The sequence below is a fragment of the Streptomyces sp. NPDC091649 genome, assembly GCF_044756785.1.
Lineage (GTDB): Bacteria > Actinomycetota > Actinomycetes > Streptomycetales > Streptomycetaceae > Streptomyces.
The window spans coordinates 1-56,792 of record NZ_JBIVTR010000025.1; the positions used below are offsets into that span (position 1 = coordinate 1).

Genomic DNA, 56,792 nt, shown 5'->3' on the forward strand with positions numbered 1-56,792 from the left:
CCCCGTGGCCCGCGCCGAGACGACGACCGCCCCTCCGGCGGTGGCTTCCGTCGCGACGACAGCCGTGGCGGTGGCTCCGGCGGCGGCTTCCGCCGTGACGACAACCGTGGCGGTGGCTTCCCTCGCGATGACCGTGGTGGTGGCTCCGGTGGTGGTTTCCGCCGTGACGACAACCGTGGCGGTGGCTTCGAGCGCCGCGACGATCGCCCCCGTGGCCCGCGCCGAGACGACGACCGCCCCTCCGGCGGTGGCTTCCGCCGTGACGACAGCCGGCCTTCGGGCGGCGGTTTCCGTCGTGATGACCGGGACCGTGACCGTGCGCCGCGTCGTGATGACGACCGTGGTGGGTACCGCGGAGGTCAGCAGCGCGATGACCGTGGTGGCGACCGTGGTGGCCGTCCCAGCGGTGGCTTCGAGCGCCGGGACGACCGTCCCCGTGGCCCGCGCCGAGACGACGACCGCCCCTCCGGCGGTGGCTTCCGCCGTGACGACGACCGGCCCTCCGGCGGCGGCTTCCGCCGTGACGACGACCGGCCCTCCGGCGGTGGCTTCCGCCGTGACGACCGTGACAGGGACCGGGGCGGAAGCCGTGGCGGCCGGCGCGACGACCGGGACCGTGGTGGTTTCCGGGGACGCGACGACCGGGACCGCGACCGCGAGCCGATCAAGCGGCTGCCGATCCCGGACGACGTCACGGGCGACGAGATCGACAAGGACGTACGCCAGGAGCTCATGAGCCTGCCGAAGACCCTGGCCGAGGACGTCGCGCGCAACCTCGTCATGGTGGCCCGGCTGATCGACGAGGACCCCGAGGAGGCGTACGCGTACGCCCGTATCGCCCTCCGGCTCGCGTCCCGCGTCGCCGCTGTGCGCGAGGCGGCCGGGTTCGCGGCGTACGCGACGCAGAAGTACGCCGAGGCGCTCGCCGAGTTCCGGGCGTCCCGGCGGATGACCGGGTCCGTGGACCTGTGGCCCGTCATGGCGGACTGCGAGCGCGGGCTCGGGCGGCCCGAGCGGGCGATGGCCATGGCCGGTGAACCCGAGGTGCAGAAGCTGGACAAGGCCGGGCAGGTCGAGATGCGGCTGGTGGCCGCCGGGGCTCGCCGTGACATGGGCCAGATCGACGCCGCGATCGTGACGCTCCAGGGCCCCGAGCTGGCGTCCAACTCCGTGCAGCCGTGGACGCCGCGACTTCGCTACGCGTACGCGGACGCCCTGCTGGAGGCTGGGCGCGAGGACGAGGCGCGGGAGTGGTTCGGGAAGGCGCTGGAGGCCGACAAGGACGGTTCCACCGACGCGTCGGACCGGCTGGCCGTGCTCGACGGCGTGGAGTTCGTCGACGTCCTCGGTGACGTCGCGGGCGACGACGACGTGCCCCGTGCCGAGGACACGCCCGAACGCCGGGACGACGAGGACGACGAGAACGACGTGCGCGACGACGCCGACCGCGAGGTCGAGGGCGACGAGAGCGACGAGGACGATGACCGGGACGGTTCTGCGGACGGTTCGGCCAAGGGCTGACGGCTGACGAAGAGGGGCGGCACTCCCACCGGAGTGCCGCCCCTCTTCCTGTCCGGAGGCGGCTCAGTCGAGGGCGAGACTCCGCATGACCAGGCCCGTGGCCGGCTTCGGGCCGAACGACGTCGACTTCCGGGGCATGGTGACGCCCTGCCGGGCCAGGTCCCGCACGACCTCCTCGCGTACGGGATGCATCAGCACCGCCGTGGCATTGAGGCGTTCCGCCTGTTCGACGGCCGCGGCGGCGTCATGGATGTAGCCGATGTGCTCGGGTGCGTCGGGTATCCGCCACACGGCGTCGAGCAGCGCGGAGTGCAGGACCGTCGCGTCCAGGGTGCGCCAGGCGTCGGGGCGGTCCGTCCGTACCGTGCGGGCCAGCAGGGCCGGGTCGGGACGGTCCACCAGATGGAAACCGCCGTCGCCGGCGAGGAGGAACGCGTTGCCCCCGGCCGCCGCTTCGGCCAGCGCGTCCAGCGCCCGGGGAAGCGGCCCCGCGACCGGCCGGACGCGGAAGAGGCCGGTCAGCGCTTCCAGGGCCCGGGGCACCGGCAGTCCCCGCAGGAGCCGGTGGATGGCGCGGACCTGGAGCGGGTGGCGGGCCGTGTCGACGAGGAGGACGAGGCCGAAGTCCCACGGTCCGGGGGCGGTCTGTTCCCGCCGGAGCCGGAGATAGGTGGCCCACCGGTGGTGGCCGTCCGCGATCAGCGCCTGGTGGCGGGCGAGGTCCGACTCGATCTCGTCCCGGTCCGACGCCTCCGTCACGGCCCAGAGCCGGTGCCGGAAACCGTCCTCCGTCGTGGTGGCGAGCAGCGGCTCCCGCCGGACCGTGCGCTCGATCACCGCTGCCGTCCCCGCCGCCGGGCCCTCGTCGCTCCGGTAGGTCAGCAGCAGCGGTTCCAGATGGGCCCCTGTCGTGCGCATCAGCTCCGCGCGGTCCGCGACGACGTCGTCCATGACGTCCTCGTGGGGCAGCACGATGCCGTCGGCAGCGGGGGAGAGGGCCAGGGCGCCGATCACGCCCCGCTGGAGGATCTCGTCGTTCCGCTGCTCGTAGACGTACAGCACCGGCTCCGGGTCCGGGGCGATGACCCCCTCGGCCAGCCAGCGGTCCAGCGTGGCCGCCGCCTGCCGGTGCCGGTCCCGGGCGGTGTCCGCCTGGGGGAGGATGAGGCGCACGATGTTGTGCGGATCCGCGGACTCCAGGTGGTGCAGCCCGTCGGGCCGGACGACCACGTCGTACGGGGGCGAGGTCACGGCGGCAAGGCTGCCGACCCGCTCGGGGACGTAACGCAGTCCGCGGAACGGGATGATCCGCAGCCCCTGCTCGACGGGACCTGAAGTGTTCATCAGGGCATCGTATGTGTGCTGGGGACGGACGCGATGATCGGGGCAGAGGCCCGGAAGAGGAGCGAGCGATATGAGCCAGCAGCAGGACAGGCGCCGGCCGTCGGGGAGCGGTACGGCGCTGAGCGAGGCGTACGACACGGCTCTCCTCGACCTGGACGGGGTCGTGTACGCGGGCGGCGAGGCCATCGGCCACGCCGTGGAATCCCTGGCCGGCGCGCGGGCCGGGGGCATGCGCCTCGCGTACGTCACCAACAACGCGCTGCGGACACCGGACGCGGTGGCGGAGCACCTGACGGAGCTGGGGGTGCCCGCCGAACCCGCCGACGTGATCACCTCCGCCCAGGCCGTCGCCCGGCTCGCCGCGGGTCGGCTTCCGGCCGGTTCCCGGGTGCTGGCGATCGGCGGGGAAGGTCTGCGGGTCGCGCTGCGCGAGCGCGGGCTCGTCCCCGTGGAGTCGGCGGACGACGGCCCGGTGGCGGTGGTCCAGGGGTACGGCGGTCCGGACATGGTGTGGGGGCGGTTCGCCGAGGCGAGCTACGCGATCCGGCGCGGGCTGCCGTGGTTCGCGTCCAACACCGACCTGACCATCCCCGGTGCCCGGGGCATCGCGCCGGGCAACGGGGCCGCGGTCGAGGTCGTACGGATCGCCACCGGCGCCGAGCCGCAGGTGGCGGGGAAGCCGTTGCCGCCGATGCACCGCGAGACCGTGCTGCGGACCGGGGCGAAGCGGCCGATCGTCGTCGGGGACCGGCTGGACACGGACATCGAGGGCGCGTTCAACGGGGGTGTGGACTCCCTGCTGGTCCTCACCGGGGTGACCGACGGGGCCCAGCTCCTCGCCGCCCCGCCGCAGCACCGCCCGACCTATGTGGACCGGGACCTGCGGGGGCTGCTGACCGGGCAGCCCGAGGTGACGCCGGCCGGTGCGGCGTACCGGTGCGGGGGCTGGACGGCCGCAGTGCGCGGGGAGGAGCTGGTCGTGGAGGGCGAGGGCGAGGCCCTCGACGGGCTGCGGGCCCTCTGCGCGGCCGCCTGGACCTTCGCCGGACCGGGCGTGTGCGGGCTGGACGCGGCGAAGGCCCTCGCCGGGCTCGGCCTCTGAACCAGGCCCTCGGCGCCGCCCGGCCTCCCGTGCGCGGGAGGGCGCCGAACGCGTGGGGCGGCGGCCCGGGGGCCAGTGGCGCGAGGGGGAAGATAGGTTAACCTAACCTGGCGCTGCCCGATGGTCCTCCCGCGCCCCGCGCAGTGCCCGCTCCACCTCACCGACTCCGGGAGTACGACCATGCAGCGCCTCACCGCGGAATCGGTGACCCTCGGCTACGACCAGCGGGTCATCACCGAGAACCTCTCGGTGGAGATTCCCGACCACTCCTTCACCGTGATCGTCGGGCCCAACGCCTGCGGCAAGTCGACCCTGCTGCGGGCCCTCGCCCGGATGCTGAGGCCGAGCCGGGGGCAGGTGCTGCTGGACGGGCGGAGCATCCACCAGCTGCCCGCGAAGAACGTCGCCCGGACGCTGGGGCTGCTGCCGCAGTCCTCCATAGCCCCGGACGGGATCACCGTCGCCGACCTCGTCGCCCGCGGCCGGTACCCGCACCAGGGGCTGCTGCGGCAGTGGTCGCCGGAGGACGAGCGGGTGGTCGACGCGTCCATGGAGTCCACCGGCGTCGCCGAGCTGGCCGGCCGTCATGTCGACGAACTGTCCGGCGGCCAGCGTCAGCGGGTCTGGATCGCCATGGCGCTGGCCCAGCAGACGCCGCTGCTGCTGCTCGACGAGCCCACGACGTACCTCGACATCCAGCACCAGATCGACGTCCTCGACCTGTGCGCGGAGCTGCACGAGACGCAGGGCCGCACCCTGGTCGCCGTGCTCCACGACCTGAACCACGCCGCGCGGTACGCCACGCACCTCATCGCGATGCGGGACGGGAAGATCGTCGCTGAGGGCGCCCCGTCGGACGTGGTCGACGCGGCGCTGGTGGAGCGGGTGTTCGGGATGCGCTGCCAGGTGATCGACGATCCCGAGACCGGTACGCCGCTGGTGGTGCCGGCGGCCCGGAGGGCCCGGAAGGCGGCAGCCTGAGGCCCCCGGAGGGCGGGCGCGGCCGGCGGCCGGGCGGGCGGCTCCATCTGCCCGGGCCGTGATCCGGGCTTCGGCGAGCCTTGGAGCCCGCCTTCGGCGGCTACAGCAGTGACCTCAGTTTCAGCAGGTCACGGAAGCCCGCTTCCAGGCGTACGCGGCCCGAGGCCCACGCCTTGCCGAAGTTCAGGTCGCCGTCCACCAGCGCCACCAGGTCGTCGCCCGTCATCGCGAGCCTGATCTCCGCCTTCTCCCGGGGCGGCCCCTCGACCGTGTCCCGCACCCGGATCCGGCCATCGGCCAGCCGGCCGGTGAACGTGATGTCGAGGTCCTTGATGTGACAGCTCAGCGAGCGGTCGAGGGCTGCGGCACCGCGCACGTCGCCCTCGGCGGCGGCGAGGTTGTCGGAGAGTCTGTCGAGTGCGCTGCGGCACTCCGTCATGGTCGCCATCGTGCTCGACGGTACACCGGCCCGCCGATGTAGCGTTTCCGCATGAGCGACTGGACGCCGGAGGCGGGAACACCGCCCGTGAGCACGCCCGACGAGCCGGACCCGGCGCGGGACGGGCCGGCGGTGGACGGGCCCGGAGCCGGGGGGCCGGCCGTCGCCGTGCCCTCGTTCGAGCCCGCCGGGCCCGCGCCCCTCGGGGTCGTGCGGACCCCCACCGGCCACCCCGCGGTGGACGCCCGGCTGGAGCGCCTGGCCGACGCCGACCACCTCCCGGCGGACGGGCACACCGAGGTGTACGAGGATGTACACCGTGGGCTGCGGTCCGAGCTGACTTCGCTGGACGCCCGTCCGGCCGCCGTACCCGGTCCCCCGCCCACGCCTTCGCACCGCACGCACGACACGCATCATGACAACAGGAGCTGAACCGAACGTGGCAGGAGTGGTACGTCGCCGCCTCGACGCCGAGCTGGTACGCCGCAAGCTCGCCCGCTCGCGCGACCACGCGAGCCAGCTGATCGCCGCGGGGCGCGTCACCGTCGGCCGCACCACCGCGACCAAACCCGCCACCCAGGTCGAGACGGCCGCCGCGATCGTCGTCACCGAGGACGACGGCGACCCGGACTACGTCTCGCGCGGCGGCCACAAGCTGGCGGGGGCGCTCGCCGCCTTCGTGCCGCTCGGGCTGACCGTGGAGGGGCGGCGGGCGCTGGACGCCGGGGCGTCGACCGGCGGGTTCACCGATGTGCTGCTGCGGGCCGGCGCCCGGCAGGTCGTCGCCGTCGACGTCGGCTACGGGCAGCTCGCCTGGTCGCTCCAGTCCGATGAACGAGTCGTCGTCAAGGACCGTACCAACGTACGGGAGCTGACTTTGGACGACATCGACGGGCAGGCGGTCGACGTGGTGGTGGGGGACCTCTCCTTCATCCCGCTGGGTCTCGTGCTGCCCGCCCTGGCCCGGTGCGCCGGGCCCGACGCGGACCTGGTCCTCATGGTCAAGCCGCAGTTCGAGGTGGGCAAGGAGCGGCTCGGCAGCGGCGGAGTGGTGCGGAGCCCGGAGCTGCGCGCCGAAGCCGTGCGGGAGGTGGCTCGGCGGGCCTTGGGCCTCGGCCTCGGGGTACGGGGGGTGACGGCCAGTCCGCTGCCCGGCCCGTCGGGGAACGTCGAGTACTTTCTGTGGCTGCGGGCCGGCGCACCTGAGCTGGATCCCGCGGATGTCGACCGTGCAGTGGCGGAGGGGCCTCGTTGACGACGAATGCGGCACGAACAGTCTTCCTTTTGGCGCACACCGGCCGTCCGGCGGCGATCCGCAGCGCGGAGCTCGTCGTGCAGGGGCTCCTGCGCAACGGGCTCGGCGTACGGGTCCTGGCGACCGAGGCGGCCGATCTGCCGCTGCCGGACACCGTGGAGACGGTCACGGACACCAGCCCCGCCGCCGTGGACGGGTGCGAGCTGCTGATCGTCCTCGGCGGCGACGGCACTCTGTTGCGCGGCGCGGAGTTCTCCCGCGCCTCCGGGGTGCCGATGCTCGGCGTCAACCTCGGACGCGTCGGTTTCCTCGCCGAGGCCGAGCGCGATGACCTCGACCAGGTGGTCTCCCGGGTCGTCTCCCGCGACTACGAGGTCGAGGAGCGCATGACGATCGACGTTCTCGTGCACAGCAACGGCGACGTCGTGTACACCGACTGGGCGCTCAACGAGGCGGCCGTGCAGAAGGTGTCGCCCGAGCGGATGCTCGAAGTGGTCCTGGAGATCGACGGCCGTCCGGTCACGGGGTTCGGCTGCGACGGGATCGTCTGCGCGACCCCGACCGGTTCGACCGCGTACGCGTTCTCGGCGGGCGGGCCGGTCGTCTGGCCCGAGGTCGAGGCGCTGCTGATGGTCCCGATCAGCGCCCACGCGCTGTTCGCCAAGCCGCTGGTGACCTCGCCCACGTCCGTGCTCGCGGTGGAGGTCCAGCCGCACACCCCGCACGGGGTGCTGTGGTGCGACGGCCGGCGGACCGTGGAGCTGCCCGCCGGCGCCCGGGTCGAGGTACGGCGCGGCGCGGTGCCCGTACGGCTGGCGCGGCTGCACCAGGCGTCGTTCACCGACCGGCTGGTGGCGAAGTTCGCGCTGCCGGTGTCGGGCTGGCGGGGCGCGCCCCACTGACGCTTCCGGCGGCGCCGGACGGCCCCCGTGACCCTCGGGAGAGTGAATCCGGGAACGGGGGCCGTCGCGCGTCCGGCTCGGGACCTCGTAAGGTCATGTCCGTGTTGGAGGAGATGCGGATACGGTCGCTCGGAGTCATCGACGACGCGGTGGTGGAGCTGTCACCCGGTTTCACCGCGGTCACGGGTGAGACCGGCGCGGGCAAGACCATGGTCGTCACGAGTCTCGGGCTGCTGCTCGGCGGGCGCGCGGACCCCGCCCTCGTACGGGTCGGGGCCAAGGCCGCGGTCGTCGAGGGCCGGATCACGGTGTCCGAGGGCGACGCGGCGGCGCTGCGGGCCGAGGAGGCCGGGGCGGAGCTCGACGACGGTGCGCTGCTCATCAGCCGTACGGTTTCGGCGGAAGGACGCTCCCGGGCCCACCTCGGCGGCAGATCCGTGCCGGTGGGGGTCCTGACCGAGCTGGCGGACGAGCTCGTCGCCGTGCACGGCCAGACCGACCAGCAGGGACTGCTCAAGCCGGCGCGGCAGCGGCAGGCGCTCGACCGGTACGCCGGGGACGCCGTGGAGGTCCCGCGCGCCAAGTACGCGGCGGCCTACCGGCGGCTGCGGGCCGTCGCGGCCGACCTGGAGGAGCTGACGACCCGGGCCCGGGAGCGGGCCCAGGAGGCGGATCTGCTGCGCTTCGGCCTGAACGAGGTGGCGGCGGTGGAGCCGTTGCCGGGCGAGGACGTCGAGCTGGCCGCGGAGGCCGAGCGGCTCGGTCACGCCGAGGCCCTCGCGGCGGCGGCGTCCCTCGCGCACACGGCGCTGGCGGGGAACCCGGAGGACCCGGAGGGCGTCGACGCGACGACCGTCGTGGCCGCCGCCGGGCAGGCGCTGGACGGGGTCCGGGCCCACGACCCGGCGCTGGCCGCGCTGGCCGACCGGATCGGGGAGATCTCCATCCTGATCGCCGACGTCTCCGGCGAGCTGGCCGGGTACGCCGACCAGCTGGAGGCCGACCCGCTGCGGCTGGCCGCCGTGGAGGAGCGCCGGGCCGCGCTGACCGCCCTGACCCGCAAGTACGGCACGGACATCACGGCCGTGCTCGCGTGGGCCCAGGAGGGAGCAGGCCGGCTCACCGAGCTGGAGGGCGACGACGAGCGGATCGGCGAACTGGCCGCGGAGCGCGACGGGCTGCGGGCCGAACTGTCCGTTCTGGGGCAGGCGTTGACCGATGCGCGCACGGAGGCCGCCGCCCGGTTCGCCGAGGCGGTGACGGCCGAGCTGGCCTCGCTCGCCATGCCGCACGCCCGCGTCTCCTTCGCCATCCGGCAGACCGAGGCGGCGGACGAGGCGTCCGGCATCGACATCGGCGGGCGCAGTGTCGTCTACGGCCCCTCGGGCGCCGACGAGGTCGAGCTGCTGCTCGCCCCGCACCCGGGCGCCCAGCCCCGGCCGATCGCCAAGGGCGCGTCGGGCGGTGAGCTGTCCCGGGTGATGCTCGCGGTCGAAGTCGTGTTCGCGGGCTCCGACCCCGTACCGACGTATCTCTTCGACGAGGTCGACGCGGGCGTCGGCGGCAAGGCGGCGGTCGAGGTCGGCCGGCGGCTCGCCAAGCTCGCGAGGTCCGCGCAGGTGGTGGTGGTGACCCACCTCCCCCAGGTGGCGGCCTTCGCCGACCGGCAGCTGCTGGTCGAGAAGACCGTGGACGGCTCGGTGACCCGCAGCGGAGTCACCGTCCTGGAGGGCGAGGACCGGGTCCGGGAACTGTCGCGGATGCTGGCGGGCCAGGAGGACTCCGAGACGGCCCGCGCGCACGCCGAGGAGCTGCTGGCCACGGCCCGCGCCGACGGATGAGCGGCGAGGGCCGAGCGGCGAGGGGTGGGCGCGGCGGCCGGGCGGTGACCCGCCGGGCGCGACACCCGACGGGTGGGCGGTAAGCGGGCGGGCGGGAACTCCCCCCGCCTGCCACCGCGCCCCGCCCTCGGAGGGAAGGCGCGACGGCGCGCGATGACGGCAACCCTCTGCCTCGATATTCACCCGTGAGGGTGGTGCGGTGTGGTCGGTTGTCGCCATGAGAGCGGCAGCAACGTTACGGCGTCCCGCAACGCGCGTACGTACTGGCATTCTTGACGCTGTACCTACCGCCGACTCCGGAGACCCGGGGAGCCAATCAACGTGTCACAGCTGCGTACGGTCCAAGTCCTCGGCGGCGGCAGCGCGGGCAGCAGCGCGCACGTCGGTTCGCTGGCCGCCGGGCTGGTGGCGCGAGGGGTGCAGGTGACCGTCTGCGCTCCGCCCGCGGTGGACCGCGCCCATGACTTCTCGGCGGCCGGGGCCCGGTTCCTCCCGGTGCCCCGGCGCAGCGACCCGGCCGCCGTCGCCGCGCTCCGGGCCGCCTGCACGGGAGCGGACGTCGTCCATGCCCACGGAGTCCACGCCGCCGCCCGCACCGCCCTCGCGCTGAGCGGCCGTGCCGTGCCGCTGGTGATGACCTGGCACAGCCGGCGGTACGCGGAGGGGGCCCGCCGCCAGATCCTGCACCTGCTGGAAAGGCGCGCGGCGCGCGCGGCGGCCGTGGTCCTCGCCCCCTCCTCGGACCTGGTGGACCGGGCCCGTGAACGGGGGGCCCGCGACGCCCGGTTCGCCCCCATCGCCGTCCCGCCGCCCCGCCCGGGCGGCGACCCGGACAAGACGCGGGCCGAACTGGGCGCAGTGGACCGGCCGTTGCTGATGGCCGTCGGCAGTCTCGTGCCGCATCACGGGTTCGGCACACTGCTGGACGCGGCCCACGCCTGGCGGCGTCTGGACCCCGTGCCGCTTCTCGTCATCGTGGGGGAGGGGCGCGAGCGTGGCGCACTCCAACGGCGGATCAGGGACGAGGACCTGCCCGCCACGCTCATCGGAAGCCGCGACGACGCGGCGGAGTTGCTCGCCGCGGCCGATCTGGCGCTGCTGCCGAGCCGGTGGGAGGGCCGCTCCCGGCCGGCGCAGGCGGCACTGCGCGCAGGGGTGCCCCTCGTCGCCACCGAGGTCGGCGGCGTGCCCGAACTGGTCGGCACAGCCGCCGAGCTGGTCCCCTACGGCGACGCCGAGGCCCTCGCCCGGACGGTCGTGAGGCTGCTCGGCGACCCGGAGGCACGCGCCCGGCTCGCCCGGGCCGGGCGGGCCCAGGCGGCGGGCTGGCCCACCGAGGACGACACGATCGCCCATGTGCTCAGCGTCTACGACGAGTTGACGCAGCCGCTGGCTGCGGTGCGGACGCGCTGACCGGACCGGCCGGGGCCGCCCCCCTCACGCCGCGCCGGACCATCCCCCCGGCACGCCGCGCCGGAGCCGTCAGGTCGTGTGGCGGCGGGCCCGCAGCGCCAGGCTCAGCGCCAGCACCGTCTGCGGGTCGTCCAGGTCCGTGCCCAGCAGCTCGCCGATGCGGGCGAGGCGGTTGTAGAGGGTCTGACGGTTGAGGTGCAGTTCGCGGGCGGTCTCCGCCTTGCGGCCGGCGTGCGCCAGGTACGCCTGCAGCGTCGGCAGCAGCGCCGGGCGCGAGGTGAGGTCGTGCTCGCGCAGTGGACCGATCGCCCGGTTCACGAAGGCCGCCAAGTCCGGATGGTCCCGCAGCCGCCACAGCAGCAGGTCGATGTCCAGGCGCCGGGCGTCGTACCAGGGCCGGTCGGCCAGGCCCTGCGCGGCCGTCGCCGCCTCCGACGCGTGCCGCAGTCCCGCGCCCGCCGCCGCCCAGCCGCCCGCGCCGCCGACCACGACCACCGGCGGCTGCGATCCCGCGCGGTCGAGCCCGGCCCGCTCCACCCCCGCCCGCAACGCCGCCGCCACCCGGTCCGCGACAGCCGTGCGCTCGTCCTGCGAGCGCAGCCCCAGCAGCAGCGGGACCCGCCCCTCCACGGGCCGCACACCGAGCAGCACCGGCACCCCGACCGAGGCCAGCTCGTCCAGGACCGCACGGGCCAGCACCGCCCAGTTGCCCGACGGGGACAGCTCGGGTGCCAGCCGCATGACGACCGGGAGGAGCGGCGTCCCGCCGGGCCGGAAGCCGAGCACCCGGCCCTGGGCGGGGGCGTCCTCCGGGGCGATCCGGCCCTCCGCGAGGTCGGTGAGGAAGTCGCCCCGGCCCCGGGCGGCCAGCTCCTCCTCCTGCCGGGCCTGCATCAGGACGACGGCGAGGAGGCCCGCCGCACGCTCCGCCGCCATCCGGTGCACGGTCGCCAGCGGCCCGGCCACCGCGAGCAGCACCAGCCTCGCCCGTACCGCACCGGTCTCGGGCCCGCCGCCGGGCACGTCCACCAGCACCGCGCCGGCCGGCGGACTCTCCCGTGCGGCCCGGTCGCCGCGCATCCCCTCCCAGACCTGGAGCGGGTCCGCTCCCACCGGGCCGGACCCGGTGGACGCCGCGTACAGGAGCCGGCCGTCGGGCGTCTCCAGGAACACCGGGTTGGCGGTGAAGTCGGCGAGAATCCCGAGGACCTGCGGAACCCCGCCCCCGTCGAGCAGCGCGCGCGTCGCGCGCCGGTGCACCTCCTCGGCCTGCTGGAGGAGCGCGTAGTGCCCGTTCACGATCTCGGTGTGCACCTCTTCGGTCACCGCGACGAACGGCACCTCGCGATGCAGCTGGACCAGTGGGAGCCCGGCCGCGCGGGCGGCGTCCACGATGGAGGCGGGCAGCCGGCCGAAGCGCGGGCCCAGCTCCACCACCAGGGCCGCGATGCCCCGGTCGGCGAGGCGGCGGACGAAGGCGCGCTGTTCCGCGGGGCGGGCGCCCAGGCCCAGGCCGGTGGTCAGGAGCAGCTCGCCGCCCTTGAGGAGGGAGGCGATGTTCGGGACCTCGCCCGCGTGCACCCAGCGCACGGTGCGGTTCAGGCGTTCGGCGCCCGCCACCACCTCCGGGAGCCCGGCGCGCAGCCCCGGCAGCTCCAGCGCCCGCTGCACGGTGATTCCGCTGTGGCTCTCCACGTACCGGCCCGCTTCCCTCGTGCCCGGCCCGTCGATCGGGCGGTCGTCCGGTTCAGGACGCTACCGCCCGGGGCGGGCGAGGCGCAGGGCAGGGGACGTGGACCGACGCGCTGCCGTGCCGGGCGTCCACCCGCACCGCCGGGCCGGCCACGGACCGCGCTGCCGAGCCGGGACCGGTCAGGGACGCGGCAGCAGCCCCGCGAGCGCGCCCCGGCTGCGCCGCAGCGCGGCGATCCGCTCGTCCATCTCGGCCAGTTCCCCGTCCAGGATCTCCCGCAGTTCCGCGCACCAGTCGAATCCCGCACGGCCGTCCCGGGCACAGGGCAGCACCTGACGGATCACCTCGGTGGACAGCCCCGCCCCGAGCAGCGCGCGGATCCGTGCGACGGTCGCCACGGCCTCCTCGTCGTAGGCGCGATAGCCGTTCGGGCCGCGCGGTGCCGTCAGCAGCCCCTGCGCCTCGTAGTACCGCAACGACCGCGCGCTGGCTCCCGTCCGCCGGGACAGCTCCCCGATCAGCATCTGCCCGTGCCCCGTTCCCTCTTGACCTTGTCACCGGTGTCAGGCTCTAACGTCCGGGTCATGGACGAAGATTCCCCGCACCTCGTGCACGTGAACGGCCGGGCCGCGACCGCCGAGGACCTGGCGCCGCTCGCCTTCGCGGGCCACGCCCACTTCACCGCGACACAGGTCCGCGACGGCCGGATCCGCGGCCTCGACCTCCACCTGGAGCGGCTGCGCGCCGCGTCGGCCGGGCTGTTCGGCCGGACCCTGCCGGAGGACGTGGTGCGCTCCCGTCTGCGTACGGCGCTCCGCGGCGGGCCGGCCGACCTCTCGCTGACCGCCACGGTGTACTCCCCGGCGGGCGAGTTCACCGCGGCCGACGCCGACCCCGCGCTTCTGGTGCGTACCGGACCGCCGTCGTCCGGCCCGGACGGCCCGCTCGCCCTGGCGGCGGTCCCGCACGAACGGTTCCTGCCGCACATCAAGCACGTCGGCGAGGTGGCCAAGACGCACCTGCTCCGGGCAGCCGTCGCCGAGGGTTTCGACGACGCGGCGTTCCTGGACCGGGAGGGCCGGTTCAGCGAGGCGACGATCTGGAACCTGGCCTTCTGGGACGGTGAGGCGGTGGTGTGGCCCCGGGCCGCCCTGCTGACAGGGACCACGATGGGCATCGTCCGCCGACAGCTGGACCGGCTCGGAGTCGGACAGCGGACCGTCGCGGTCACCCCCGACGACCTGCCCGCCCTCGCCGGCGCGGTCGTCATGAACTCCTGGACGCCGGGCGTGCCCGTCCGCCGGATCGGCGCGGCCGGGCTGCCCGCCGCCCCCCGGTTCCTGGACGTGCTCCGCCGGGCGTACGAGGCCGAACCGCTCACCGCGCCCTGAAACGCGCGGTGGCCGCCCACGGTTCGAAGCCCGGGGCGGCCACCGTCAGGACGGACTGCGGCTCAGCCGACGTACGCGCCGCTCGCCGTCAGCCGCAGGGCCGTGTCGATCAGCGGGACGTGGCTGAACGCCTGCGGGAAGTTCCCCACCTGGCGCTGGAGGTTGGAGTCCCACTCCTCGGCCAGCAGGCCCAGGTCGTTGCGGAGCGACAGCAGCTTCTCGAACAGCTGGCGCGCCTCGTCGACCCGGCCGATCATCGCGAGGTCGTCGGCCATCCAGAACGAGCAGGCCAGGAACGCGCCCTCGTCGCCCGCCAGCCCGTCGACGCCCGCGTCATCGCCCTCGGTGGGGTAGCGCAGGATGAAGCCGTCCTCCGTGGACAGCTCCCGCTGGATCGCCTCGATCGTGCCGATGACCCGCTTGTCGTCCGGCGGCAGGAAGCCCATCTGGGGGATGAGCAGCAGGGAGGCGTCGAGTTCCTTCGACCCGTAGGACTGGGTGAAGGTGTTGCGCTCCTTGTCGTAGCCGCGCTCGCAGACGTCCCGGTGGATGTCGTCACGCAGCTCGTACCACCGCTCCAGCGGGCCCTCGACGTCCCCGGACTCGACCAGCTTGATCGTCCGGTCCACCGCGACCCACGCCATCACCTTCGAGTGCACGAAGTGCCGGCGCGGCCCGCGCACCTCCCAGATGCCCTCGTCGGGCTCCTCCCAGTGCTTCTCCAGATACTCGATCAGCTTGAGCTGGAGGCCCATGGCGTAGTCGTTGCGCGTGAGACCCGTCATGTGCGCCAGGTGCAGCGCCTCGGTGACCTCGCCGTACACGTCGAGCTGGAGCTGGTTGGCCGCCCCGTTGCCGACGCGGACCGGGCCGGAGTTCTCGTACCCGGGCAGCCAGTCCAGCTCCGCCTCGCCGAGCTCGCGCTCACCGGCGATGCCGTACATGATCTGGAGGTTCTCCGGGTCGCCCGCCACGGCCCGCAAGAGCCACTCGCGCCAGGCGCGGGCCTCTTCCCGGTACCCCGTGCGAAGCAGCGAGGAGAGGGTGATCGCGGCGTCCCGCAGCCAGGTGTAGCGGTAGTCCCAGTTCCGTACGCCGCCGATCTCCTCGGGGAGCGAGGTGGTCGGCGCCGCGACGATGCCGCCGGTCGGCGCGTACGTGAGGGCCTTGAGCGTGATCAGGGAGCGGACGACCGCTTCCCGGTAGGGCCCGTGGTACGTGCACTGATCGACCCATTCGCGCCAGAACAGCTCGGTCGCCTCCAGTGCCCCCTCGGGGTCGGGGAGGGCCGGCGGTCCGTGGTGCGAGGGCTGCCAGCTGATCGTGAGCGCCACCCGGTCGCCGGGGCCCACGGTGAAGTCGGAGTAGGTGGTCAGGTTCTTGCCGTAGGTGTCCGCCTCGGTGTCGAGCCAGACGGAGTCCGGCCCGGCGACGGCGACCGTGCGGTTGTCGACCTTGTGCACCCAGGGCGTCACCCGGCCGTAGCTGAACCGCATCCGCAGTTCCGAGCGCATCGGCACTCGGCCGCTGACGCCCTCCACGATCCGGATCAGTTGCGGCGCGCCGTCACGCGGGGGCATGAAATCGGTCACCCGTACGGTGCCGCGCGGTGTGTCCCACTCCGATTCCAGGATGAGGGAGTCACCGCGATACCGCCGCCGGTCGGCGAAGGCTGGTTCTGTTCCTTCCGCTCTCGCGGGGCCCAGGCGCCAGAAACCGTGTTCCTCGGTGCCCAGAAGCCCCGCGAACACGGCGTGCGAGTCGAAGCGGGGCAGGCACAGCCAGTCTGCTGTGCCGTCCCGGCAGACCAGGGCTGCGGTCTGCATGTCTCCGATGAGTGCGTAATCCTCGATGCGCCCGGCCACGTGCGTCTCCAGTCGAACGGCCATGTCGCCCCGTTGAAGGGCGCTTACTGCGGGTCAAGAGGGTCGTAGGGTCTTTCACCCGGGAAGATGCGACGAGTTCCTGTACCGGTGGGCGACCTGGGTGGTGCCGCCGCCCGGCCGTCTCGGCAGCGAGTGTTTGAGCAGGATACGACGCACGGGGAAGATCCGCGCGACGGTCCCCGCAACATCTCCCGGCTGATCCCGTGTGACGTGCGGTGTCCGTGATGATGGCGTGACGCCGCTGTGCAGGGTGTGGCCGGAAGCGGCCTCCCGTCGTCGCTGTTACCCTGGTAGCCCGTGGACCGGTGGTCGTTCGCGACAGCGTACGAGGCCCCCGAACCGCAGCGACGGCACCTCCGGAATCCCCGGTTCGGCAGCCGGTACGCACCTCAGAATCGCGACCACGGGAGCCCCCTTTGGCTATGCAGCCCACATCCACGACGACCAAGCACATCTTCGTCACCGGGGGTGTCGCCTCCTCCCTCGGCAAGGGTCTGACTGCCTCCAGCCTGGGTGCCCTGCTCAAGGCGCGGGGCCTGCGGGTCACCATGCAGAAGCTCGACCCCTACCTCAATGTCGACCCGGGCACGATGAACCCCTTCCAGCACGGTGAGGTGTTCGTCACCAACGACGGCGCCGAGACCGACCTGGACATCGGCCACTACGAGCGATTCCTCGACGTCGACCTCGACGGCTCCGCCAACGTGACGACCGGCCAGGTCTACTCGCAGGTCATCGCGAAGGAGCGGCGCGGCGAGTACCTGGGCGACACCGTCCAGGTCATCCCGCACATCACCAACGAGATCAAGCACCGCATCCGCCGCATGGCCACCGACGACGTGGACGTCGTCATCACCGAGGTCGGCGGCACGGTCGGCGACATCGAGTCGCTGCCGTTCCTGGAGACCGTCCGCCAGGTCCGCCACGAGGTCGGCCGGGACAACGTCTTCGTGGTCCACATCTCGCTGCTGCCCTACATCGGCCCCTCCGGCGAGCTGAAGACCAAGCCCACCCAGCACTCGGTGGCCGCCCTGCGCAACATCGGCATCCAGCCGGACGCCATCGTGCTGCGCGCCGACCGCGAGGTCCCCACCGCCATCAAGCGCAAGATCTCGCTGATGTGCGACGTCGACGAGACCGCCGTGGTGGCCTGCCCGGACGCCCGGTCGATCTACGACATCCCCAAGGTGCTGCACACCGAGGGCCTGGACGCCTACGTCGTGCGCAAGCTCGACCTGCCGTTCCGGGACGTCGACTGGACCACCTGGGACGACCTGCTGGACCGGGTCCACAACCCCGACCACGAGGTCACCGTCGCGCTGGTCGGCAAGTACATCGACCTGCCCGACGCCTATCTCTCGGTCACCGAGGCGATCCGGGCGGGCGGTTTCGCCAACAAGGCCCGCGTCCAGGTCAAGTGGGTCACCTCCGACGACTGCCGGACCGCCGACGGCGCCGCCGAACACCTCGGTGACGTCGACGCGATCTGCATCCCGGGCGGCTTCGGCGAGCGCGGGGTCGACGGCAAGGTCGGAGCCATCCGCTACGCCCGCGAGAACAAGGTCCCGCTGCTCGGCCTGTGCCTCGGCCTCCAGTGCATCGTGATCGAGGCGGCCCGCTCGCTCGCCGAGATCCCCGACGCCAACTCCACCGAGTTCGACGCCGCCACCTCCCACCCCGTCATCTCGACGATGGAGGAGCAGCTGGCCTACGTCGAGGGCGCGGGCGACCTCGGCGGCACCATGCGGCTCGGCCTCTACCCGGCCAAGCTCGCCGAGGGCTCCCTCGTCCGTGAGGCGTACGACGGCCAGCCGTACGTGGAGGAGCGCCACCGCCACCGCTACGAGGTCAACAACGGCTACCGGGCCGAGCTGGAGAAGAAGGCCGGGCTGGTCTTCTCCGGCACCTCGCCGGACAACAAGCTCGTCGAGTACGTCGAGTACCCGCGCGAGACGCACCCCTACCTGGTCGCCACCCAGGCGCACCCGGAGCTGCGCTCCCGCCCGACCCGCCCGCACCCGCTCTTCGCGGGTCTGGTGAAGGCCGCCGTCGCGCGCCAGGTCGCCGCGGCGGACGGCGCGGGCGCGTAACACCGAGGCATTACGGTTGACCGGGGTACGGATCCTTCGCGGATCGGTGCCCCGGTTTCCTTTTGGTTCGTGGGAGGACGTACATGGGTATCCAGGACAAGCCCGAGGAGTGGCAGGTCACCGCGACCGCGACTCCCTTCACCGGCAACAAGACCAGCGTCCGCACCGACCAGGTGGTGATGCCCGACGGCTCCGTCCACGGCCGCGACTACCAGGTCCACCCCGGTTCCGTCGCCGTCCTCGCGCTCGACGAGGACGACCGGGTCATCGTCCTGCGGCAGTACCGCCACCCCGTGCGCCACCGGCTCTGGGAGATCCCGGCCGGACTGCTGGACATCCCCGGCGAGAACCCTCTGCACGCCGCCCAGCGCGAGCTGTACGAGGAGGCGCACGTCAAGGCCGAGGACTGGCGGGTGCTGACGGATGTCTACACCACGCCCGGCGGCTGCGACGAGGCCGTGCGCGTCTTCCTGGCCCGCGACCTCTCGGAGGCGGAGGGCGAGCGCTACGCGGTCTCCGAGGAGGAGGCCGACATGGAGCTCGCCAGGGTGCCGCTGCCCGAGCTGGTCCGCTCGGTGATCGCGGGGGACCTGCACAACAACTGCCTGGTCGTCGGAGTGCTCGCGCTCACCGCCGTACGGGCGGGCGACGGCGTCGACTCCCTGCGGCCCGCCGAGGCGCCCTGGCCGGCCCGGCCCTTCGAGGTCTGACGCTCCGACGGGCCTGACGTACCGGCGGCCTGACGTACCGTCTGCCGTCGCGCACCGCGCCCCCGGTCGGACGATCACAGGAGTGTGATCGTAAAAAATGAAGAACTGCTGATCCGATCGGGGGATGTTCCCCGCGCTCCGCCCCGCTCCGCAGTGATCGTCGTCACCGCTGAACTACGCTCGAAACGCACCCGACCGGAGTTCCGGCGGGCACCGCGTGCAGCGAAGTGGAGCGTGGCTCGTGACCGATCAGGCGGTGGACACCAGCGGCCCGGCGAAGGCCCCGGGGACCGAGGAGCCGTCCGGCGCAGCCCCGCCCCGATTCTTCGGCCGCGAACGGGAGTTGAAGGCCCTGCGGGCGGACATCGAGCGTGCCGGCCTCGACACCCTGGCCGGCCGCAAGGCCCCCCGCGCCCGGGTCCTGCTCATCGCGGGCCGCCCCGGTTCCGGCCGCAGCGCACTCGCCGAGACGCTGGCCGGGGCGCTCACCGGAACCGACGCCGCCGGGGCGGCCGCGTCCGCTACGGGCGCCCTGCCCTGGTCGGTCCCCGGCACGGGCTCCGGCGACTATCCCGACGGGGTGCTCCGGGTCGGCCTCACCGACCCCGGGGGCGAGCGCGTCCCCACCGAACGCTCCGCCGGCGAACTCCTCGGCCTCCTGGGGACGGCGGTCCCGCCCGGCGCCGATCAGGACGAGCTCTCCGAGATGGTCCGTGAGGCCCTCGCCGTACGGCGGCTCGTCCTGCTGCTCGACGACGCGGTCGACGCCGAGCAGGTCGACCCGCTGCTCCCGGAGAACCCGGACTGCCTGGTCCTCGCCACCGCGACCGGCCCGCTGACCGGCATCCCCGACGTGCGGCCCTGCACCCTCGGCGGCCTGGAGGCGGGCGCGGCGGTGCGGCTGCTCGCCCGTGCCATCGGACAGGTCCGCATCACGGTCGACCCGCGAACCGCGGAGACCCTGGCCGAGGAGTGCGGGGGACAGCCCGCGGCGCTCACCCTCATGGGCGGCCTGCTCGCCGCCCACCCCATGGCCTCCGTCGCCGACGTCGCCAAGCAGCTCCACGAGCTGCCCGACCCCGGCGAGCAGCAGTCCGCCGGCGCCCGCCCGCTGGCCCGCGCGTTCCGGCTCGTCCACGACTCCCTGCCGACGACCGCCGCCCGGATACTGCGCCTGCTCGCCCTGGCCCCCGCCGGGCTCGCCGACGCCCACACGGCGTCCGCGCTGGCCGGCTGCTCGGTCTCCGCCGCCCGCTCCACCCTCGACGACTTCGTGAAGCTCGGGCTGCTGCGGACGGACGGCGCGGCCCACCCCCAGTACGCGGTGCCCGGGTGCCTCCTCCCGATGCTCCGGGCGCTGCTGGAGGACCGGGACCGGCCGGCCGAGATCCAGCTCGCCCGCGCCCGGATGCTGGAGCGGACCGTGCGCCGGCTCCAGTCCTGCCGCGCGGTCACCGAGCCGGAGGGCTCCGCCGCCCGCCGCAGGCTCGCCGGACTGCCCCGCTCGCTGCGCTTCCCGAACGCGGAGGAGGCGGGCGCGTGGCTGCGGGTCCGCCAGCCCGCCCTGCTCGCCTCGGCCCGGCTCGCCGTGGCGGACGGCGAGCTCGACACCCTGGCGCGGCGGCTGGTGGCGGCGCTGGTGCGGGCCCTGGCCGCGCACCGGGGGACGGAGGAGGCCGCCCCCGAGCTGTACGGGCTGCACGGTCTCGTCCTGGACGTGGCGCTGCGCCGGGAGCTGCCCCGCGAGCAGGCGGCCGCCCTGCTGAACCTCGCGGACCTGGACGCCCGCACCGGCCGCACCCGGGACGCGCTGAGGCGCTACCGGGCCGCCCTGGACGCCGGAAAGGCGGCGAGGGACCTGTACGCCACCGGCCGCGCGATGGAATCCGTGGGCGGCGCGTACGAGGAGCTGGGGGACTACCACCGGGCCGCGGACTGGTACGGCCGGGCGCTCTCCCAGCGTCTGACCCAGGGGGAGCGAGCGGACGAGGCCCGGCTCTACGGGCGGCTCGGGGCGGTCCACACGTACGCCGGGCGCTACGGCCAGGCGCTGCGCGACTGGCGCGCCGCCGCCGCGGGCCACCGCAGGCTCGGCGACCCGGCGGCCCAGGCCCGGGCGGTCAGCGAGGCCGCGCGGGTCCAGGAGTACGCGGGCCGGCCGCACGACTCGCTCCAGACCTGCCGGGAGGCCGTCGACCTGGCCCGGCGCGCCGGTGACGTGCGGCTTCAGGCGGCGCTCCAGCTGCGGCTGGCCGACACGCTGGACCGGCTCGGGGATCCCGCCGCGGCCAGGCTGCACCGGGGCGCGGCCGACAGACTGCTGGGCGAGGAGGCTTCTGCCTACGAAATCCGTAGTGCTTCGTCAGAAAGTTAATGCTTTGTAAGGCTAGACAGCGGGAAGTCCTTCATTAGACTGGCTCTGCCGCGTTCCTCCGTGGCGTCTCCATTTATGCTGTATATGCCGGGTATGCACCGTTGTGCCCGGATGACCCTCCGAGCCAAGGACCGTGATCGACGTGAAGGTCGGCATCCCCCGCGAAGTCAAGAACAACGAGTTCCGGGTGGCGATCACCCCCGCCGGAGTGCATGAGCTCGTCCGCCACGGCCACGAGGTCGTCATCGAGAAGGACGCCGGCGCCGGCTCGTCCATCACGGACCAGGAGTTCGTCGCCGCGGGCGCGCGGACACTGTCCACGGCCGACGAGGTCTGGGCCGCCGCCGACCTGCTGCTGAAGGTCAAGGAGCCGGTCGCCGAGGAGTATCACCGCCTCCGCAAGGGCCAGACCCTGTTCACCTACCTCCACCTCGCGGCCTCCCGCGAGTGCACGGACGCGCTGCTCGCCTCCGGCACCACCGCCATCGCCTACGAGACGGTCGAGACCGCGAACCGCGCGCTCCCGCTGCTCGCCCCGATGTCCGAGGTCGCGGGCCGCCTCGCCCCGCAGGTCGGCGCCTACCACCTGATGCGCTCCGTCGGCGGCCGGGGCGTGCTGCCCGGCGGCGTCCCCGGCACCGCGGCGGGCAGGGCCGTCGTCATCGGCGGCGGTGTCTCCGGCTGGAACGCCACGCAGATCGCCGTGGGCCTCGGCTTCCACGTCACCCTGCTCGACCGCGACATCAACAAGCTGCGCGAGGCCGACAGGATCTTCGGCACCAAGGTGCAGACCGTCGTCTCCAACGCCTTCGAGCTGGAGAAGGCCGTCGTCGAGGCCGACCTCGTCATCGGCGCCGTGCTGATCCCCGGAGCCAAGGCCCCGAAGCTGGTCACCAACGAGCTCGTCGCCAAGATGAAGCCCGGAAGTGTACTTGTCGACATCGCAATCGACCAGGGTGGCTGCTTCGAGGACTCGCGTCCGACGACCCACGCCGAGCCGGCCTTCCGGGTCCACGACTCGGTCTTCTACTGCGTCGCCAACATGCCCGGCGCGGTGCCCCACACCTCGACCTACGCGCTCACCAACGCGACCCTGCCCTACATCGTGGAGCTCGCGAACCGCGGCTGGGCCGACGCCCTGCGCCGCGACGCCGCTCTCGCCAAGGGGCTCAACACCCATGAGGGCCAGGTGGTTTACCGCGAGGTGGCCGAGGCGCACGGTCTCCCGCACATCGAGCTGAGCACGCTCCTCGGCTGACGGGTCAACGCCTCCGTCAACATCGCGCGTCCGGCCGGACCTTGCCGAGCAAGGTCCGGCCGGACGTGTATCGGGCCCGGTGAGGCCCTTGCGTAACTCGCGCCGAACGTAACCCTTTACCCGTTTCGTGCGGCGGTGAAATGTGCGGCTTGGTCGCTGTGCACCCTTGACAGTGCGGTGTTCGATTGCCGACACATCGGGCCGGGTCCGGCGGATTGTGTTGCTGCGGACCGGTGACACGCCATAGAGTCGCCAATCGTCGGCATGGTGCCACGCTGACCTATCGATAAGTTTCCTGGTCACGTCCAAGGAGGTAAGACGACTTGTGAATGAGTCGACAATTACTCCCGGGGGTGGTCAACCAGGGATGCCCGCACGGGGTCTGAGCCCGATCGGGCTCGAAGCTGTCGGCTCCGTCGCTGTCCGCACCTTCGCCACCCAACAGCACATGACGACAGCCCCCCAGATGATGGACGGCCTACACGTGAACGCCACGGCCGGCAACGAGAGCAGCCGGGACACCGACCGCTTCGCCGACTTCGCCGAGGTGCCCGAGGGGCACTTCTACGACCCCGACGCCGAGTACGAGCCCGATCCGGAGTACGCGGCCACCCTCGCGCCCGACGCCGCGCGCCAGCGCCGCGAGCGCATCGGCCCGACCGGACGGCCGCTGCCGTACTTCCCGATCCCGGGCCCCCTGACCGACCACGGCCCCGCGAAGATCATCGCGATGTGCAACCAGAAGGGCGGCGTCGGCAAGACCACGTCGACCATCAACCTGGGCGCCGCGCTCGCGGAGTACGGCCGCCGGGTCCTGCTCGTCGACTTCGACCCGCAGGGCGCCCTCTCCGTCGGTCTCGGGGTCAACCCGATGGAGCTGGACGTCACGGTCTACAACCTGCTCATGGAGCGGGGCATGGCGGCGGACGACGTCCTGCTCAAGACCGCGGTCCCCAACATGGACCTGCTGCCCAGCAACATCGACCTCTCCGCGGCCGAGGTGCAGCTTGTCAGCGAGGTGGCCCGCGAGTCCACGCTCCAGCGCGCCCTGAAGCCGCTCATGGCCGACTACGACTACATCGTGATCGACTGTCAGCCCTCCCTCGGCCTGCTCACCGTGAACGCCCTGACGGCCGCTCACAAGGTCATAGTGCCGCTGGAGTGCGAATTCTTCGCGCTGCGCGGGGTGGCGCTGCTCACCGAGACCATCGAGAAGGTCCAGGAGCGGCTCAACCCGGAACTGGAGCTCGACGGCATCCTCGCCACCATGTACGACTCCCGTACGGTGCACAGCCGCGAGGTCCTGGCGCGCGTCGTCGAGGCTTTCGACGAGCACGTCTACCACACGGTCATCGGGCGCACGGTCCGCTTCCCGGAGACCACGGTCGCCGGAGAGCCCATCACCACCTACGCCTCCAACTCGGTCGGCGCGGCCGCCTACCGCCAGCTCGCCAGGGAGGTGCTCGCCCGGTGTCACGCCGAGTGAGTCTGCCGGGGGCCGACGAACTGTTCCGTACCACCGGAGGCGGGATGGGCCTCCAGCCGTCCTCCCCCGCGGACCGGCGGCGCAAGGCGAACGGCGAGCCGCGGGTGCCCGCGCCCGCCGGGGAGAGCGATCCCACCGGCCAGACCCCGCCCGCAGGCCGTGAGGAGCACACCGCGGCCGACGCCGAGGGCGGCGACTCGCGCGGCCGTTCCTCCTCCGCCCGGCCCGCCTCCGGCGAGCGCCCCGCATCCTCCGCGGCCCCGGCCGAGCAGTCGCCGGCGGTCCAGCAGCAGCGCAGGCGAGGCGGCGGACGCGGCGCCAACCGCCGCCCCAGCGGCCGGGAACGCCACGACGAGAAGATCACGGTCTACGTCTCCGCCGAGGAGCTGATGGACCTCGAACACGCCCGCCTCGTCCTGCGCGGCGAACACGGCCTCGCCGTCGACCGCGGCCGCATCGTCCGTGAGGCGGTGGCGGTGGTCCTGGCCGACCTGGAGTCCCGGGGCGACGCGAGCATCCTCGTACGGCGGCTGCGCGGCCGCTGAGCGGCACGGCGCGGGTAGCCTGCCCCGCAGGGCCCGCCCACCGGCGGGCTCCGCCCGTGCCGCCGTCCCACCCCTGGACCACCATGCCCACGCCCGACGAGCCCGACACCCGGCGCCGCCGTGCCCTGGGGCCGGGCCCGGGCGCGGTCGCACCGCCGGTGACCGTGGAGGAGACGGCTCCGCAGCCCGTACGGGAGCCGGAGCCCGTACCGCCGCCTGAAGCCGTACGGGAGCCGGAGCCCGTACCGCCCGAGCCGGAAGCGGCGACGGCGCGGGACGCGGACGGCACGCGCTTCACCGTCCGGCTGGTGAACTTCGAGGGCCCCTTCGATCTCCTCCTCCAGCTGATCTCCCAGCACAAGCTGGATGTGACCGAGGTCGCACTGTCGAAGGTCACCGACGAGTTCATGGGGTACATGCGCGCCCTGGGCCCCGACGGGGACCTCGACCAGACCACCGAGTTCCTCGTCGTCGCCGCCACGCTGCTCGACCTCAAGGCCGCCCGGCTGCTGCCCGCCGCCGAGGTCGAGGACGAGGCGGACCTCGCGCTCCTGGAGGCGCGGGACCTGCTCTTCGCGCGGCTGCTCCAGTACCGCGCCTACAAGCGGATCGCCGAGATCTTCCAGGACCGCCTGGAGGCGGAGGCCCGCCGCCGCCCCCGGACCGTCGGCCTGGAGGACCAGCACGCCGAGCTGCTGCCCGAGGTGGTCATCAGCATCGGGCCCGAGGGCTTCGCGAAACTCGCGGTCAAGGCGATGCGGCCCCGGCCGGAGCCGCAGGTGTACGTCGACCACATCCACGCCCCGCTGGTCAGCGTCCGGGAGCAGGCGGCCCTGGTGGTGGAGCGGCTGCGCGCGGCGAGGGCCGCGGTGAGCTTCGCGGCGCTGACCGAGGACGCGCCGGACACCTTGACCGTGGTCGCCCGGTTCCTGGCCCTGCTGGAGCTGTACCGCGAGAAGGCCGTCACCCTGGACCAGGACGAGGCGCTGGGTGACCTGCTGGTGGCCTGGTGCGGCGGGACGGAAGCGGAGCCGGTGGTGACGGACGAGTTGGACCGGGAGGTCCAGGAAATCCAGGAGACGCGCGGGTGACGCGGGAGGTCCAGGAGCAGCGGGAGCCCCGGGGGGCCGGGAGCCGAACGGGGCGGTCGAGCAGGAGGAGGACGTACGGCAATGAGCGCGCGGCCCATCGCACAGGACGGCGGAGCGCACGAGGCGGGCGCGGTCGCCGGGCTCGATCTGAAGCCCGCCCTGGAGGCGGTCCTCATGGTCGTCGACGAACCCGCCACCGTCGATCAGCTGGCCAAGGTGCTCCAGCGGCCCCGCAGGGCCGTGGCGGACGCGCTGCGGGAGCTGGCCGACGAGTACACCGTCCAGCGCCGGGGCTTCGACCTGCGGTTCGTCGCGGGCGGCTGGCGCTTCTTCACCCGCCCCGAGTACGCGGCGGCCGTGGAGGGCTTCGTCCTGGACGGCCAGCACGCCCGGCTCACCCAGGCCGCGCTGGAGACCCTGGCGGTGGTCGCGTACCGGCAGCCCGTCAGCCGCTCACGGGTCTCGGCGGTGCGCGGAGTGAACTGCGACGGCGTCATGCGGACCCTCCTCCAGAGGGGTCTGGTGGCGGAGGCGGGCGCGGAACCCGAAACAGGTGCGATCCTGTACAGGACGACGAACTACTTTCTGGAGCGAATGGGCCTGCGCGGCCTGGACGAGCTCCCGGAGCTCGCGCCCTTCCTCCCGGAGGCGGACGCGATCGAGGCTGAGACGCTAGAGGGTGTGCCGTCGTTCGATCCGGACGCACCGGACACCCCGGATACTCACGCAGACGACAAGACGGATTTTTGATGCGAAGCAGTGGCAGGAACAGCGGAAGCGGCAACGGCGGGAGCGGCCGGAGCAGCGGCGGCAACCGGAACCCCCGGAGCGGCGGCGGCGCCGGCAGCGGCGGCCGCAGCGGCGGCGGGTCCTTCCGCCAGGGCCAGGGCGGCGGCCCGGGCGGACGTCCCGGAGGCCAGGGCGGCGGCGCCGGACGCGGCGGCGGCGGCCAGGGCGGCGGCGGTCGGCCCGGAGCGTCGGGCGGGCGCCCCTCGGGCCAGGGTGGCCGTCCCGGCGGTCAGGGCGGTCGTCCGGGCTCTCAGAGCGGCCGTGACGGTTACCAGGGTGGCCGTGACGGCTACCAGGGCGGGCGTGAGGAGGAGCAGCGCCCCCGCCGTCCCCGCCCGGAGGAGCGCCGCTACGACGTGGGCAACGACGCTCCCGGCGTCCGGTCCGAGCAGGAAGGCCCCCGCAAGGGCCGCGGCTCCGCGGCCCGCGGCGGTGCCAAGGGCGGCCCGAAGCCCTCGCAGGGCGGCGGCCGTACGGGCGGTTTCCGCCGCGCCGCCCCCTCGCGCCCGCGCGAGCTGGACGCCAAGATCGAGCAGCGCAACCGCGACCGGTACGCGAACAAGCCCGAGATCAGCCTCCCCAAGACCCACCCGGGCGCCGAGGAGGAGGGCGAGCGGCTGCAGAAGGTGCTCGCCCGTGCGGGCATGGGCTCGCGCCGGGCGTGCGAGGAGCTGATCGAGCAGTCCCGCGTCGAGGTCAACGGCGAGATCGTCGTCGAGCAGGGCATGCGCGTCGACGTGCACAAGGACGAGATCAAGGTCGACGGCCTGACGGTCGCCGCCCAGTCGTACCTCTTCTTCGCGCTGAACAAGCCCGCCGGAGTCGTCTCCTCGATGGAGGACCCGGACGGCCGTCAGTGCCTCGGCGACTACGTGACCAACCGCGAGACGCGGCTGTTCCACGTCGGCCGGCTCGACACCGAGACGGAGGGCATCATCATGCTCACCAACCACGGTGAGCTGGCCCACCGCCTCACGCACCCCAAGTACGGCGTGAAGAAGACCTACCTGGCCGCCATCCAGGGCCCCCTGCCGCGCGACCTCGGCAAGCGGCTCAAGGACGGCATCCAGCTGGAGGACGGCTACGCCCGCGCCGACCACTTCCGCGTCGTCGAGAACACCGGCAAGAACTACCTGGTCGAGGTGACCCTCCACGAGGGCCGCAAGCACATCGTGCGCCGGATGCTGGCCGAGGCCGGCTTCCCGGTCGAGCGCCTCGTGCGGACGTCCTTCGGGCCGATCCCGCTGGGCGATCAGAAGTCCGGCTGGCTGCGCCGCCTCACCAACACCGAGGTCGGCATGCTCATGCGCGAGGTCGGCCTCTAGCCGCCCACGCCCACGCGAAGGCCCGCGGCCGGTATCCGTTCGGAAAGTTCGAACAGAACCGGCCGCGGGCCTTTCGCCGTCCCCCTCCAACCTTTATAGTCATACTGACCATTAAGGGGGAGGTGGGCGTGAGTCCCGCGGACATACTCGATCCCCTGCGGCAGCCCCTGGTGACGATCCTGGACACCTCGGTCAGCTGGACCGAGGTGCTGGGCTTCGGCAGCGGGGCGCTGTGCGTCTGGCTCGTGGCCCGCCAGCACCTCGCCAACTGGCCGGTCGGCATCGCCAACAACCTCTTCTTCATCCTGCTGTTCGCCCAGTCCGGTCTGTACGCCGACGCCGGCCTCCAGATCGTCTTCATCACCCTCGCCGCGTACGGCTGGTGGACCTGGACCCACGGGGGTGGACCAGGTACCGCCGTTCTGCCGGTGCGCGGAACGACGCGCACCGAATGGACCTGGCTGCTCGCGGCGGGGGTGGTGGGGACCCTCGGGATCACCCTCCCGCTGTCCCGGGCGACCGACTCCACGGTCCCGTTCTGGGACGCGAGATCGCCGACCGCACCGCCCGCCACCTGTGGCTGCTCACCGACCACGAGGGCGTCGCCTTCGAGGACGACGGACTGCGCGACGGCGAGGAGCTGCGCCCCTGGATGACCGACCGCTTCCGCGCCGAACTCACACGCACCGGACGGCCCTTCGTCGAGCTGACCGGACCGCCCGAGGCGCGGCTCGCCACCGCCACCGCCGCCGTCGACGCGCTCCTCGCCACCGGCTGGGACTTCGCCGCGCCCCTCCCGGAGAAACGATGAGCACCCACGCCACCGAAGGCTACGACCCGCACGCCTTCGCCCCCTTCGCGGTCACCGTCGATCTCGCGGTCTTCACCGTCCGCGAGGCCCGGCTGCACGTGCTGCTCGTCGAACGCGGCCAGGAGCCCTTCCGGGGCCGGTGGGCGCTGCCCGGCGGCTTCCTCCTGCCCCGCGAGTCCGCCGAGGACGCCGCCCGGCGGGAGCTCGCCGAGGAGACCGGTCTCGGCCCCGGCACCGTCGGCTCCCTCCACCTCGAACAGCTGCGCACCTACACCGACCCGGACCGCGACCCGAGGATGCGGGTCGTCTCCGTCGCGTACGCCGCACTCCTGCCGGACCTGCCCGAACCGCGCGGCGGCGGCGACGCGGCGAGCGCCCGCTGGTGGGACGCGGGCTCCACCGGACCGCTGGCCTTCGACCACGACCGGATCCTCGCCGACGCCCACGACCGGATCGGCGCCAAGCTCGAGTACAGCTGCCTGGCCACCGCGTTCTGCCCCGACGAGTTCACCCTCGGGGAGCTCCAGCAGGTCTACGAGACCGTCTGGGGCGTCGAGCTCGACCGCCCCAACTTCCGGCGCAAGGTCCTCAACGCGCCCGGCTTCGTCGAAGCCGTCGAGGGCCGCCCGCGCCGCACCGGCGGCCGGGGCAAACCGGCCGCGCTCTACCGGGCGGGGGACGCCACCGCCCTGCACCCGCCGCTCCTGCGCCCACCGCGGCCGGACGCCCCCGCAGACCCGACGCACCCCGCACCGGAAGGACGAGACAGATGACCATCGCCACCCCGCCCCTCACGAAGCAGGCGGCCACCGGCGTGCTGACCGGGCTCGCGCTCGGCGACGCCCTGGGCTTCCCCACCGAGTTCAACGACGTGCCCGCCATCCTCGCCAAGTTCGGCCCCTGGCGGCAGCTGCCGCTCATGGAGCCCGCCGTCGTCTCCGACGACACCCAGATGACCATCGCGCTGGGCCGGGGCATCCGCACCGCCATGGACAGCGGACTGCTCACCCCCGAACGGATGGCGGACCCGGTCCGCGCGGAGTTCGTCGCCTGGTACCACTCGCCGGACAACAACCGCGCCCCCGGCAACACCTGCCTCACCGCCTGCCGCGCGCTCGAACACAGCCGGGTGTGGCAGGAGGCCAGCCAGACGCACTCCAAGGGCTGCGGCGCCAACATGCGGGTCGCCCCCATCGGCCTGGTCCCCGGCCTCAGCGAGGAACAGCGCGCCGGGGCCGCCCAGCTCCAGGCCGCCCTCACCCACGGCCACCCCACCGCCCTGGCCGCCTCCGACCTGCTGGCCCGTGCGGTGTTCCTGCTCGCCCAGGGCGCCGAACCCCTCGGCCTGACCGGGCTGCTGCGCAGCTACGCCTACGAGAACCGGGGCCGCTACCACGCCCGCTGGCTCGGCGACCTCTGGCGGCACGCGGGCGGCGCGACCCCTCAGGCGTACATCCAGCGCGGCTGGGACGAGTGCCTCACCGCACTCGGAGGCGTCCAGGACGCGCTGCGCGATCCGTCACCGGAGACCGACCCGTGCGAGCGGACCGGCGACGGCTGGGTCGCCGAGGAGGCTCTCGCCACCGCGCTGCACTGCTTCCTGCTGTTCCCCGAGGAGCCCGTCACCGCCCTGCGCCGGGCCGCCTGCACCCGGGGCGACTCCGACTCGATCGCCTGCCTGACCGGAGCGCTGGCCGGGGCGCACCTGGGCGCGGCGGCTTGGCCGAGGGAGTGGTCCGAACGCATCGAGTACCGCAGCGACCTGCTGTCCCTCGCCGCGCTCTGGGACGCCTGAGCCAGGATCTCCGTCACCGCGGCTGTCCCGGGGACCCGCGGGTGGCGGGCCCGGGGTCACCAGTAGTGACGCCTTCCGCCGACCGCGTGCCCGACGGCGCCCAGCACCCACAGCACGGCGCCGATGGCCACGAGGATGATGCCGATGGTCCAGAGAAGGGAAAGGCCGGTCAGGAGGCCGATCACCAGGAGAATGATGCCGAGGACGATCATGGGATCCTCCAAACGATCCGTACTCTCCTCGATTATGCGCCTCTGTGTGGCGTTCTGTCGGGCGAGGATTCCCGCATGAGCCGGCAGTGACCGGGTACGAGGGACCGGAACCTGCTTCCGTACGAAAGGTCCGTGGTTGTCCATGTCCTCCTCACTCGTCGAGACCGTCGACATCAAGGCGCCCGTGGCCGTCACCTGGGCCCTGTGGAGCGATGTCACCCAGTGGCCGAGGTTCCTGAGCCACGTCCAGCGCGTCGATCCGATCGACGAGCGGCGCTTCGCCTGGCAGCTCTCGCTGCCCGGTGCGGAAAAGCGTTTCGTCGCGGAGCTCACCGAGGTGGTTCCCGAGGACCGCATCGCCTGGAAGACGACCGAGGGAGTCCACCACGCGGGAGTGGTGACCTTCCACCGGCTCGACGACACGTCGAGCCGCGTCGCCCTTCAGGTCGAGTACGACCCCCAGGGATTCGTCGAGTACCTCGGGGCGCTGACCAACCTCGATTCCGTGCTGGCCAACTACGACCTGGGCGAGTTCCGGAAGCTGGCCGAGCTCACGGCCGGGTCGGAAGGTCCCCGGACGGCGTGAGCCCGGACCGGCCCCGAGCGCGGTCGGCCGAGGCCCGCCGGGTCCGGACGAGGAAGTCCTCCACGGCCGCCCGGTCCGGTTCCGGCGGCAGTGGGGAGCCGGTGGCCGCCTCGTCGTTCTCCTCGCCGAGGCGGTCCATCCGGCGCTCCACCTCCGGCCAGGACACCTCGCCCCGCTTCACCGCGAGCAGCCCCTCCCGGGCCTCGCCGACATCGATGCGCAGCTCGCCCGTACGCAGCAGATCCCGGCCGCTCGTCAGCAGCCGCAGCAGATGCATCGCGTGCTTCCAGCGCGGCGCCCCGTGCGCGCGTACGTCCGCCTCCAGCTTCCTCCGCCGGCCCAGCGCGTACCGGACGAGCGTGCCGTGCGCGAGCCGGGAGAGGAACGCCCCGCGCAGTGCCAGCAACTCGCGGCCGGTGCCGTCCACCGACTCCACCAGCGGGGAGTGCAGGCACTCCAGCACGTTCGGGTTGGCCCGCAGCGCCAGCTCGCAGAAGCGTTCCAGCTCCCAGGAGAACTGCTCGGGCGCGGGGCCCTCGACATGCGTCGGCGGCTTCTCGAAGCGCCAGAACAGCGGGGTGGGCGCGAGGAACACCCCCCGCCGGTCGGTGTCGCTGTCCTCGGTGGCCAGTCCGAAGGCGCGCGAGCCCATGACGCACGCGTAGACCGTGTGGTCGCGTACGAGAGCCTCGTCGGCAGGAGTGATCATGCCCGCGAGGTTACGGGCGCGGCCGCCGCCGCGCCCCGGATATCCGGGCCCGCCCCCTCAGCCCAGCCGGATGGTCCCGTCCGCGACGCTGATCCGCTCGGCGGGCAGCGGCCGGGTCGCCGGACCGGCCTCGACCGCCGCGTCCGTGATGCTGTATCTGCTGCCGTGGCAGGGGCAGTTGATGGTGCCGTCGCTCACCGTCGAGACGAGACAGCTCGCATGGGTGCAGACGGCGGAGAACGCCTTGAAATCGCCCTCCTCCGGTTGGGTCACCACCACCTTCCGCTCCTTGAAGACGGTGCCGCCGCCGACCGGGATGTCCTCGGCCCTCGCCAGCTCCGCACCGCCCGAAGCGCCCGGCGACGCCCCGTCCGTCGCCCCTGCCGAGGTGGTCGGTGTGCCGGTGGCGTCCCCGCCGCCGTCCCCGTCGGAGGATCCGCAGCCGGTGGCCAGGGCCGCGGCGCCCGCCGCGCCCGCGGCCAGCACCGTCCTTCGCCGTGCGTTCATGGGCTCTCCTTCGATGGCAGGCGTGGTGCGGTGGATGCCGGCCATCGTGTCCGCGGCGGGCCTTCGGACGAAGCAACCGGGCGGGCGGTGCGCCCGCCCGGGTGGCGGATGGGGCGGATTCGGCGGACACCGAGCCGGTACGGGCAGCTCTCCCGACGCGGGGGCGGGCACCCCTGCACCATCGCCCGTCTCACGGACGGAACACGGTGACCGGGCCCGCCGCGGCCGATCTACGCTGAGGCGAGCAGCCGGCCGCGCCGCGGAGCGCGGGGCCGGAGGCGCCGACGAGCAGCGAAGAGCGAGGAGTGCGACGTGGCGGTACGAGCGGTCCGGGGCGCCGTCCAGCTGGACCGGGACGAGGCCGGGCACATGGGCCGGCGGGTGGGTGAGCTGCTGACGGCCGTCCTGGAACGCAACGAGCTCGTCGCCGACGACCTGATCAGCATCTGGTTCACCGCCACCCCCGATCTGCACAGCGACTTCCCCGCCGCCGCCGCCCGCGGCCTCGGGATGGCCGACGTACCCCTGATCTGCGCCCAGGAGCTGGACATCGAGGGGGCCATGCCCCGGGTCGTCCGTATCCTCGTGCATGTCGAGACCTATCTCTCGCGCGCCGAGATCAGCCATGTCTACCTCGGCGCCACCGCCGCTCTGCGCAAGGACATCGCCCAGTGAGAACCGCCCTCGTCATCGGAACCGGGCTCGTCGGCACCTCCGCCGCCCTCGCACTGGCCGGCCGCGGGGTCCACGTGCACCTCGTGGACCACGACCCCGCCTCCGCCCGCACCGCCGCCGCGCTCGGCGCCGGCACGGACGAGCCGCCCGGGGGCCCGGTCGACCTGGCGATCGTCGCCGTACCGCCCGCGCACACCGCCGCCGTCCTGGCCGGGGCCATGCGCGACGGGGCGGCCCGCGGCTATCTGGACGTGGCCAGCGTCAAGGGCGGCCCGCGCCGTGAGCTGGAGGCGCTCGGCCTCGACCTCGCCCCGTACATCGGCACGCATCCGATGGCGGGCAAGGAGCGTTCGGGGCCGCTCGCCGCGACCGCCGACCTCTTCGAGGGCCGCCCCTGGGTCCTCACCCCGACCCGGGACACCGACACCGAGGTGCTCAACCTGGCGCTGGAGCTGGTCGCCCTGTGCCGGGCCGTCCCCGTCGTCATGGACGCCGACGCCCACGACCGGGCCGTGGCCCTGGTCTCCCACACCCCGCAGCTGATCTCCTCGATGGTCGCCGCCCGGCTGGAGGAGGCCGACGAGACCGCCGTGCGGCTGTGCGGGCAGGGCATCCGCGACGTCACCCGGATCGCCGCCTCCGACCCCCGGATGTGGGTGGAGATCCTCTCCGCCAACCCCGGCCCGGTCGCCGACGTCCTCGCCGGGGTCGCCGCCGACCTGGAGGAGACCGTGACCGCGCTGCGCGGCCTGCACTCCGCCGACGAGGAGAAGCGGCGCGCGGGCACCGACGCCATCGAGGACGTCCTGCGGCGCGGCAACGCGGGCCGGGTCCGCGTCCCCGGCAAGCACGGCGCCGCCCCCGCCGTGTACGAGACCGTGGCCGTCCTGATCGGCGACAAGCCGGGCGAGCTGGCCGCGATCTTCGCCGACGCCGGCCGGGCCGGGGTCAACATCGAGGACGTCCGCATCGAGCACGCCACCGGCCAGCAGGCGGGCCTCGTCCAGATCATGGTCGAGCCCAGTGCCGCCCCGGTCCTCGGCACGGCACTGAGGGAACGGGGCTGGTCGATCCGGGGCTGACCCCGGTCCCGCACGACGGGGCGCCGCCACCCCCGCCCGGGTGGCCCGCCTCCCCCGTACGGGGTACAAGGGCACGCCCGGTACTCGGTAACCTGGTACGAGGCCCCTCGCAGGCCCGTCCGTCCCCACCCGTGTACCAGGAAGGTGTCCACCACCGTGGAAACCGCACGCTCCTCCGTGATCGTCGCCATCGACGGGCCCTCGGGCACCGGCAAGTCGAGCACCTCCAAGGCCGTCGCCGCCGAGCTCGGCCTGAGCTACCTGGACACGGGCGCGCAGTACCGAGCCATCACCTGGTGGATGCTGAACAACGGGATCGATGTCGGCGACCCGGCCGAGATCGCCACGGCCGCCGGCAAGCCGGTGATCGTCTCCGGCACCGACCCCGCCGCCCCGACGATCACCGTCGACGGCGAGGACGCCTCCGGCCCGATCCGCACCCAGGAGGTCACCTCCAAGGTCAGCGCCGTCAGCGCGGTCCCCGAGGTGCGCACGCTCATCACCGGGCTCCAGCGCTCCATCGCGGCGGCGGCGACCGGCGGCATCGTCGTCGAGGGACGGGACATCGGCACCACCGTGCTGCCCGACGCCGACCTCAAGATCTTCCTCACCGCCTCCCCGGAGGCCCGCGCCGCCCGCCGCAGCGGTGAGGTCAAGGGCTCCGACCTGACGGCCACCCGCGAGGCCCTGATTCGGCGGGACGCCGCCGACTCCGGCCGCAAGACCTCGCCGCTCGCCAAGGCGGACGACGCCGTCGAGGTGGACACCACCGAGCTGACCCTCCAGCAGGTCATCGAGTGCGTCGTCACCCTCGTCGAGGGGAAGCGGGTGGCCGCGTGAGCGATGCCACAGACGCGCCCACGTCGCGCGGAGCGGCCGTCGGGCGGTCCATCGGCATCGGCCTGATGTACGGGCTGTTCAAGCCCCGGGTCCTCGGCGCGTGGCGCGTGCCCGCCGCCGGACCCGTCATACTCGCGGTGAACCACTCCCACAACATCGACGGACCGATGCTGATGGGGACCGCACCCCGGCCGGTGCACTTCCTGATCAAGAAGGAGGCGTTCGTCGGCCCCCTCGACCCGTTCCTGCACCGGATCGGGCAGATCGAGGTCGACCGCCGAGTCGTCGACCGCACCGCCGTCACGCACGCGCTCGGCGTACTGGAGGACGGCGGCGTCCTCGGGATCTTCCCCGAGGGCACCCGGGGCGAAGGAGACTTCGCCTCGCTGCGGGCCGGACTCGCGTACTTCGCGGTCCGGGGCGGGGCTCCGATCGTCCCCGTGGCCGTCCTGGGAAGCACCGAGCGCCGAGGACGGTTGATACGAGGGCTGCCCCCGCTGCGCAGCCGGGTCGACGTCGTCTTCGGTGACGCGTTCGACGCGAGCGCCGGCGACGGGCGGCGCACGCGCAGGGCGCTGGACGAGGCGACCCTGCGGATCCAGGCGAAGCTGACCGCCCACCTGGAAAGTGCCAGGCGCCTCACCGGGCGTTAGGCGAGACTTGAGTAGTGGACCGCGCTGATCGCGGTCCATCGATGATGATGTAAAGAGGAACGGACTTCATGGACGACCAGATTCACTCCGACGGCTCGGGCCACGAGCACGGAGCACTTGGCGATGCCGAGTTCGCGGAGTTCATGGAGCTCGCCGCGCAGGAAGGCTTCGATCCCGAGGAGGTCGAGGGCGCCCTCGACGAGGCCGGTCACGGCCCCCTCCCCGTGCTCGCCGTCGTAGGCCGCCCCAATGTCGGCAAGTCGACCCTGGTGAACCGGATCATCGGCCGCCGCGAGGCCGTCGTGCAGGACAAGCCCGGCGTCACCCGCGACCGCGTCAGCTACGAGGCCGAATGGGCCGGACGCCGCTTCAAGGTCGTCGACACCGGCGGCTGGGAGCAGGACGTGCTGGGGCTCGACGCCTCCGTAGCCGCCCAGGCCGAGTACGCCATCGAGACGGCCGACGCGGTCGTCTTCGTCGTCGACTCCACCGTCGGCGCCACCGACACCGACGAGGCCGTCGTCAAGCTGCTGCGCCGGGCCGGCAAGCCCGTCGTCCTCTGCGCCAACAAGGTCGACGGCCAGAGCGGCGAGGCGGACGCCACCGCCCTGTGGTCGCTCGGCCTCGGGGAGCCCTACCCGGTCTCCTCGCTGCACGGCCGCGGCACCGGCGACATGCTGGACGCGGTCCTTCAGGCCCTGCCCGACGCCCCGGCCCAGAAGTTCGGCACCGCCCTCGGCGGCCCCCGCCGCATCGCCCTGATCGGCCGCCCGAACGTCGGCAAGTCCTCCCTGCTGAACAAGGTCGCGGGCGAGGACCGGGTCGTCGTCAACGAGCAGGCCGGCACCACCCGCGACCCGGTCGACGAGCTGATCAAGCTCGGCGGCATCACCTGGAAGTTCATCGACACGGCCGGCATCCGCCGCCGCGTCCACCTCCAGGAGGGCGCGGACTACTACGCCTCGCTGCGTACGGCCGCCGCCGTCGAGAAGGCCGAGGTCGCCGTCGTCCTGATCGACTCCAGTGAGTCCATCAGCGTCCAGGACCAGCGGATCATCACCATGGCGGTGGAGGCCGGTCGCGCCCTCGTCGTGGCGTTCAACAAGTGGGACACCCTCGACGAGGAGCGCCGCTACTACCTGGAGCGCGAGATCGAGACGGAGCTCGCGCAGATCTCCTGGGCCCCGCGCGTCAACGTCTCGGCCCTCACCGGCCGGCACATGGAGAAGCTGGTCCCGGCGATCGAGACCGCGATCGAGGGCTGGGAGACCCGCGTCCCCACCGGCCGGCTCAACGCCTTCCTCGGTGAGATCGTCGCCTCCCACCCGCACCCGATCCGCGGCGGCAAGCAGCCCCGCATCCTCTTCGGCACCCAGGCGGGCACCAAGCCCCCGCGCTTCGTGCTCTTCGCCTCCGGCTTCCTGGAGCACGGCTACCGCCGCTTCGTCGAGCGCCGGCTGCGCGAGGAGTTCGGTTTCGAGGGGACTCCGATCCACATCTCCGTACGGGTCCGCGAGAAGCGCGGCCGCAACAAGTAGCACCGCCGTACGGCGAAGCCCCGGGCCGCTCTCGCGAGAGCGGCCCGGGGCTTCGCCGTACGGCCTTCGCCGGGGCTCAGAAGTCCCGGGAGCCCGGGGGCAGGGCCGCGGGGCGAGGCTTCCCCGCGTGACGCCCCACCCGCTGCCAGGAACCGAGGCCCCCGGCGTGCTGGCTCTGGCCGCCGCGCCCCCCGTGGCCGCTGTGCCCGGACGGGGCGGAGTGACCGCTCAGCGGGGCCCGGGAGGCGAAGAGACCGGCGCCGAAGGCCGGGAAGGCGAGACTCTCCTCGCCGCTCCGGTCGCCCGGCAACGCCCGGAACGAGCGCCGGTACTCGGAGTACAGCGCGTCGTAGATCGGGGTGGGGGACACGCCCCCCGGCGGATCCTGCGAAGGGCGCATGGCAGGGATCTGACTCTGATGCTGGCGGGAGGAGTCGTATGAGTGCACGTAGGTGCCAACGACCTCACCGCCCGTCGGATGCGGCCCCGACGGAGAAAACGCTGTTCGGTACGGGTGCCCGGGCTGGGCGGACATGATCAGGTCCCGGCCAGCGGCATCGAGGCGGCGACCAGGAGCCCGTTGACCGCGGCCTTCTCCAGGGCGTCCCGGAGCAGGTCCTCGCGCGGCTGCTGGCCGATGGTGCCGACGGGGGCGGCGAAGACGAGGACCGTCTGCGACTTGTTCACCGCGGCCCGCCAGCCGTCGGTCACCTGGAGCGGCTGGTGGGCCTGCCACCAGGCGACCGGGTTGCCGCCGCCGGCGCTCGGCTGCAGCACGGCGTGCAGCTGGCCCGCCGCGAGCAGCACGGACCAGCCGGCGAGGACCTCCGGCAGCCGGTTCATGTCGGGAGCGGGGCGGAAGCCCTGCTCCAGCAGCAGCTGGAGGAACTCGTCGCCCCCGCTGCCGTCCGTGCCGGGCCGGGCGACGGGCCCGGTCGGTTCGACGACCAGGGCCGGGCGGAGATCGTCCTCGATGAGGACGAGTCCGCTGGTGATGCCGAGGACAGCCTGTTCGGGCATACGCCCCTCCGTGTTCTTCTGCTCGCTGCCGGTGATGCTGCGCACCGCGCCCTGGAGTTGGTCCTCCGCGACCCTGACGACCTGTGAGGGGATGCACGTCGCGTGGGCGAACGCGAGGACGGCGGTCTCGTCGCCGATGAACAGCACCGTGCTGGTGCGTTCCTGGTCGGAGTCGCCGGGAGTGCGGCAGGAGGTGCAGTCGTAACTGCCCGGGGCGTTGTCGCCGACGAGCAGCCGGTCGGCTTCGTCGTCGCCGATCTCGGCGCGTACGTCCTGGCTGACGTCGAGCATGCGCGGCACGGTGGCTCCTCGAACTCGGTGCGTGGGCCGGGTGGTTCCCGGCTCATGAAGAGACAACGCGGGATCCGTGGCCGGGGTCACGCATCGCGGCGGACGGAAGTGTGGCCGGGTCGACACATCGGTAGGTCGAGCAGTCGACGTACGGCATTTCGCCCGGTCGGGCGGGGCGCCGCCCGTTCGGCGTACGGCTCCGGCGATCCGGCCGCAAGTTTTACCGGCGCGCGGGCAACCTCCCCGCATTGCCCTACGTCAACCTCGAAGGAAAGTGTTGGTGAACGGATGGCCGGGCAGCCCGACCGGTTTACCGCTCCGGTGTCCCGCGGGCACGGTCCGTCCCTTCCGGGAACAGCGTCATCCGGATGAAGGGCTTCCGGAACCCGCAGGTCAGTGGCGGTTCCGGAGGTGAACCAGGGATCCCGTGCGCGATGCGGGGGATGTGCCGGATTTCCCGGCGCATTCCGGGCGGAAAACCGCTCGGCGCGTACAGTCTTGACAAGTCAGGTCGACAGGAGAAACAGCGACACCATGCATATTTCTTTTCTTCTGCACAATGCCTACGGAATCGGGGGAACCATCCGGACGACGTTCACGCTCGCCCGCACGCTCGCCGAGCAGCACGACGTCGAGGTCGTGTCCGTCTTCCGGCACCGTGACGCCCCCGTCCTCGGCGCGCCCGAGGGCGTGACGCTGCGCCACCTCGTCGACCTGCGGAAGAAGAGCGCGACCTACGACGGCGGCGACGCCGAACACGCCAGGCCCGCCGTGGTGTTCCCGCGCGGGGACAGCAGGCACAAGCAGTACAGCAGGCTCACCGACGCCCGCATCGCCGCCCATCTCCAGGCCATCGAGGCGGATGTCGTGGTCGGCACCCGCCCGGGCCTCAACGTGCACCTCAGCCGGCAGACCCGCCGCGGACCGGTGCGCGTCGGGCAGGAGCACCTGACGCTCGACAGCCACAGCTACCGGCTGCGCCGCGAGATCGCCCACCGCTACACGCTCCTGGACGCGCTCACCACCGTCACCCGTGCCGACGCGGACGACTACCGAGGCCGCCTGAAACTGCCGGGCGTACGGATCGAGGCCATCCCCAACGCCGTGCCGGAGCCCGCCTGTCCGCCCGCGGGAGGCGACCTGAAGTGGGTCGTCGCGGCGGGCCGGCTGCACCGCATCAAGCGCTACGACCTCTTGGTGCGGGCCTTCGCCCGGGTGTCCGCGGCGCGCCCGGACTGGCGGCTGCGCATCTACGGCGGCGGCGACGCGACCGGCGACGAGCAGGCCGCGCTGCGCGCCCTCATCGACGAACTCGACCTGCACAACCACGTGTTCCTGATGGGCTCGGCCAACCCGATGGAGGCCGAGTGGCCCAAGGGGTCGATCGCCGCCGTCACGTCCGACCGCGAGTCCTTCGGTATGACGATCGTCGAGGCGATGCGCGGCGGGCTGCCGGTCGTCGCCACCGACTGCCCGCACGGACCGGCCGAGATCATCGAGGACGGAGTGGACGGGCGGCTGGTTCCGGCCGGCGACCCGGAAGCGATCGCCGCCGCGCTGCTCCAGCTGATCGAGGACGACGACCTGCGCCACCGGATGGGCGCGGCCGCGCTCGGCGCCTCCGCCCGCTTCGACCCGGCGCGGATCGCCGAGCGCCACGAGAGCCTGTTCGCCGAACTCGTCACCCGCGGCGCCCAGGGGCACGGGCACGGCGCTCTGCGCACCGCGTTCCACCGCACCCGGGGCAGCGTCCTCGACGGGGCCTACGCCCTGCGCTACAAGGCCGCCGACGTGCTGCGCAGGGGGAGGGCCGCGTGAACCCCACCGCCGTACGGGCCGACTGCGCCGCCGACCCGGCGGGAACGCTCACCTTCGACCTGGCCGCCCCGGCCGTCCGCCCCGCGTCCGTGCTGCTGCTGCGGCGCCGGGGCGCGGCGGGCGGCAGACCCGGCGGCACGGTGCGGCTCCCGCTCGCCGAGGCCGGGCCCGGACGGCTGCGGGCGGTGCTCCCGGCCTCGGCCGAACTGTCCGAGGGACGCTGGGACGCCTATGTCGAGGAACCGGGATCCGACACCGCCCGGACCGTGGAGCCCGGGCTGCGGGACCTGCGGGCCCTCGTCGACCGCAGCCCGGACACCCGGGGCGCGAGCGTCAGGGCCCGGGTCCCCTACCCGACGGCCGACGGCCGCCTCGCCCTGCGCTGCTGGGCCCGCGCCCCGCACGCCGAGGCGGGGGCCGTCGTCGTCGGCACGGCCGGCGTACGGGTCGAGGGCGTGCTGTACGGCGTCGCCGCGGGGGAGGGGGCCGCCGCGGAGGCCCGGCTGCCGGGGGACCCGGCCCGGGCGCACCGCGTCCCGCTCACCTCCGCCGACGGGGCGTCCGGCGGCTTCGCCTTCACCCTGCCCTACGCGCCGCCCGCCGCCGGGCCGGTGCGCGAGGCGCAGCTCTGGCAGCTGTGGCTGATTCCGGCGGCGGGCGCGGACGGGGTCAGGATCTCCCGCGTCCTCGACGACGTCTGGTCCCGCCACAGGTCCTTCGTCTACCCGGGCCGCCCGGCGGCCCCCGGGGTGCTCGCCACCCCGTGCTACACCGCCGACAACGACCTCTGCCTCCGGCTGGAGCCCGCGGCGGAGACTCGCTGAGGGACGAGGGAACTCTGGCCCGGGGAGCCGGGGACGGACCTCGGACTGCGGACAGGCGCTGTCCGCAATCCCTGGCAGACTCACCCGCATGGTGGAGACCTCGGCACGACTGCTGCGCCTGCTCTCACTGCTCCAGTCCCACCGGGACTGGTCCGGCGCAGATCTGGCCGACCGGCTAGGCGTCACCCCGCGCACCGTGCGCCGGGATGTCGACAAGCTGCGGGACCTGGGCTATCCGGTGAACGCCAGCCGTGGCACCGGCGGGGGCTACCAGCTCGGAGCGGGCGCCGAGCTGCCGCCGCTGCTGCTGGACGACGAGGAGGCCGTCGCGGTCGTCGTCGGCCTGCGCACGGCCGCCGGACACGGCGTCGAGGGCATCGGCGAGAGCTCCGTACGCGCACTGGCCAAGCTCGAACAGGTGCTGCCGAACCGGCTGCGCCGCAGGGTGAGCGCCCTCGGCGCGTACACCGTGCCGATGCTGCGCGGCCCGGACGCCTCCGCGGTCGACCCGGGTGTGCTCACCGAGCTGGCCGGGGCGTGCCGGGACGCCGAGCGGCTCCGGTTCGCCTACCGGGCGCACGGCGGGAACCTCTCGCGCCGCTCGGTGGAACCGCACCGGCTCGTCTGCACCGAGCGTCGCTGGTATCTCGTGGCCTGGGACCTGGAGCGGGCGGACTGGCGCACCTTCCGGGTGGACCGGATCACCCCGGCACCACCGCACGGCCCCCGTTTCACCCCGCGCCCCCCGCCCGCGGAGGATCTGGCGGCGTACGTCTCGCGAGGTGTCGCGGTCTCCGTCTACGCGGCACGCGCCGTGATCCTGCTGAAGGCGCCGCCGGCCGAGGCGGCCCGGCGGGTCTCGCCCTCCGCCGGCGTTCTGGAGGCCGTGGACGCGGATTCCTGCCGGCTCACCTCGGGGGCGGCGAGCCTCGAGGAGATGGCGGTCCACATCCTGATGACGGGCCTCGATTTCGAGGTGGTCGAACCGCCCGAGCTGACCGAGGTCATACGGGAGGCGAGGGACCGGCTCACGCGCGCGCTCGGCGAACCGTGACCCCGGCCCCTGCGATCGCCCGCGTCATCCGGTCCGGCGGCCGGGCGGGGCGAGGAAAGTCGACGGAAAGGAAAAGGGCTGGTTTACGGGGAGGGAAATCCCGGTGTCCCGACCATTCGGGCGACACCTGCGGCCGCCAGGAAAAGAAGCAGGTCACCCCCGCGATTCCGGAAGGCTGCCGACGCCGTTCCCGCGTCTGCGGACGGGCGTTCCCGCATTTGCGCGCCGATGCCTTCCCGCAGCCCGTTCGAGTGAATGGAGCCTCGTATGCGGGTGTGGGGATTCTGTGACACAAGCGTGACCGCCACGGCATACGGGCATGCCAAAGACGCCTTCCCGGCCCGCACTTCCGCCACGGTCCGGGGCCGCCTACGGTGAGGGCATGGCATCTCTACCGACCCCCCCAGCACAGCCGGACGACGCCGCCGAGTCGTACGTCGGCCTCGCCGCCGACGCCGCCGAGCGGCAGGCCAGGAGCCGAGGGTGGGACACGGTCCGGGCCGTCCCTCCGGGCGCGTTCCTCACCATGGAGTTCCGCCGGGGCCGCATCAACTTCCAGGTCGAGGACGACACCGTGACGCGCTGCTGGGTGGGCTGACCCCCGGCCGCCGGACCCGTATGACGAAGGCCCCGACCGCGGTCGGGGCCTTCGTCATACGGGCGAGGCTGTGCGTACGGTGCTCGCGGGTCCGCGGCGGCGGTGTCAGCCGCCCGTCATCGGGCGTGCCGGGCTGCCGGCCGCGCGCGGGCCCCGCTCCGTGTGCGGCGGGCGGCGGACGCCCGTCGGGGTGGGCGGCAGGGTGCCCGGACGCGCGGGGAGCCCGCCGTGGGCCCGCGCCCTGACGCCCGTCGTCGGATGTCCGGCGGGGAGCGCCGGCTCGGCCGGGGTCATCACGGTCTCGGCGGCGGAGGCGTCGTTGGCCATCGACTGCGGCACCAGCACCGGCTGCGGCCCGGTCCCCGCCACCGGCGCCGGACGGGCGCCGCCGCGACGCTCCCGCCAGCGCTCGCGCATCGCGAAGATCCATGCCTCGGTCCGGGCGATCAGCGGCTCGAACCAGGGCAGCGCCAGCAGGATGAGCAGCCCGGCGGCCCAGCCCAGCACGACATCGCTGAGCCAGTGCGTACCGATGTACACGGTGGTGAGGCCGACGCCCAGCGAGACCGTCGCCGACACCGCCGACAGATAGCGCCTGGCACGCGGAGTGGTGGCCAGGTAGGCGAGGATTCCCCAGGTCACAACGGCGTTCGCCGTGTGCCCGGACGGAAATATATCCCCGCCGGCGAACATCTCGGCCGAGCCGATCTGCGTCGCGTAGTGCGGGCCTAGCCGCCCGAGCCCCAGCTTGACCGCGCCCACCGTCACATTGAGCAGCAGCAGGGACGTGCCGAGGACCAGCAGCGGCCGGAGCGTGTGCTGACGCCAGGAGCGCCAGCCCAGCCAGCACGCGACCATCACCGCGGTGGGGCCGCGCTGGCCGAGCACGACGTAGTAGTCCAGGAAGGCGTGCAGTTCGGGCCACTGCTGGTAGGGCCGGAACAGCATGACCTTCCAGTCCAGAGCCACCAGCCAGGACGTGATCAGCACCGCGAAGACGATGGCGAGATAGAACGCCAACGTCCCGCCGAAGAGGGCGATGCGGTGACGGCTCATCCGCGGCGCTTCTATCTTCGGCGGTTCCGGCTCCCGGTCCAGGCGGGCAAAGATGTCGGTACGCACCCAATCGACGTTACAGCGAGTGAGTGTGCGAGCAGACCGATCCGGTCTCTTTGTGATGACGATGTGATGTGGAGTTCGTCTCGAAACGGAGTTCTTTCCGGATGCGGAGAAGTGCCCCCGCGAGCGTCCGGCCAATTGCCCGCCGGTTCCGTTCGTAAGCGTGTTTGATCTCTCGGAAAAAGAAGCGCATCCAAATCCGCGGCAATTGCTCCCGCCATTCGGGGGAGGCGCACACCGTCGCGCCACCCGCCGCCCGGCCCGCCGGGGGCCCGCCGCCGCGGAGCGCCGGGCGCCTGAGAGGGAGCCCCCCCGGCCGGCCCCGGCATGGCGTACGCCACACTGTGCGGCGAACCGCGGTATGACGTGCACCACAGGTGACCTCGCCGAACTCGCGTACGCTGACCGCTCGCTCGCCCGTCGATGCCGGGCCCGAGGGGCGCGCGTTCCACGTCACCGTCGGTCCGCCGAGCGCGAGGGACTCATCGGGAGGTACGCAGATGTCCGGGACGACCACGGCCGGGGACCGGTTGCGCAAAGCCGCCGACGACGCCAACCGCTGGGTCGTCCTCGTGGTCCTCTGCCTCAGCCTTCTGGTCGTCGCGCTGGACGCGACCGTGCTCCACGTCGCCGTTCCGGCCGTCACCGAGGACCTCCGCCCGAGCGGCACGGCCCTCCTGTGGATCGTCGACGCCTACCCCCTCGTCTGCGCCTCGCTGCTCATCCTCTTCGGCACGCTGGGTGACCGGGTCGGCAGACGGCGCGTGCTGCTCCTCGGTTACGCGCTGTTCGGTGTCGCCTCCGCGCTCGCCGCGACCGCCGACACCCCCGCCGTCCTGATAGCGGCCCGCGCCCTCCTCGGCGTCGGCGGCGCGATGATCATGCCCGCCACGCTGTCGATCCTGCGCCAGGTCTTCCCCGACCGGCGGGAGCGGGCGCTCGCCATCGGCGTGTGGACCGCGGTCGCCGCGGTCGGCGCCGCCACCGGACCGGTCGTCGGCGGCTTCCTGGTCGAACACTTCTGGTGGGGCTCGGTCTTCCTGATCAACATCCCGCTGATGGCCGTGATCCTGCCGCTGGGCCGCTGGCTGCTGCCCGAGTCACGCGGCGGCGACGACGGCCCGTGGGACGTGCTGGGCGCGCTGACCGCCGCGGCGGGAGTGCTCGGCGTCGTCCTCGGCGTGAAACACCTGGGCGGCGGCGCGGGGCTCCTGGACCCGGTGTCGCTGGGCCCACTGGCCCTCGGGCTCGCGCTCCTCGTCCTCTTCGTACGCCGGCAGAGGCGCCGCACGCATCCGCTGATCGACGTCTCCATGTTCGCCCGCCCGGCCTTCTCCACCGCCGTCGGCTGCATCGTGCTCGCCATGCTGGCGCTGGTCGGCCTCCAGCTGATCGCGGTCCAGTACCTTCAGCTGGTGCTGGGGCTCAGCCCGCTGGAGACCGGACTGCGGCTGCTGCCGCTGACCTTCGCGGCGATGGCGGCGGGCGCCACCGGTTCGCACACCCTTCGCCGTGTCGGCCCGCGCCGCATGGTGGGCTGGGGCTTCGTCCTCACCGCGTCCTCGGTGCTGCTGCTCACCTCGATGGGCCAGCACGACCGGCCCGTACTGCTGACCTGCGCCTTCGTCCTGCTCGGCTTCGGACTTCAGACCACGCTCTTCGGGGCGTACGAGTCGATGCTCAGCGACGCCCCGCCGGAGCGGGCGGGCGGCGCGGCGGCGATCGGCGAGACCTCCTACCAACTCGGCGCGGGCCTCGGCATCGCTCTGCTCGGCAGCGTCATGAACGCCGCCTACGCCCCCGGCCTCGCGTCCCTGCGCGAGAAGGGCGTCCCGGCCCGCGCCGGGGCGGAGGCGTCCCACTCGCTGGGCGAGGCGTACCAGGTGGCCGCACAGCTGGGCGGCCCGATGGGCGACCTGCTGCGCTCCACGGCCCGGCACGCCTTCATCGGCGGCCTCCACATCACGCTCTACGTCAGCGCGGGACTGCTGCTGCTCGGCGCGCTGGCCGCCCTGCGGCTGCCCGGGGCCATGGACTGTCCGCCGAAGGAGCACCGCCGCCGGAGCGAGGCCGGTGCCGCCGTGTCCGCGGCCTGCGCACCCGCGGCCGCCGACCGCCCCGCCGCCGAGTGCGGGGTCCCGGACCATCTGGCCGCCGACACCGTCCGCCCGGCCCCGCGCCCGATGCCGGCCGCGCGGCGCGAGCCCGCCGAGGCGACCGGCTCTGGACGGGCGGCACACTGAGCCGTAACGTCAGCACGACGCCCTGACTACCACTGCTAGTTTTCGGAGGGCGGGCGTCTCCCGGTCCCTCCGAGCACCGTGCGAGCCGCCGGAGGCACCCTCATGTCCAGCAGCACCGAGTCCGCGAAGCCGTCGAAGCTCCCGCCGTTCGACGCGTCGGACCCCCTCGGCATCGACGACCTGCTCGGCCCCGACGACCTCGCGATCCGCGACACCGTCCGCACCTGGGCCGCCGACCGCGTCCTTCCGCACATCGCCGAATGGTACGAGAAGGGCGAGCTGCCCGGCATCCGGGAGCTGGCCCGGGAACTCGGCGCGCTGGGCGCGCTCGGCATGTCGCTGGACGGGTACGGCTGCGCCGGGGCGAGCGCCGTCCAGTACGGGCTCGCCTGCCTGGAGCTGGAGGCCGCCGACTCCGGTATCCGTTCGCTCGTCTCCGTACAGGGATCGCTCGCCATGTACGCCGTCCACCGCTTCGGCTCCGAGGACCAGAAGCGGCGGTGGCTGCCCGGCATGGCCTCCGGCGAGATCATCGGCTGCTTCGGCCTGACCGAGCCCGACCACGGCTCGGACCCGGCCGGGATGCGGACGTACGCCAGGCGCGACGGCGAGGACTGGGTCCTCACCGGCCGCAAGATGTGGATCACCAACGGCTCGGTCGCCGGGGTCGCCGTCGTCTGGGCGCAGACCGACGGGGGCGAGGAGGGGCAAGGCATCCGGGGATTCGTCGTGCCGACCGACGCCCCCGGCTTCTCGGCCCCGGAGATCCGGCACAAGTGGTCGCTGCGGGCCTCCGTCACCAGCGAGCTGGTCATGGACGAGGTGCGGCTGCCGGCCGGCGCGGTCCTGCCGGACGCGAGGGGGCTGCGCGGTCCGCTCAGCTGTCTGAGCCACGCGCGGTACGGCATCGTCTGGGGCGCCATGGGCGCGGCGCGGGCCAGCTTCGAGTCGGCCCTCGACTACGCGAGGAGCCGGGAACAGTTCGGCCGGCCGATCGGCGGCTTCCAGCTCACCCAGGCCAAGCTGGCGGACATGGCCCTGGAGCTGCACAAGGGCATCCTGCTCGCCCACCACCTGGGCCGCCGCATGGACGCGGGCGGGCTCCGGCCGGAGCAGGTCAGTTTCGGCAAGCTGAACAACGTGCGGGAGGCGATCGAGATCTGCCGCACCTCGCGCACGATCCTCGGGGCCAACGGGATCTCGCTGGAGTATCCGGTGATGCGGCATGCCACGAACCTGGAGTCGGTGCTCACCTACGAGGGAACCGTGGAGATGCACCAGCTGGTGCTGGGCAAGGCGCTCACCGGTCTCGACGCCTTCCGGTGAACCGGGCGCGCGGGCACGCGCGCGCCGGCCGGCGGCGTTGACCGGACCGCTCCGGCGAGCGCCCCGCTCAGCTCTGGTTGAAGAAGCCGTCGGCCTTGCGGCCGGCGGCTTCGCCCGCCACCACCTGGGTGTCGGCCGGGGACAGGAGGAAGACCCGGGTGGCCACCCGGTCGATCGAACCGCGCAGGCCGAAGATCAGCCCCGCGGCGAAGTCGACGACGCGCTTGGCGTCGGCGGGGTCCATGGCCGTGAGGTTGACGATCACCGGGACGCCGTCCCGGAAGAGCTCGCCGATGGCCCGTGCGTCCCGGAAGCTGTCCGGGGTCACCGTCGCGATCCGGCGGTCCTGCTCCTCGGCGGCCTCCGCGGCCACCTGCACCCGCGGGTCGGTGACCCAGGCCCGGTTGCCCGTGCTGGTCTCCGCACCCTCGGCGTACTCGTCGTCGTAGTACCGCTCGTCGTTGTCCTCGACGAGACCCAGCCAGGCACTCGCCTTGCGCACCGATCCCATGGACGCCTCCTCTCACCGCGGTTCCCTGGTGTTCCGCATCTCTCTCGTATCCCTATGGTCGTCCATGATGCGGATACCGCGCCAAGTAGATAGTCGGCTCACAGGCGATTCGTGACGTTACTGGTGCAGAAGATGTGGCGGTTCGTCAGGGTTCCTCCCGCATAAGGAGGCTTGCGGAAAGAAAATATGATGCTCCGGCCGTACGGGTGATCCGGGAGACGTACGGGTGAACGGGCCACTCGATACGATGCACGCCGCTCCGGTGCGCGAGCGTCGCGCACCGGCTGACCGGCTCCCGGGGGATCGTCGTGTTCGGAATCGTCAGGCCCTGTACCCATCGGCTTTCCGAAGGTCTCCGGACCGAGTGGATGGCCCATCTCTGCGGCCTCTGCCTGGCCCTGAGGGCGGATCACGGACAGTTCGCCCGTCTTGTCACGAACTATGACGGTCTGATCGTCTCCGTCCTGACGGAGGCTCAGGCCGGCCGCACGCCCGGGAGCCGGCGTACCGCGGGGCCCTGCCCGCTGCGCGCCATGCGCACCGCCCCGGTCGCCCGGGGCGAGGGGGCCGGACTCGCCGCCGCCGTCTCGCTCGTCCTCGCCTCGGCCAAGATCCGCGACCACGTGGCCGACCGGGACGGCCTGTTGGCCCGCCGGCCGGTCGCCGCCGCCGCGCGCCGGGTGGCCGCCGGGTGGGACCGGGCCGGGGCGCGGACCGGGGCCGCCCTCGGCTTCGACACCGCGCTCCTGGTCGACGCGGTCGACCGGCAGACCGGAATCGAGGCGCTCGCCGGGTCCGGAACCCCCCTGCTGACGGTCACCGAGCCCACCGAGACCGCCACCGCGGCCGCCTTCGCGCACACCGCCCACCTCGCGGGGAAGCCGCAGAACGCGGCGCCGCTCGCGGAGGCCGGCCGGCTCTTCGGGCGGCTCGCCCATCTGCTGGACGCCGTGGAGGACCGGGAGGCCGACGCCGCCGCGGGCGCCTGGAACCCGCTCACCGTCACCGGCACCCCGCTGTCCGAGGCGCGCCGGCTCTGCGACGACGCGCTGCACGGCATCCGCCTCGCGCTGCGCGAGGCGGAGTTCACCGACGGCGAGCTGGTCCACGTCCTGCTCGCCCACGAGCTGCGGCGCTCGGTCGACCGGGCGTTCGGCACCTCCTCCTGCTCGCACCAGGAGGGTCCGGAGCACTCGGGGCTCCAGCTGCCCCGGGGGTCCTTCGGACCGCCGCCGGGAAACCCCTCCGGCCCGACGCCCGGCCACCCGTACGGTCCGACGCCGGGCGGACCGGCCGCCCCGCCTCCGCCGCGCCCGCCGCGCGACCGGCGCGGGCTGATCGCCGGATGCCTGGTGTGGGCGGGACTCGCCTGCACCTGCCAGATGTGCTGCGGGACCTACGAGGACCCCTGGAGCAGGGAGCGGCGGCAGGCGCCGTGCAACAACTGCGGCGACTGCTGCGAGGCGTGCGACTGCTGCGGGAAGTGCGGCGAGGGCTGCTGCTGTTGCGGCGACTCCTGCGGCTGCGACTGCTGAGCCGTACGCGCCGTGCCCGTAAGCGCCGTGCCCGTACGCGCCGGGGGCGTATGCGTACGCATCGGTATGGAAGGGTTGGCCGCATGAGCACGGACGCACAGCAGCAGGAGCAGGGCGGCGGGACGGAAGCCGCGCGGGACTGGCGGCGGTGGCACGAGGGGCGCGTCGTCGCCGTCGCCGCCCCGTACGGACCGCTCTCCCTGACCGGGACCCACTGGCTCTCCGACTACCCGGAGGGGCGAATTCCGGCCGTCCCGGGGCACTGGCGCGAGGACGGCGACGAGGTGGTCCTCACGGCCGCCGCCGAGGACGGCATCGTCGTCGACGGCGAACCGCTGACCGGCCGGGTCCGGCTCCGCGCGGACCGCGGGCCGGTCGACGACGCCCGGGTGGCGCGGGGGGAGCGGCGGCTGGTGGTGCTCCGCCGCGAAGGGCTCTGGGCGGTGCGGGACTTCGACCCGGGCTCACCGGCCCGGCGTGCCTTCTCCACCATCGAGGCCACCCCGTACGACCCCCGCTGGGCGCTGTCCGGGACCTTCCGGCCGTACGGCGGGGGCCGGACCGTGCGGGTGGCGAACGCGGACGGGGTCGAGCGCGGTCTCGGCCTCGACGGCGAGATCGCCTTCACCGTGGACGGCGACCCGCACACGCTCGGGGCCGCGGTCGAGCCCGACGGGTCGCTGTGGGCCGTCTTCGCCGACGCGACCAGCGGGAACGGCAGCTACCGCTTCCGCTTCCTGCGGCCCGGCGCGCCCGCCCGCGACGGCAGCGTGACCGTCGACTTCAACCGTGCCCTGCTGCCGCCGTGCGCCTTCGCCGATCACTTCATCTGCCCCCTCCCGCCCCCGGGCAACACGCTCGGCGTGGCGGTCCCGGCAGGGGAGCGGAACCGGATCGACGCCTGACCCGCGAGAGCCGCTCGGGGCCCCGGCGGACCCAGCGGCCCCACGGCCCCCGGGGCCGGAGACGCGTGTGACCCACGTGGCCGAAAGGCATTCTTGCGCCTCCCGTCCGGCCCCCTCGATACTCCGGTCAGCGATTGTCAGGGGCACGGCAAATCCAGATCCGGACAGGCCCCCGACTGCGCCTCACGGGCCCACCACCCCACAGGTGGGCCCCCGATTCCCCTCGGAGGAACCCGAAGTGAGGATCAAGCGCACCAACAACCGCTCCAGTGCGGCAAGACGCGTCCGTACCACGGCCGTCCTCGCGGGGCTGGCCGCCGTCGCGGCGATGGCCATTCCCACCGCGAACGCCGACACCCCCCGTACGTTCAGCGCCGACCAGCTGACCGCGGCGAGCGACGCCGTGCTCGGCGCCGACATCGCGGGCACCGCCTGGAACATCGACCCGCAGTCCAAGCGCCTCGTCGTCACCGTCGACAGCACGGTCTCGAAAGCGGAGATCAAGCAGATCAAGAAGTCGGCCGGCTCCAACGCCGACGCGCTGCGCATCGAGCGCACCCCCGGGAAGTTCACCAAGCTGATCTCCGGCGGCGACGCGATCTACTCCAGCACCGGCCGCTGTTCCCTCGGATTCAACGTCCGCAGCGGCAGCACCTACTACTTCCTGACCGCCGGTCACTGCACCGACGGCGCGAGCACCTGGTGGGCGAACTCGGCCCGCACCACCGTGCTCGGCACGACCGCCGGATCGAGCTTCCCGAACAACGACTACGGCATCGTGCGCTACACGAACAACAGCATCACCAAGAGCGGCACGGTCGGCAACCAGGACATCACCAGCGCCGCCAACGCCACGGTCGGCATGTCCGTCACCCGTCGCGGCTCCACGACCGGCACCCACAGCGGTTCGGTCACCGGACTCAACGCCACCGTCAACTACGGGGGCGGCGACGTCGTCTACGGCATGATCCGCACCAACGTGTGCGCCGAGCCCGGCGACTCCGGCGGTCCGCTCTACTCCGGCACCCGGGCGATCGGTCTCACCTCCGGGGGCAGCGGCAACTGCTCCTTCGGCGGAACGACCTTCTTCCAGCCGGTCACCGAGGCGCTGAACGCGTACAACGTCAGCGTGTACTGACCGGACCCGTACCCGGCCGGGTACGGAGCTGTCCGTACATACGTGCCCCCGTCCGGAATTCCGGACGGGGGCTCCCGCTCGCCGGGGGCCTCTTGAGAGGATGTCGCCACGACGGATCGTCGTGACGGGGCGACGGGGGCGGACGCGCCACCGGGACGAGCTCCGCTGGCATCAGGGGGTAGCAGGTCCGTGAATCGCATCGGAGTGACCGGTCACCGCTCCATCCCCGCCGAGGCCCGGGCCCATGTGCTCACGGGGCTGCGGGCCGCGCTGTGCGGCCCGGACGGCGCGACGCACGCGCTCTCCAGCCTGGCGGTCGGCGCCGACCAGATCTTCGCCGACCTCGCCCTCGCCTGCGGCGCCGAACTGACCGCCGTGATCCCCAGCGGCGACTACGAGAACTGCTTCGAGACCGCCGCCGACCTGGCCCGCTACCGGATGCTCAAGGCGCGCGCGGCACGGGAGGTCCGGCTGGGCTTCCCGCACTCCACCGACGAGGCGTACTACGCCGCGGGCGCCTACATCGCCGACCACTGCGACCGGCTCCTCGCGGTCTGGGACGGCCGCCCGGCCCGCGGCCTCGGCGGCACGGGCGACATCGTGACCTACGCCCGCACCCTGGGCCGCCCGGTCACCGTGATCTGGCGCGACGGGGTGCTGCGCGGCTGACCGGCGGGGGAAGCCGGACGGGACGGGGCGGGGCGGGACGGGACGCGGGGGCGGGGGAACGCAGGGGCCGCGGCGCGTACGGCCGCGCTCACGTACGGCCGCACGAGGAGCGCCGCGGGGGCCTCACGGGCGGGCGTCCGGCTCACACGCGGTGTCTGACCAGCCAGTCGGTGTGCTCCGGTGACACGATCCGCTCGGTCTCGAACACCGCCGCCGGCCAGTGCCGCTCGGTGAGGGTGGTCTCCATGGCGGCCTGCATCGACTCCAGGTCCTTCTCCACCAGCGAGTGCGCCGAGATCAGCGGATGGTGCCGCCGCGTCTCGTTCCAGGCGAGACAGGCCGCCGCCGCCGCGGACAACGCCCCCGTCAGGCCGAACGACCGCCCCACCCCGAAGGTCTGGAACGCGCTCAGTGCCAAAGCCGGGAGCGTCAGCGCGACAATGGCGCCCGACCACAGGAGCGCCCCGCGCCGGGAGGCGTGCTGGCGTCTGCGGTACCAGCGCCGCTGTTCGATGAGCCGGTCCCGAACGTAGGTCTCCTTGCGGACCGTGTACGCCTTGTTCCGTAACGCGCGCATGGATTCCGTGATGAGGCCGCCGGAATCCTCCAGCTCCTCGCGCGGGTCGGCCCAGCCCACCTTCCGCAGCTCCTGAAGGCCGTCCTCCAGGCGATTGGCGAACAGCGCCTCCGGATGCTCGGACGAGCTGTCGAACGGCGCGCCGTGGACCGCGTAGCGCCAGCAGTTGGACTTGATGAACTCCGCTGCGGAGCGGTTCAGTTGCCAGTGCGACTTCGCCTTGCGGTGGGAGGCGAGGAAGGTCGCGAACAGTACGCCCAGGTAGGCCACGACCGCGGCTCCGTACAGGACCCGGGCCGCGGGGCCGTCCCCGGCGGACCAGGGCAGCGCCGCCGGCACCGTGCCGGCCACGAGCAGCGCCAGCTGTATCCGGGTGGTGTTCACGGCCTCGCGCTGGCGGGCCACGGCGACCGCGTCCGTGTGGTGGAACAGCGCCGGCAGGTCATCGTTCCTGAAGACCATGGATCTCAGCGGCTCGGGCAACGCCGTCATGGTCGCCTCCGTCCGCAGTCGTCGTCTGGCCGGGCCGGCCGTCGCGCTGCCCCGCCCGGGGCCACGAGAGTAGGGGGGAGGGCTGGGCGCGGCAAGAGCGTCCCGGCCTCCCGGAGAGCCGCTACGGCGGAGTTCGGCCACTTCCGTGTCGGTGTCCTTCCTCGTGCCGTCTCCTTGTGGCAAGGTGGTTCAACTTGACTGGTATGCAGGCGAGTTGACGCCTCACACGATGGGCGTCGATCAGCTCCGGGCGAGGGAGGGGCCATCGAGGGGAGCCGGACGGCAGGGGCGGGCGAGGACGTGCCGCTCGCGGACAGCCAGCGCAGGGTGCGCCGCAGTCCGCTGCTCTTCACCGCTCCTCTGGTGCTTCTCGCGGTCCTCACTTTGATCCTGCTGTGGGAGTCGGTCCGGGCCAACGTCCCGCCCGGCGCCCAGGACGCCTGGCCCTGGCGCCTGCGGCTGCTGGACATGGAGGTGCTCGGGGGCCTGCTGGCCGTGGCGGCCGGGGCCGTACTGGCGAGGGCGCAGTACGCCCGGACGGTCCGGCCCTACCTCGGCTGGCGCGGCTCCTGGCGCCCCGGGCTGCTGGCCGAGGGGCAACCCGCGTGGCGGGTGGGGATACTGAACGGCGGTCAGCACATCGCCGTGATCGAGAGCTGGGAGTGCCGGGTGGTGCTGCGCGGCGGCCCCGGCGCGGAGGCGGTGCCGTGGGGCGCGGTGCCGGACGTCGTGGCCACCCTGGCGGCCGGCGGTCTCTCGGCCGGGTCGGACTACCAGCTCGCCGCCTTCGGGCCGGGCTTTCCGGTGGTCGGCGCCGGGGGGTACGAGACCGTGCCGGTGGGGGTGTTCTCGCGGCGGTGCGTCGAGCGGGTCGACGCGCTGCATGTCCGGGTGCGGGTCACGGACGTCGTGGGCGACAGCCACGAGCGCGTCCTGGACTGTATGCGCGGGGCCCGCGCGGAACACCACGTCCCCGTGGTCGGCGGAGAGCCGGTGAACGGGTGAACGGCGGTTCCGCCCGGGGTCTCCCGACGCGTGCGGCAGAGCCGCGCGGGCGCGTGGCACCGCGCGCGCACGGCACATCCGCGGGCGGTCCCGCCGGTCGCGGAAAGCCCCTCACCTGCGAGGGCCGGCCGCAGAGGGGCCGCTCCGCGGCCCACCGGCCCCGCCGGCCGTCCCCCGCTCACCCGAGCGGTCGAGCGGAAGGCGTGTTCCGACTTTCCGAACCAGGTGTGAAGGCTGGTCCGCCGGCGGGTGGAAGGGCCTTCTCGGTAGTAAAGTGCGCGTGCCGGGCCGTTGTGAAGACACGGAATCCGGCAGCGTTTCAATGTCCGGAAACAGACCCCTTCAGGATCCCCCTAGGACGGCCGTGAAGACTTACGGAACCACCCCCGACTTCGCCTCCGCGAAGACCCGCGCCACCCTCGCGGCGATCGACGTCCGCAGCCCCGAGGCCGCCCGGAAGCTCAGCCGTGTAAGCGGTGCGACAACGGCCCGCTCCACCCGGATCTCCACTTTCAGTTCGGCTCTCTGAGCCGGCGTCAGGAGTGGCTAGAATGGCGGAATGACAGGACCCCTGGTCCCTTTCCGTGAATTCGTGCTCAAAGTGCACAGCAGGTGCGATCTCGCCTGCGACCATTGTTATGTCTACGAACATGCAGATCAGAGCTGGCTGACCCGCCCGAAGACCATCTCTGACGAGGCAATTTCCTGGACTGCCCGGCGTCTGGCCGAGCATGCGGCGACTCATGCGCTTCCCTCCGTCACAGTGATCCTGCACGGCGGGGAACCGCTCCTGGCCGGGCCCGCGCGACTGCGACGGGTCTGCGAGGAGCTCGGCTCGGCCCTGAACGGCATCGCTGAGCTGGACCTCAGGATCCACACCAACGGCGTCCAGCTCAGCCCCCGCTACCTCGACCTCTTCGACGCCTTCGACGTCCGGGTCGGCATCTCGCTCGACGGCGACCGCGCGGCCAACGACCGGCACCGCCGATTCGCCGGCGGACGCAGCAGCCACCCCATGGTGATGCGAGCCGTCGAACTGCTCCGCGAGGAGCGCTACCGCCATCTGGACCTCGGGCTGCTCTGCACGGTCGACGTCCGCAACGACCCGGTGGCCGTCCACGACGCGCTCGCCGCGCTCGAACCCCCGCTCGTCGACTTCCTGCTGCCGCACGCCACCTGGGACGACCCGCCGCAGCGGCCGGACGGAACGCCCACCGCGTACGCCGACTGGCTCCTGACGGTCTTCGACCGCTGGACGGAACAGGGCCGTCCCATGCCGGTCCGGATGTTCGCCTCGGTCCTCTCCAGCCTGAGCGGCGGCCCCAGCCTCACCGAGTCCCTCGGCCTGGCCCCCACCGACCTCGTGGTCATCGAGACCGACGGCCAGCTGGAACAGGTCGACTCGCTCAAGAGCGCCTACGAAGGCGCCGCCGCCACCGGGTTCGACGTCTTCCGCAACAGCTTCGACGAGGTCGCCGCCCACCCCGGCGTCCGGGCGCGGCAGCTCGGCCTGGCCGGAGTCAGCGAGACGTGTCGCCGCTGCCCGGTCGTGCGATCGTGCGGCGGCGGTCTCTACACCCACCGCTACCGCTCGGACAGCGGCCCCGGCCCGGGCTCCGGCCCGGGCTCCGGCAGCGGTTCCGGCGGCGGTTCCGGCGGCGGTTTCGACAACCCGTCGGTCTACTGCGCCGACCTGGCGGCGCTGATCCGGGGCATCGAGGAGCGTACGGCCGCCACCACCGAGTCAGCCGCCGTCCGGTCGCCGGACGACCTCCTCGCCGCCCACCAGGACCTGACCCGGACCCTGCTCGCGGTCCTCCACGACACGCTCGACGGTCGGGGCGGCGCACTCTGGGACGACGCCTGGCGGCTCGCGGCGGCGGTGGAGGCGGACGCCCGGGGCGCGGAGGCGCTCGACGCGGTGCTGGCGCACCCCTACACCCGCACCTGGCTGGCCGGTGCCCTGGAGGACGCCCGGGCCGACGGCGGCGCCCCGGGACCCGCCGCCGAACGGCTCGCCGCCTCCGTGGCCGTCGCCGCCGTCCGGGCCGGGCTCGACCTGTCCGTTCCGGTGGCGTACCGGAGCGGAACCCTCCACCTGCCGACCCTCGGCACGGTGCTCCTCGGCGGCCCCGAGGAACGGGGAGCCGCAGTGGTGCGTGCCACGGGGGACGGGTTCCTCGTCCACGCGCGGACGGCCGCCTTCGGCGACGGGCCCGGTGACGCGCCCGCCGACGGGCCCGGCACCGAGCTGCGCATCGCCCGCGAGGAGCCGGAGGGCCCGCACTGGCTTCCCGTGCGCGTGCTGCGGCAGGCGCCGGCCCCCGTCCTCCTGCTCGACGACCTCGATCCCTTCCGCGACTGCTTCGGCGGCCCGGCGACCGGCCGCCTCGAAGCGGAACGCGCCGACGCCTGGGCACACCGGATCGCCGGGGCATGGTCGCTGCTGGCCGACGCGGTTCCCGACCTGGCGGCCGAGGCGGCCCGGACGCTCACCACGCTGACCCCGCTGACCGCCGGCACGGCCGAGCCGGGGCGGCACGGCCACGGCGCACTCGGCGTCGGGGAGACGGCTGACGTGAAAGAGCTGGCACTCGGCCTGCTGAGCGGATTCCGCCGGGCGAAACTGCGGGCGCTCGGTGAAGTGACGGATCTTTACGCCTTGGACGGTACCTGGGAACATCGGACGCCCTGGGGGAACGAGCCCGTGACGTTCTCCCGACTGCTGGCCGAGACATTCGAACGGGCCGGGCTGGGGCTTTACGACCCGCGCTTCCTCACGGGTGTTCCGGAAGCGCTCGACATGATCGATAACGCCGCGGA

At 73.3% G+C, this 56,792-nt stretch carries 52 protein-coding genes and 3 pseudogenes (1 of these 55 running past the window's edge); 42 read left to right on the forward strand and 13 right to left on the reverse strand.

Translation table 11 applies throughout. The features are described from left to right. A pseudogene (locus ACIQMU_RS29380) lies at positions 1-736 on the forward strand (hypothetical protein); the annotation flags it as partial. Further along, entirely contained in the window at positions 733-1,521 is a 789-nt protein-coding gene (locus tag ACIQMU_RS29385) for a tetratricopeptide repeat protein (RefSeq protein WP_352243948.1), read from the forward strand. The pseudogene ACIQMU_RS29380 and the gene ACIQMU_RS29385, both read left to right, overlap by 4 nt. 63 nt (positions 1,522-1,584) lie before the next feature. Here the strand turns inward: ACIQMU_RS29385 and ACIQMU_RS29390 are convergent, their stop codons facing one another. Then, a complete protein-coding gene (locus ACIQMU_RS29390; protein WP_352243918.1) occupies positions 1,585-2,865 on the reverse strand; it encodes a DUF1015 domain-containing protein in 1,281 nt (426 codons plus the stop codon). A 70-nt stretch (positions 2,866-2,935) separates the two neighbouring features. On the opposite strand from ACIQMU_RS29390, the gene ACIQMU_RS29395 reads away from it, so the two are divergent. Together ACIQMU_RS29395 and ACIQMU_RS29400 are read left to right on the forward strand one after the other, a co-directional pair. Further along, entirely contained in the window at positions 2,936-3,967 is a 1,032-nt protein-coding gene (locus ACIQMU_RS29395; RefSeq protein WP_352243919.1) for an HAD-IIA family hydrolase, read from the forward strand. Positions 3,968-4,147: 180 nt separating this feature from the next. Continuing rightward, positions 4,148-4,948 (forward strand): ABC transporter ATP-binding protein, encoded by an 801-nt coding sequence (locus ACIQMU_RS29400; protein ID WP_352243920.1) that lies wholly within the window; start codon positions 4,148-4,150, stop codon positions 4,946-4,948. Between the two features lie 100 nt (positions 4,949-5,048). On the opposite strand, the gene ACIQMU_RS29405 is transcribed toward ACIQMU_RS29400, so the two are convergent. Beyond that, complete coding sequence (locus ACIQMU_RS29405) at positions 5,049-5,396, reverse strand: SCP2 sterol-binding domain-containing protein (RefSeq protein WP_352243921.1); 348 nt, start codon at positions 5,394-5,396, stop codon at positions 5,049-5,051. Positions 5,397-5,438: 42 nt separating this feature from the next. On the opposite strand from ACIQMU_RS29405, the gene ACIQMU_RS29410 reads away from it, so the two are divergent. The 5 genes from ACIQMU_RS29410 to ACIQMU_RS29430 all read left to right on the forward strand — a co-directional run bounded on the left by ACIQMU_RS29410 (position 5,439) and on the right by ACIQMU_RS29430 (position 10,798). After that, positions 5,439-5,819, forward strand: a complete 381-nt coding sequence (locus tag ACIQMU_RS29410) for a hypothetical protein (protein ID WP_352243922.1) — start codon at positions 5,439-5,441, stop codon at positions 5,817-5,819. Between the two features lie 7 nt (positions 5,820-5,826). Further along, a complete protein-coding gene (locus ACIQMU_RS29415) occupies positions 5,827-6,642 on the forward strand; it encodes a TlyA family RNA methyltransferase (RefSeq protein ID WP_352243923.1) in 816 nt (271 codons plus the stop codon). Next, positions 6,639-7,544, forward strand: coding sequence for an NAD kinase (locus ACIQMU_RS29420; RefSeq protein WP_352243924.1), 906 nt, complete (start codon positions 6,639-6,641; stop codon positions 7,542-7,544). Before ACIQMU_RS29415 ends, ACIQMU_RS29420 begins: the two co-directional genes overlap by 4 nt. A 95-nt stretch (positions 7,545-7,639) precedes the next feature. Further along, on the forward strand, positions 7,640-9,385 hold the full coding sequence (gene recN / locus ACIQMU_RS29425) for a DNA repair protein RecN (RefSeq protein ID WP_352243925.1): 1,746 nt from the start codon (positions 7,640-7,642) through the stop codon (positions 9,383-9,385). Positions 9,386-9,706: 321 nt separating this feature from the next. After that, complete coding sequence (locus ACIQMU_RS29430) at positions 9,707-10,798, forward strand: glycosyltransferase family 4 protein (protein WP_352243926.1); 1,092 nt, start codon at positions 9,707-9,709, stop codon at positions 10,796-10,798. A gap of 69 nt (positions 10,799-10,867) precedes the next feature. Here the strand turns inward: ACIQMU_RS29430 and ACIQMU_RS29435 are convergent, their stop codons facing one another. Further along, on the reverse strand, positions 10,868-12,493 hold the full coding sequence (locus tag ACIQMU_RS29435; protein ID WP_402690069.1) for a PucR family transcriptional regulator: 1,626 nt from the start codon (positions 12,491-12,493) through the stop codon (positions 10,868-10,870). A gap of 177 nt (positions 12,494-12,670) precedes the next feature. Next, positions 12,671-13,015 carry a MerR family transcriptional regulator gene (locus ACIQMU_RS29440; RefSeq protein ID WP_352243928.1) on the reverse strand — a complete coding sequence of 115 codons (345 nt, stop codon included), beginning with the start codon at positions 13,013-13,015 and terminating at the stop codon, positions 12,671-12,673. Positions 13,016-13,075: 60 nt separating this feature from the next. Between ACIQMU_RS29440 and ACIQMU_RS29445 the strand changes: the two genes are divergently transcribed. Next, positions 13,076-13,882, forward strand: a complete 807-nt coding sequence (locus ACIQMU_RS29445) for an aminotransferase class IV family protein (protein WP_352243929.1) — start codon at positions 13,076-13,078, stop codon at positions 13,880-13,882. 62 nt (positions 13,883-13,944) lie between these two features. On the opposite strand, the gene ACIQMU_RS29450 is transcribed toward ACIQMU_RS29445, so the two are convergent. Then, positions 13,945-15,747, reverse strand: a complete 1,803-nt coding sequence (locus tag ACIQMU_RS29450; protein ID WP_352243949.1) for a glycoside hydrolase family 15 protein — start codon at positions 15,745-15,747, stop codon at positions 13,945-13,947. 443 nt (positions 15,748-16,190) lie between these two features. Between ACIQMU_RS29450 and ACIQMU_RS29455 the strand changes: the two genes are divergently transcribed. The 13 genes and pseudogenes from ACIQMU_RS29455 (at position 16,191) to ACIQMU_RS29515 (ending at position 30,042) form a co-directional block, all read left to right on the forward strand. Next, positions 16,191-17,858, forward strand: coding sequence for a CTP synthase (locus tag ACIQMU_RS29455; RefSeq protein ID WP_352243930.1), 1,668 nt, complete (start codon positions 16,191-16,193; stop codon positions 17,856-17,858). An 83-nt stretch (positions 17,859-17,941) separates the two neighbouring features. Next, complete coding sequence (locus tag ACIQMU_RS29460; RefSeq protein ID WP_352243931.1) at positions 17,942-18,568, forward strand: NUDIX hydrolase; 627 nt, start codon at positions 17,942-17,944, stop codon at positions 18,566-18,568. 241 nt (positions 18,569-18,809) lie between these two features. Then, positions 18,810-20,942, forward strand: a complete 2,133-nt coding sequence (locus ACIQMU_RS29465; protein WP_402690070.1) for a tetratricopeptide repeat protein — start codon at positions 18,810-18,812, stop codon at positions 20,940-20,942. Between the two features lie 142 nt (positions 20,943-21,084). Continuing rightward, positions 21,085-22,200 carry an alanine dehydrogenase gene (gene ald, locus ACIQMU_RS29470; protein WP_352243950.1) on the forward strand — a complete coding sequence of 372 codons (1,116 nt, stop codon included), beginning with the start codon at positions 21,085-21,087 and terminating at the stop codon, positions 22,198-22,200. A 367-nt stretch (positions 22,201-22,567) separates the two neighbouring features. Further along, on the forward strand, positions 22,568-23,686 hold the full coding sequence (locus ACIQMU_RS29475; RefSeq protein ID WP_352243933.1) for a ParA family protein: 1,119 nt from the start codon (positions 22,568-22,570) through the stop codon (positions 23,684-23,686). Further along, a complete protein-coding gene (locus tag ACIQMU_RS29480) occupies positions 23,683-24,231 on the forward strand; it encodes a hypothetical protein (protein ID WP_352243951.1) in 549 nt (182 codons plus the stop codon). Before ACIQMU_RS29475 ends, ACIQMU_RS29480 begins: the two co-directional genes overlap by 4 nt. A gap of 83 nt (positions 24,232-24,314) precedes the next feature. After that, positions 24,315-25,322 (forward strand): segregation and condensation protein A, encoded by a 1,008-nt coding sequence (locus tag ACIQMU_RS29485; protein WP_402690071.1) that lies wholly within the window; start codon positions 24,315-24,317, stop codon positions 25,320-25,322. Positions 25,323-25,403: 81 nt separating this feature from the next. Beyond that, positions 25,404-26,072: an SMC-Scp complex subunit ScpB gene (scpB, locus tag ACIQMU_RS29490; RefSeq protein ID WP_402690072.1), complete on the forward strand. Its 669-nt coding sequence runs from the start codon at positions 25,404-25,406 to the stop codon at positions 26,070-26,072. Then, on the forward strand, positions 26,072-27,436 hold the full coding sequence (locus ACIQMU_RS29495) for a pseudouridine synthase (protein WP_402690073.1): 1,365 nt from the start codon (positions 26,072-26,074) through the stop codon (positions 27,434-27,436). Before scpB ends, ACIQMU_RS29495 begins: the two co-directional genes overlap by 1 nt. A 128-nt stretch (positions 27,437-27,564) precedes the next feature. Next, a pseudogene (pnuC, locus tag ACIQMU_RS29500) lies at positions 27,565-27,984 on the forward strand (nicotinamide riboside transporter PnuC); the annotation flags it as partial. Further along, positions 27,975-28,247 (forward strand): annotated as a pseudogene (locus ACIQMU_RS29505) (AAA family ATPase); the annotation flags it as partial. The pseudogenes pnuC and ACIQMU_RS29505, both read left to right, overlap by 10 nt. Further along, positions 28,244-29,020 carry an NUDIX domain-containing protein gene (locus tag ACIQMU_RS29510; protein WP_352243937.1) on the forward strand — a complete coding sequence of 259 codons (777 nt, stop codon included), beginning with the start codon at positions 28,244-28,246 and terminating at the stop codon, positions 29,018-29,020. The pseudogene ACIQMU_RS29505 and the gene ACIQMU_RS29510, both read left to right, overlap by 4 nt. Next, positions 29,017-30,042, forward strand: coding sequence for an ADP-ribosylglycohydrolase family protein (locus tag ACIQMU_RS29515; protein ID WP_402690074.1), 1,026 nt, complete (start codon positions 29,017-29,019; stop codon positions 30,040-30,042). Before ACIQMU_RS29510 ends, ACIQMU_RS29515 begins: the two co-directional genes overlap by 4 nt. Before the next feature lie 56 nt (positions 30,043-30,098). Here the strand turns inward: ACIQMU_RS29515 and ACIQMU_RS29520 are convergent, their stop codons facing one another. Further along, on the reverse strand, positions 30,099-30,254 hold the full coding sequence (locus ACIQMU_RS29520) for a DUF6131 family protein (protein ID WP_352243952.1): 156 nt from the start codon (positions 30,252-30,254) through the stop codon (positions 30,099-30,101). Between the two features lie 142 nt (positions 30,255-30,396). Here ACIQMU_RS29520 and ACIQMU_RS29525 point away from each other — a divergent pair, with 142 nt between their 5' ends. Then, the gene (locus ACIQMU_RS29525; RefSeq protein WP_352243939.1) at positions 30,397-30,840 is read left to right on the forward strand and encodes an SRPBCC family protein; all 444 of its coding nucleotides are present in this window, start codon (positions 30,397-30,399) and stop codon (positions 30,838-30,840) included. Here the strand turns inward: ACIQMU_RS29525 and ACIQMU_RS29530 are convergent. Together ACIQMU_RS29530 and ACIQMU_RS29535 are read right to left on the reverse strand one after the other, a co-directional pair. After that, positions 30,806-31,549, reverse strand: a complete 744-nt coding sequence (locus tag ACIQMU_RS29530) for a DNA polymerase beta superfamily protein (RefSeq protein WP_352243940.1) — start codon at positions 31,547-31,549, stop codon at positions 30,806-30,808. The genes ACIQMU_RS29525 and ACIQMU_RS29530 overlap by 35 nt on opposite strands. Positions 31,550-31,606: 57 nt before the next feature. After that, on the reverse strand, positions 31,607-32,056 hold the full coding sequence (locus ACIQMU_RS29535) for a Rieske (2Fe-2S) protein (RefSeq protein ID WP_352243941.1): 450 nt from the start codon (positions 32,054-32,056) through the stop codon (positions 31,607-31,609). Between the two features lie 312 nt (positions 32,057-32,368). Here ACIQMU_RS29535 and aroH point away from each other — a divergent pair, with 312 nt between their 5' ends. The 5 genes from aroH to der all read left to right on the forward strand — a co-directional run bounded on the left by aroH (position 32,369) and on the right by der (position 36,844). Further along, the gene (aroH, locus tag ACIQMU_RS29540; RefSeq protein ID WP_352243942.1) at positions 32,369-32,731 is read left to right on the forward strand and encodes a chorismate mutase; all 363 of its coding nucleotides are present in this window, start codon (positions 32,369-32,371) and stop codon (positions 32,729-32,731) included. Beyond that, a complete protein-coding gene (locus ACIQMU_RS29545) occupies positions 32,728-33,813 on the forward strand; it encodes a prephenate dehydrogenase (RefSeq protein WP_352243943.1) in 1,086 nt (361 codons plus the stop codon). Before aroH ends, ACIQMU_RS29545 begins: the two co-directional genes overlap by 4 nt. Positions 33,814-33,957: 144 nt before the next feature. Beyond that, complete coding sequence (gene cmk, locus ACIQMU_RS29550; RefSeq protein WP_352243944.1) at positions 33,958-34,653, forward strand: (d)CMP kinase; 696 nt, start codon at positions 33,958-33,960, stop codon at positions 34,651-34,653. Next, positions 34,650-35,306 (forward strand): lysophospholipid acyltransferase family protein, encoded by a 657-nt coding sequence (locus tag ACIQMU_RS29555; RefSeq protein ID WP_352243945.1) that lies wholly within the window; start codon positions 34,650-34,652, stop codon positions 35,304-35,306. The genes cmk and ACIQMU_RS29555 overlap by 4 nt, the downstream gene beginning before the upstream one ends. Positions 35,307-35,374: 68 nt before the next feature. Beyond that, on the forward strand, positions 35,375-36,844 hold the full coding sequence (gene der, locus ACIQMU_RS29560) for a ribosome biogenesis GTPase Der (protein ID WP_352243946.1): 1,470 nt from the start codon (positions 35,375-35,377) through the stop codon (positions 36,842-36,844). Positions 36,845-36,920: 76 nt separating this feature from the next. Here der and ACIQMU_RS29565 read toward each other — a convergent pair whose 3' ends face one another. Continuing rightward, the gene (locus tag ACIQMU_RS29565; RefSeq protein ID WP_356729645.1) at positions 36,921-37,244 is read right to left on the reverse strand and encodes a hypothetical protein; all 324 of its coding nucleotides are present in this window, start codon (positions 37,242-37,244) and stop codon (positions 36,921-36,923) included. Positions 37,245-37,381: 137 nt separating this feature from the next. Further along, positions 37,382-38,164, reverse strand: a complete 783-nt coding sequence (locus ACIQMU_RS29570; RefSeq protein WP_352243725.1) for a hypothetical protein — start codon at positions 38,162-38,164, stop codon at positions 37,382-37,384. Positions 38,165-38,689: 525 nt separating this feature from the next. Here ACIQMU_RS29570 and ACIQMU_RS29575 point away from each other — a divergent pair. From ACIQMU_RS29575 to ACIQMU_RS29590, 4 genes are all read left to right on the forward strand, one after another. Next, on the forward strand, positions 38,690-39,973 hold the full coding sequence (locus ACIQMU_RS29575) for a glycosyltransferase family 4 protein (RefSeq protein WP_402690075.1): 1,284 nt from the start codon (positions 38,690-38,692) through the stop codon (positions 39,971-39,973). Continuing rightward, the gene (locus ACIQMU_RS29580; protein WP_352243727.1) at positions 39,970-40,797 is read left to right on the forward strand and encodes a transferase; all 828 of its coding nucleotides are present in this window, start codon (positions 39,970-39,972) and stop codon (positions 40,795-40,797) included. The genes ACIQMU_RS29575 and ACIQMU_RS29580 overlap by 4 nt, the downstream gene beginning before the upstream one ends. Before the next feature lie 88 nt (positions 40,798-40,885). Beyond that, positions 40,886-41,851 (forward strand): YafY family protein, encoded by a 966-nt coding sequence (locus ACIQMU_RS29585; protein ID WP_352243728.1) that lies wholly within the window; start codon positions 40,886-40,888, stop codon positions 41,849-41,851. 382 nt (positions 41,852-42,233) lie between these two features. Next, positions 42,234-42,449, forward strand: a complete 216-nt coding sequence (locus ACIQMU_RS29590) for an I78 family peptidase inhibitor (protein WP_352243729.1) — start codon at positions 42,234-42,236, stop codon at positions 42,447-42,449. A 105-nt stretch (positions 42,450-42,554) separates the two neighbouring features. Here the strand turns inward: ACIQMU_RS29590 and ACIQMU_RS29595 are convergent, their stop codons facing one another. Further along, on the reverse strand, positions 42,555-43,571 hold the full coding sequence (locus ACIQMU_RS29595; RefSeq protein WP_402690076.1) for a phosphatase PAP2 family protein: 1,017 nt from the start codon (positions 43,569-43,571) through the stop codon (positions 42,555-42,557). 497 nt (positions 43,572-44,068) lie between these two features. Between ACIQMU_RS29595 and ACIQMU_RS29600 the strand changes: the two genes are divergently transcribed. Next, complete coding sequence (locus ACIQMU_RS29600) at positions 44,069-45,811, forward strand: MFS transporter (protein ID WP_402690077.1); 1,743 nt, start codon at positions 44,069-44,071, stop codon at positions 45,809-45,811. A 102-nt stretch (positions 45,812-45,913) separates the two neighbouring features. Continuing rightward, entirely contained in the window at positions 45,914-47,137 is a 1,224-nt protein-coding gene (locus tag ACIQMU_RS29605; protein ID WP_402690078.1) for an acyl-CoA dehydrogenase family protein, read from the forward strand. Positions 47,138-47,204: 67 nt separating this feature from the next. Here the strand turns inward: ACIQMU_RS29605 and ACIQMU_RS29610 are convergent, their stop codons facing one another. Beyond that, on the reverse strand, positions 47,205-47,648 hold the full coding sequence (locus ACIQMU_RS29610) for a cell division protein SepF (RefSeq protein WP_402690079.1): 444 nt from the start codon (positions 47,646-47,648) through the stop codon (positions 47,205-47,207). Between the two features lie 308 nt (positions 47,649-47,956). On the opposite strand from ACIQMU_RS29610, the gene ACIQMU_RS29615 reads away from it, so the two are divergent. From ACIQMU_RS29615 to ACIQMU_RS29630, 4 genes are all read left to right on the forward strand, one after another. After that, positions 47,957-49,183, forward strand: a complete 1,227-nt coding sequence (locus ACIQMU_RS29615; protein WP_352243734.1) for a DUF5685 family protein — start codon at positions 47,957-47,959, stop codon at positions 49,181-49,183. Between the two features lie 83 nt (positions 49,184-49,266). Next, the gene (locus tag ACIQMU_RS29620) at positions 49,267-50,088 is read left to right on the forward strand and encodes a DUF1684 domain-containing protein (RefSeq protein ID WP_352243735.1); all 822 of its coding nucleotides are present in this window, start codon (positions 49,267-49,269) and stop codon (positions 50,086-50,088) included. A gap of 238 nt (positions 50,089-50,326) precedes the next feature. Then, positions 50,327-51,226 (forward strand): S1 family peptidase, encoded by a 900-nt coding sequence (locus ACIQMU_RS29625; RefSeq protein ID WP_352243736.1) that lies wholly within the window; start codon positions 50,327-50,329, stop codon positions 51,224-51,226. Between the two features lie 189 nt (positions 51,227-51,415). After that, entirely contained in the window at positions 51,416-51,895 is a 480-nt protein-coding gene (locus ACIQMU_RS29630) for a hypothetical protein (RefSeq protein ID WP_352243737.1), read from the forward strand. A 142-nt stretch (positions 51,896-52,037) separates the two neighbouring features. On the opposite strand, the gene ACIQMU_RS29635 is transcribed toward ACIQMU_RS29630, so the two are convergent. After that, positions 52,038-52,964, reverse strand: coding sequence for a DUF4231 domain-containing protein (locus ACIQMU_RS29635; RefSeq protein WP_352243738.1), 927 nt, complete (start codon positions 52,962-52,964; stop codon positions 52,038-52,040). A 300-nt stretch (positions 52,965-53,264) separates the two neighbouring features. On the opposite strand from ACIQMU_RS29635, the gene ACIQMU_RS29640 reads away from it, so the two are divergent. The 3 genes from ACIQMU_RS29640 to fxsBH form a co-directional block, all read left to right on the forward strand. Continuing rightward, a complete protein-coding gene (locus ACIQMU_RS29640; protein ID WP_352243739.1) occupies positions 53,265-53,969 on the forward strand; it encodes a hypothetical protein in 705 nt (234 codons plus the stop codon). A 364-nt stretch (positions 53,970-54,333) separates the two neighbouring features. Then, positions 54,334-54,498, forward strand: coding sequence for an FxSxx-COOH cyclophane-containing RiPP peptide (gene fxsA, locus ACIQMU_RS29645; protein ID WP_352243740.1), 165 nt, complete (start codon positions 54,334-54,336; stop codon positions 54,496-54,498). A 30-nt stretch (positions 54,499-54,528) separates the two neighbouring features. Then, positions 54,529-56,792 carry the 5' portion of a radical SAM/SPASM protein FxsBH, inactivated beta-hydroxylase extension form gene (fxsBH, locus tag ACIQMU_RS29650; RefSeq protein ID WP_402690080.1) on the forward strand. 154 nt of this gene lie beyond the right edge of the window, so only the first 2,264 of its 2,418 coding nucleotides appear in the window; its start codon is at positions 54,529-54,531; the stop codon falls past the right edge of the window.

Bases quoted from the DNA above. Each gene is read 5' to 3' on its own strand.
- ACIQMU_RS29385 (WP_352243948.1), top strand. From the start codon at position 733: ATGAGCCTGCCGAAGACCCTGGCCGAGGACGTCGCGCGCAACCTCGTC.
- ACIQMU_RS29390 (WP_352243918.1), bottom strand. From the start codon at position 2,865: ATGAACACTTCAGGTCCCGTCGAGCAGGGGCTGCGGATCATCCCGTTC.
- ACIQMU_RS29395 (WP_352243919.1), top strand. From the start codon at position 2,936: ATGAGCCAGCAGCAGGACAGGCGCCGGCCGTCGGGGAGCGGTACGGCG.
- ACIQMU_RS29400 (WP_352243920.1), top strand. From the start codon at position 4,148: ATGCAGCGCCTCACCGCGGAATCGGTGACCCTCGGCTACGACCAGCGG.
- ACIQMU_RS29405 (WP_352243921.1), bottom strand. From the start codon at position 5,396: ATGGCGACCATGACGGAGTGCCGCAGCGCACTCGACAGACTCTCCGAC.
- ACIQMU_RS29410 (WP_352243922.1), top strand. From the start codon at position 5,439: ATGAGCGACTGGACGCCGGAGGCGGGAACACCGCCCGTGAGCACGCCC.
- recN (WP_352243925.1), top strand. From the start codon at position 7,640: ATGTCCGTGTTGGAGGAGATGCGGATACGGTCGCTCGGAGTCATCGAC.
- ACIQMU_RS29440 (WP_352243928.1), bottom strand. From the start codon at position 13,015: ATGCTGATCGGGGAGCTGTCCCGGCGGACGGGAGCCAGCGCGCGGTCG.
- ACIQMU_RS29445 (WP_352243929.1), top strand. From the start codon at position 13,076: ATGGACGAAGATTCCCCGCACCTCGTGCACGTGAACGGCCGGGCCGCG.
- ACIQMU_RS29455 (WP_352243930.1), top strand. From the start codon at position 16,191: ATGCAGCCCACATCCACGACGACCAAGCACATCTTCGTCACCGGGGGT.
- ACIQMU_RS29460 (WP_352243931.1), top strand. From the start codon at position 17,942: ATGGGTATCCAGGACAAGCCCGAGGAGTGGCAGGTCACCGCGACCGCG.
- ACIQMU_RS29475 (WP_352243933.1), top strand. From the start codon at position 22,568: ATGCCCGCACGGGGTCTGAGCCCGATCGGGCTCGAAGCTGTCGGCTCC.
- ACIQMU_RS29485 (WP_402690071.1), top strand. From the start codon at position 24,315: ATGCCCACGCCCGACGAGCCCGACACCCGGCGCCGCCGTGCCCTGGGG.
- scpB (WP_402690072.1), top strand. From the start codon at position 25,404: ATGAGCGCGCGGCCCATCGCACAGGACGGCGGAGCGCACGAGGCGGGC.
- ACIQMU_RS29495 (WP_402690073.1), top strand. From the start codon at position 26,072: ATGCGAAGCAGTGGCAGGAACAGCGGAAGCGGCAACGGCGGGAGCGGC.
- ACIQMU_RS29510 (WP_352243937.1), top strand. From the start codon at position 28,244: ATGAGCACCCACGCCACCGAAGGCTACGACCCGCACGCCTTCGCCCCC.
- ACIQMU_RS29515 (WP_402690074.1), top strand. From the start codon at position 29,017: ATGACCATCGCCACCCCGCCCCTCACGAAGCAGGCGGCCACCGGCGTG.
- ACIQMU_RS29520 (WP_352243952.1), bottom strand. From the start codon at position 30,254: ATGATCGTCCTCGGCATCATTCTCCTGGTGATCGGCCTCCTGACCGGC.
- ACIQMU_RS29525 (WP_352243939.1), top strand. From the start codon at position 30,397: ATGTCCTCCTCACTCGTCGAGACCGTCGACATCAAGGCGCCCGTGGCC.
- ACIQMU_RS29530 (WP_352243940.1), bottom strand. From the start codon at position 31,549: ATGATCACTCCTGCCGACGAGGCTCTCGTACGCGACCACACGGTCTAC.
- ACIQMU_RS29535 (WP_352243941.1), bottom strand. From the start codon at position 32,056: ATGAACGCACGGCGAAGGACGGTGCTGGCCGCGGGCGCGGCGGGCGCC.
- der (WP_352243946.1), top strand. From the start codon at position 35,375: ATGGACGACCAGATTCACTCCGACGGCTCGGGCCACGAGCACGGAGCA.
- ACIQMU_RS29565 (WP_356729645.1), bottom strand. From the start codon at position 37,244: ATGCGCCCTTCGCAGGATCCGCCGGGGGGCGTGTCCCCCACCCCGATC.
- ACIQMU_RS29575 (WP_402690075.1), top strand. From the start codon at position 38,690: ATGCATATTTCTTTTCTTCTGCACAATGCCTACGGAATCGGGGGAACC.
- ACIQMU_RS29585 (WP_352243728.1), top strand. From the start codon at position 40,886: ATGGTGGAGACCTCGGCACGACTGCTGCGCCTGCTCTCACTGCTCCAG.
- ACIQMU_RS29590 (WP_352243729.1), top strand. From the start codon at position 42,234: ATGGCATCTCTACCGACCCCCCCAGCACAGCCGGACGACGCCGCCGAG.
- ACIQMU_RS29600 (WP_402690077.1), top strand. From the start codon at position 44,069: ATGTCCGGGACGACCACGGCCGGGGACCGGTTGCGCAAAGCCGCCGAC.
- ACIQMU_RS29605 (WP_402690078.1), top strand. From the start codon at position 45,914: ATGTCCAGCAGCACCGAGTCCGCGAAGCCGTCGAAGCTCCCGCCGTTC.
- ACIQMU_RS29610 (WP_402690079.1), bottom strand. From the start codon at position 47,648: ATGGGATCGGTGCGCAAGGCGAGTGCCTGGCTGGGTCTCGTCGAGGAC.
- ACIQMU_RS29620 (WP_352243735.1), top strand. From the start codon at position 49,267: ATGAGCACGGACGCACAGCAGCAGGAGCAGGGCGGCGGGACGGAAGCC.
- ACIQMU_RS29635 (WP_352243738.1), bottom strand. From the start codon at position 52,964: ATGACGGCGTTGCCCGAGCCGCTGAGATCCATGGTCTTCAGGAACGAT.